Annotated in this window: 53 protein-coding genes, 2 pseudogenes and 1 other annotated feature (1 of these 56 cut by a window edge); of the genes and pseudogenes, 34 read left to right on the top strand and 21 right to left on the bottom strand. The window is 64.7% G+C overall.

Annotation, left to right across the window (positions count from 1 at the left end; translation table 11 throughout):
• From B5D38_RS18650 to B5D38_RS18615, 7 genes are all read left to right on the top strand, one after another.
• On the top strand, positions 1-347 hold the final stretch of the coding sequence (locus tag B5D38_RS18650; protein ID WP_078709971.1) for an SDR family oxidoreductase. It extends 403 nt beyond the left edge of the window; the window shows 347 of its 750 coding nt (coding positions 404-750); the start codon falls outside the window, past its left edge; the stop codon is at positions 345-347.
• Positions 348-538: 191 nt separating this feature from the next.
• The gene (locus B5D38_RS18645; protein ID WP_078710000.1) at positions 539-1,444 is read left to right on the top strand and encodes a sigma-70 family RNA polymerase sigma factor; all 906 of its coding nucleotides are present in this window, start codon (positions 539-541) and stop codon (positions 1,442-1,444) included.
• A gap of 93 nt (positions 1,445-1,537) precedes the next feature.
• Positions 1,538-2,503, top strand: a complete 966-nt coding sequence (locus tag B5D38_RS18640) for an oxidoreductase (protein ID WP_078709970.1) — start codon at positions 1,538-1,540, stop codon at positions 2,501-2,503.
• Between the two features lie 499 nt (positions 2,504-3,002).
• Positions 3,003-3,392 carry a dihydrofolate reductase family protein gene (locus B5D38_RS18635; protein WP_245319379.1) on the top strand — a complete coding sequence of 130 codons (390 nt, stop codon included), beginning with the start codon at positions 3,003-3,005 and terminating at the stop codon, positions 3,390-3,392.
• Between the two features lie 53 nt (positions 3,393-3,445).
• Entirely contained in the window at positions 3,446-3,952 is a 507-nt protein-coding gene (locus B5D38_RS18630) for a TetR/AcrR family transcriptional regulator (RefSeq protein ID WP_207552994.1), read from the top strand.
• Positions 3,949-4,521: a Rossmann-fold NAD(P)-binding domain-containing protein gene (locus tag B5D38_RS22625; RefSeq protein ID WP_245319378.1), complete on the top strand. Its 573-nt coding sequence runs from the start codon at positions 3,949-3,951 to the stop codon at positions 4,519-4,521. The genes B5D38_RS18630 and B5D38_RS22625 overlap by 4 nt, the downstream gene beginning before the upstream one ends.
• Positions 4,522-4,524: 3 nt before the next feature.
• On the top strand, positions 4,525-5,055 hold the full coding sequence (locus tag B5D38_RS18615) for an O-methyltransferase (protein ID WP_078709966.1): 531 nt from the start codon (positions 4,525-4,527) through the stop codon (positions 5,053-5,055).
• Between the two features lie 54 nt (positions 5,056-5,109).
• Here B5D38_RS18615 and B5D38_RS18610 read toward each other — a convergent pair whose 3' ends face one another.
• The gene (locus B5D38_RS18610) at positions 5,110-5,469 is read right to left on the bottom strand and encodes a winged helix-turn-helix transcriptional regulator (protein ID WP_078709965.1); all 360 of its coding nucleotides are present in this window, start codon (positions 5,467-5,469) and stop codon (positions 5,110-5,112) included.
• An 89-nt stretch (positions 5,470-5,558) separates the two neighbouring features.
• Between B5D38_RS18610 and B5D38_RS18605 the strand changes: the two genes are divergently transcribed.
• Entirely contained in the window at positions 5,559-6,308 is a 750-nt protein-coding gene (locus B5D38_RS18605; RefSeq protein ID WP_078709964.1) for an SDR family NAD(P)-dependent oxidoreductase, read from the top strand.
• Positions 6,309-6,424: 116 nt separating this feature from the next.
• Here the strand turns inward: B5D38_RS18605 and B5D38_RS22620 are convergent, their stop codons facing one another.
• The 4 genes and pseudogenes from B5D38_RS22620 to B5D38_RS18590 form a co-directional block, all read right to left on the bottom strand.
• Positions 6,425-7,126: an NAD(P)-dependent oxidoreductase gene (locus B5D38_RS22620; protein ID WP_425349341.1), complete on the bottom strand. Its 702-nt coding sequence runs from the start codon at positions 7,124-7,126 to the stop codon at positions 6,425-6,427.
• A gap of 24 nt (positions 7,127-7,150) precedes the next feature.
• Positions 7,151-7,840, bottom strand: a pseudogene (locus tag B5D38_RS22615) (alpha/beta hydrolase fold domain-containing protein); the annotation flags it as partial.
• A 461-nt stretch (positions 7,841-8,301) separates the two neighbouring features.
• Entirely contained in the window at positions 8,302-8,775 is a 474-nt protein-coding gene (locus tag B5D38_RS18595; RefSeq protein WP_078709962.1) for an AtaL-like protein, read from the bottom strand.
• A gap of 34 nt (positions 8,776-8,809) precedes the next feature.
• On the bottom strand, positions 8,810-9,673 hold the full coding sequence (locus B5D38_RS18590) for an SDR family oxidoreductase (RefSeq protein WP_078709961.1): 864 nt from the start codon (positions 9,671-9,673) through the stop codon (positions 8,810-8,812).
• A 104-nt stretch (positions 9,674-9,777) separates the two neighbouring features.
• Here B5D38_RS18590 and B5D38_RS18585 point away from each other — a divergent pair, with 104 nt between their 5' ends.
• Positions 9,778-10,671 carry a LysR family transcriptional regulator gene (locus B5D38_RS18585; protein ID WP_078709960.1) on the top strand — a complete coding sequence of 298 codons (894 nt, stop codon included), beginning with the start codon at positions 9,778-9,780 and terminating at the stop codon, positions 10,669-10,671.
• 23 nt (positions 10,672-10,694) lie between these two features.
• Here B5D38_RS18585 and B5D38_RS18580 read toward each other — a convergent pair whose 3' ends face one another.
• Together B5D38_RS18580 and B5D38_RS18575 are read right to left on the bottom strand one after the other, a co-directional pair.
• Positions 10,695-11,321, bottom strand: a complete 627-nt coding sequence (locus tag B5D38_RS18580; protein ID WP_078709959.1) for a LysE family translocator — start codon at positions 11,319-11,321, stop codon at positions 10,695-10,697.
• Positions 11,318-11,725 carry a DUF2000 family protein gene (locus tag B5D38_RS18575; RefSeq protein WP_078709958.1) on the bottom strand — a complete coding sequence of 136 codons (408 nt, stop codon included), beginning with the start codon at positions 11,723-11,725 and terminating at the stop codon, positions 11,318-11,320. Before B5D38_RS18575 ends, B5D38_RS18580 begins: the two co-directional genes overlap by 4 nt.
• Positions 11,726-11,825: 100 nt before the next feature.
• Here B5D38_RS18575 and B5D38_RS18570 point away from each other — a divergent pair, with 100 nt between their 5' ends.
• A complete protein-coding gene (locus B5D38_RS18570; protein WP_078709957.1) occupies positions 11,826-12,326 on the top strand; it encodes an Lrp/AsnC family transcriptional regulator in 501 nt (166 codons plus the stop codon).
• Positions 12,327-12,424: 98 nt separating this feature from the next.
• Here the strand turns inward: B5D38_RS18570 and B5D38_RS18565 are convergent, their stop codons facing one another.
• Entirely contained in the window at positions 12,425-13,240 is an 816-nt protein-coding gene (locus B5D38_RS18565) for a LysR family transcriptional regulator (RefSeq protein ID WP_245319376.1), read from the bottom strand.
• Positions 13,241-13,459: 219 nt separating this feature from the next.
• Here B5D38_RS18565 and B5D38_RS18560 point away from each other — a divergent pair, with 219 nt between their 5' ends.
• The 3 genes from B5D38_RS18560 to B5D38_RS18550 all read left to right on the top strand — a co-directional run bounded on the left by B5D38_RS18560 (position 13,460) and on the right by B5D38_RS18550 (position 16,701).
• A complete protein-coding gene (locus B5D38_RS18560; protein WP_078709956.1) occupies positions 13,460-14,476 on the top strand; it encodes a zinc-binding alcohol dehydrogenase family protein in 1,017 nt (338 codons plus the stop codon).
• Positions 14,477-15,448: 972 nt separating this feature from the next.
• Entirely contained in the window at positions 15,449-16,132 is a 684-nt protein-coding gene (locus tag B5D38_RS18555; protein ID WP_078709955.1) for an EthD domain-containing protein, read from the top strand.
• A gap of 161 nt (positions 16,133-16,293) precedes the next feature.
• Positions 16,294-16,701, top strand: coding sequence for a VOC family protein (locus tag B5D38_RS18550; protein WP_078709954.1), 408 nt, complete (start codon positions 16,294-16,296; stop codon positions 16,699-16,701).
• 224 nt (positions 16,702-16,925) lie between these two features.
• On the opposite strand, the gene B5D38_RS18545 is transcribed toward B5D38_RS18550, so the two are convergent.
• Positions 16,926-17,651, bottom strand: coding sequence for an SDR family NAD(P)-dependent oxidoreductase (locus tag B5D38_RS18545; protein WP_078709953.1), 726 nt, complete (start codon positions 17,649-17,651; stop codon positions 16,926-16,928).
• Positions 17,652-17,747: 96 nt separating this feature from the next.
• Between B5D38_RS18545 and B5D38_RS18540 the strand changes: the two genes are divergently transcribed.
• Together B5D38_RS18540 and B5D38_RS18535 are read left to right on the top strand one after the other, a co-directional pair.
• Complete coding sequence (locus tag B5D38_RS18540; protein ID WP_078709952.1) at positions 17,748-18,140, top strand: winged helix-turn-helix transcriptional regulator; 393 nt, start codon at positions 17,748-17,750, stop codon at positions 18,138-18,140.
• A gap of 398 nt (positions 18,141-18,538) precedes the next feature.
• Positions 18,539-18,997 carry a GyrI-like domain-containing protein gene (locus B5D38_RS18535; protein ID WP_078709951.1) on the top strand — a complete coding sequence of 153 codons (459 nt, stop codon included), beginning with the start codon at positions 18,539-18,541 and terminating at the stop codon, positions 18,995-18,997.
• A 285-nt stretch (positions 18,998-19,282) separates the two neighbouring features.
• Here the strand turns inward: B5D38_RS18535 and B5D38_RS18530 are convergent, their stop codons facing one another.
• The 4 genes from B5D38_RS18530 to B5D38_RS18515 are packed head-to-tail and all read right to left on the bottom strand — an operon-like array spanning position 19,283 to position 24,538.
• A complete protein-coding gene (locus tag B5D38_RS18530; protein WP_078709950.1) occupies positions 19,283-20,116 on the bottom strand; it encodes an inositol monophosphatase family protein in 834 nt (277 codons plus the stop codon).
• Complete coding sequence (locus B5D38_RS18525) at positions 20,113-21,222, bottom strand: ABC transporter ATP-binding protein (protein WP_078709949.1); 1,110 nt, start codon at positions 21,220-21,222, stop codon at positions 20,113-20,115. The genes B5D38_RS18530 and B5D38_RS18525 overlap by 4 nt, the downstream gene beginning before the upstream one ends.
• Positions 21,219-23,450: an ABC transporter permease gene (locus B5D38_RS18520; RefSeq protein ID WP_078709948.1), complete on the bottom strand. Its 2,232-nt coding sequence runs from the start codon at positions 23,448-23,450 to the stop codon at positions 21,219-21,221. The genes B5D38_RS18525 and B5D38_RS18520 overlap by 4 nt, the downstream gene beginning before the upstream one ends.
• Positions 23,451-23,509: 59 nt before the next feature.
• A complete protein-coding gene (locus B5D38_RS18515) occupies positions 23,510-24,538 on the bottom strand; it encodes an ABC transporter substrate-binding protein (RefSeq protein WP_078709947.1) in 1,029 nt (342 codons plus the stop codon).
• Positions 24,539-24,684: 146 nt separating this feature from the next.
• On the opposite strand from B5D38_RS18515, the gene B5D38_RS18510 reads away from it, so the two are divergent.
• Positions 24,685-25,695 (top strand): LacI family DNA-binding transcriptional regulator, encoded by a 1,011-nt coding sequence (locus tag B5D38_RS18510; protein WP_078709946.1) that lies wholly within the window; start codon positions 24,685-24,687, stop codon positions 25,693-25,695.
• Here the strand turns inward: B5D38_RS18510 and B5D38_RS22610 are convergent.
• Positions 25,696-25,791 (bottom strand): annotated as a pseudogene (locus B5D38_RS22610) (short-chain dehydrogenase); the annotation flags it as partial. It abuts the gene before it with no gap.
• A gap of 157 nt (positions 25,792-25,948) precedes the next feature.
• Here B5D38_RS22610 and kaiC point away from each other — a divergent pair.
• From kaiC to B5D38_RS18495, 3 genes are read left to right on the top strand one after another with little or no spacing between them, the layout of a single operon-like run.
• Entirely contained in the window at positions 25,949-27,649 is a 1,701-nt protein-coding gene (gene kaiC / locus B5D38_RS18505; RefSeq protein WP_078709945.1) for a circadian clock protein KaiC, read from the top strand.
• Positions 27,646-27,933, top strand: a complete 288-nt coding sequence (locus B5D38_RS18500) for a circadian clock KaiB family protein (RefSeq protein WP_078709944.1) — start codon at positions 27,646-27,648, stop codon at positions 27,931-27,933. Before kaiC ends, B5D38_RS18500 begins: the two co-directional genes overlap by 4 nt.
• A complete protein-coding gene (locus tag B5D38_RS18495; RefSeq protein ID WP_078709943.1) occupies positions 27,930-29,393 on the top strand; it encodes a sensor histidine kinase in 1,464 nt (487 codons plus the stop codon). Before B5D38_RS18500 ends, B5D38_RS18495 begins: the two co-directional genes overlap by 4 nt.
• A 180-nt stretch (positions 29,394-29,573) precedes the next feature.
• Here the strand turns inward: B5D38_RS18495 and B5D38_RS18490 are convergent, their stop codons facing one another.
• Both B5D38_RS18490 and cysK read right to left on the bottom strand, forming a co-directional pair.
• Positions 29,574-31,061: a pyridoxal phosphate-dependent decarboxylase family protein gene (locus tag B5D38_RS18490; protein WP_245319374.1), complete on the bottom strand. Its 1,488-nt coding sequence runs from the start codon at positions 31,059-31,061 to the stop codon at positions 29,574-29,576.
• Between the two features lie 37 nt (positions 31,062-31,098).
• Complete coding sequence (gene cysK, locus B5D38_RS18485; protein ID WP_078709941.1) at positions 31,099-32,184, bottom strand: cysteine synthase A; 1,086 nt, start codon at positions 32,182-32,184, stop codon at positions 31,099-31,101.
• 186 nt (positions 32,185-32,370) lie between these two features.
• On the opposite strand from cysK, the gene B5D38_RS18480 reads away from it, so the two are divergent.
• The gene (locus tag B5D38_RS18480) at positions 32,371-34,104 is read left to right on the top strand and encodes a tetratricopeptide repeat protein (RefSeq protein ID WP_342587368.1); all 1,734 of its coding nucleotides are present in this window, start codon (positions 32,371-32,373) and stop codon (positions 34,102-34,104) included.
• 36 nt (positions 34,105-34,140) lie between these two features.
• Positions 34,141-34,332, top strand: coding sequence for a hypothetical protein (locus B5D38_RS22790; RefSeq protein ID WP_342587367.1), 192 nt, complete (start codon positions 34,141-34,143; stop codon positions 34,330-34,332).
• Between the two features lie 101 nt (positions 34,333-34,433).
• Here the strand turns inward: B5D38_RS22790 and B5D38_RS18475 are convergent, their stop codons facing one another.
• Positions 34,434-34,676, bottom strand: coding sequence for a DUF1127 domain-containing protein (locus B5D38_RS18475; protein ID WP_165690905.1), 243 nt, complete (start codon positions 34,674-34,676; stop codon positions 34,434-34,436).
• A gap of 398 nt (positions 34,677-35,074) precedes the next feature.
• Complete coding sequence (locus B5D38_RS18470) at positions 35,075-35,431, bottom strand: hypothetical protein (protein WP_078709939.1); 357 nt, start codon at positions 35,429-35,431, stop codon at positions 35,075-35,077.
• A 327-nt stretch (positions 35,432-35,758) separates the two neighbouring features.
• Positions 35,759-35,811 (top strand) — a sequence feature (sul1 is cis-regulatory element that is thought to sense ions involved in sulfur or methionine metabolism; They are found in Alphaproteobacteria).
• Positions 35,812-35,870: 59 nt separating this feature from the next.
• Here B5D38_RS18470 and B5D38_RS18465 point away from each other — a divergent pair.
• Together B5D38_RS18465 and B5D38_RS18460 are read left to right on the top strand one after the other, a co-directional pair.
• Complete coding sequence (locus tag B5D38_RS18465; RefSeq protein WP_078709938.1) at positions 35,871-37,352, top strand: SulP family inorganic anion transporter; 1,482 nt, start codon at positions 35,871-35,873, stop codon at positions 37,350-37,352.
• Positions 37,353-37,362: 10 nt separating this feature from the next.
• On the top strand, positions 37,363-38,214 hold the full coding sequence (locus B5D38_RS18460) for a universal stress protein (protein WP_078709937.1): 852 nt from the start codon (positions 37,363-37,365) through the stop codon (positions 38,212-38,214).
• A gap of 83 nt (positions 38,215-38,297) precedes the next feature.
• Here the strand turns inward: B5D38_RS18460 and B5D38_RS18455 are convergent, their stop codons facing one another.
• Entirely contained in the window at positions 38,298-40,208 is a 1,911-nt protein-coding gene (locus tag B5D38_RS18455; protein WP_078709936.1) for a sigma 54-interacting transcriptional regulator, read from the bottom strand.
• Positions 40,209-40,494: 286 nt separating this feature from the next.
• Here B5D38_RS18455 and B5D38_RS18450 point away from each other — a divergent pair, with 286 nt between their 5' ends.
• The 8 genes from B5D38_RS18450 to B5D38_RS18415 all read left to right on the top strand — a co-directional run bounded on the left by B5D38_RS18450 (position 40,495) and on the right by B5D38_RS18415 (position 49,917).
• Positions 40,495-41,724 carry a four-carbon acid sugar kinase family protein gene (locus B5D38_RS18450; protein ID WP_078709935.1) on the top strand — a complete coding sequence of 410 codons (1,230 nt, stop codon included), beginning with the start codon at positions 40,495-40,497 and terminating at the stop codon, positions 41,722-41,724.
• Positions 41,724-42,863 carry an iron-containing alcohol dehydrogenase gene (locus B5D38_RS18445; RefSeq protein WP_078709934.1) on the top strand — a complete coding sequence of 380 codons (1,140 nt, stop codon included), beginning with the start codon at positions 41,724-41,726 and terminating at the stop codon, positions 42,861-42,863. Before B5D38_RS18450 ends, B5D38_RS18445 begins: the two co-directional genes overlap by 1 nt.
• Positions 42,863-43,915 carry a 4-hydroxythreonine-4-phosphate dehydrogenase PdxA gene (gene pdxA / locus B5D38_RS18440; RefSeq protein ID WP_078709933.1) on the top strand — a complete coding sequence of 351 codons (1,053 nt, stop codon included), beginning with the start codon at positions 42,863-42,865 and terminating at the stop codon, positions 43,913-43,915. Before B5D38_RS18445 ends, pdxA begins: the two co-directional genes overlap by 1 nt.
• Positions 43,912-44,796 (top strand): dihydrodipicolinate synthase family protein, encoded by an 885-nt coding sequence (locus B5D38_RS18435; RefSeq protein ID WP_078709932.1) that lies wholly within the window; start codon positions 43,912-43,914, stop codon positions 44,794-44,796. Before pdxA ends, B5D38_RS18435 begins: the two co-directional genes overlap by 4 nt.
• Before the next feature lie 57 nt (positions 44,797-44,853).
• The gene (locus tag B5D38_RS18430; RefSeq protein WP_078709931.1) at positions 44,854-45,849 is read left to right on the top strand and encodes a TAXI family TRAP transporter solute-binding subunit; all 996 of its coding nucleotides are present in this window, start codon (positions 44,854-44,856) and stop codon (positions 45,847-45,849) included.
• Positions 45,850-45,967: 118 nt separating this feature from the next.
• Positions 45,968-47,887: a TRAP transporter permease gene (locus tag B5D38_RS18425; RefSeq protein WP_078709930.1), complete on the top strand. Its 1,920-nt coding sequence runs from the start codon at positions 45,968-45,970 to the stop codon at positions 47,885-47,887.
• A gap of 97 nt (positions 47,888-47,984) precedes the next feature.
• Complete coding sequence (locus B5D38_RS18420) at positions 47,985-49,178, top strand: sialidase family protein (RefSeq protein WP_078709929.1); 1,194 nt, start codon at positions 47,985-47,987, stop codon at positions 49,176-49,178.
• 58 nt (positions 49,179-49,236) lie between these two features.
• The gene (locus B5D38_RS18415; RefSeq protein WP_078709927.1) at positions 49,237-49,917 is read left to right on the top strand and encodes an SDR family NAD(P)-dependent oxidoreductase; all 681 of its coding nucleotides are present in this window, start codon (positions 49,237-49,239) and stop codon (positions 49,915-49,917) included.
• A gap of 51 nt (positions 49,918-49,968) precedes the next feature.
• On the opposite strand, the gene B5D38_RS22260 is transcribed toward B5D38_RS18415, so the two are convergent.
• Entirely contained in the window at positions 49,969-50,121 is a 153-nt protein-coding gene (locus B5D38_RS22260) for a hypothetical protein (protein WP_165690904.1), read from the bottom strand.
• A 390-nt stretch (positions 50,122-50,511) separates the two neighbouring features.
• On the opposite strand from B5D38_RS22260, the gene catB reads away from it, so the two are divergent.
• Both catB and B5D38_RS18405 read left to right on the top strand, forming a co-directional pair.
• Entirely contained in the window at positions 50,512-51,150 is a 639-nt protein-coding gene (catB, locus tag B5D38_RS18410; protein ID WP_078709925.1) for a type B chloramphenicol O-acetyltransferase, read from the top strand.
• A 307-nt stretch (positions 51,151-51,457) separates the two neighbouring features.
• Positions 51,458-52,918 (top strand): HEPN domain-containing protein, encoded by a 1,461-nt coding sequence (locus B5D38_RS18405; protein ID WP_078709924.1) that lies wholly within the window; start codon positions 51,458-51,460, stop codon positions 52,916-52,918.
• Between the two features lie 539 nt (positions 52,919-53,457).
• Here B5D38_RS18405 and B5D38_RS18400 read toward each other — a convergent pair.
• Positions 53,458-54,354 carry a LysR family transcriptional regulator gene (locus tag B5D38_RS18400; RefSeq protein ID WP_078709922.1) on the bottom strand — a complete coding sequence of 299 codons (897 nt, stop codon included), beginning with the start codon at positions 54,352-54,354 and terminating at the stop codon, positions 53,458-53,460.
• A 101-nt stretch (positions 54,355-54,455) separates the two neighbouring features.
• On the opposite strand from B5D38_RS18400, the gene B5D38_RS18395 reads away from it, so the two are divergent.
• The gene (locus B5D38_RS18395) at positions 54,456-55,562 is read left to right on the top strand and encodes an aldo/keto reductase (RefSeq protein WP_078709921.1); all 1,107 of its coding nucleotides are present in this window, start codon (positions 54,456-54,458) and stop codon (positions 55,560-55,562) included.
• Positions 55,563-55,776: the final 214 nt, after the last annotated feature.

Below are 55,776 nucleotides of genomic sequence, written 5' to 3'. Positions count from 1 at the left end.
AGTTAGTCACGGCCATCGCCGAAGGATCGGTCGACGGCGACCGTCTCGTCGTACCGGACGCCGACTTTCAGCCCATCGCCGCCGTCGATGTCGCCGCAGTGCTCGCCGATGTCGCGCTTGCTCCGCCTCGCAACGCGACGATCGAGATTGCCGGACTGGACCGCCAGCCATTGCGTGACTTCGTCGCACGCCGCATCGCCGCCGCTGGGGACCTTCGGCAGGTGCAGGCGGACAAGGCGGCGCGCTACTTCGGGGCCGCGCTTGAGACAGGGTCGCTTGTTCCCGAGCATGCGAGAGCGGCGCGGCTCGGGCCGACGCGGTTCGAGAGCTGGCTCACCGCCGCCTGAATCGGGGCGCTCTTCCATCAGCGCGAGTGACGTCGAGCCGTCCAAACTCCTCGCTGTTTTCGTTGAGGATGCAGACCATACCAATCTTACGACTCGGGCAGCGCCCTGGAGAAGCCCATGTATTCTCATGGCGGTCATCGCCCATAACAGTCATGGCTGAGGCGCCTGACACCACCGTTGAGGAAACGCATATGCGGCAGCTAGACGACCCCACGGTCATCTTCGAGACTCATCGAGCGCGGCTGCTGCGCATCGCATACCGCATGCTTGGCTCGCGCAGCGAGGCCGAGGACGTCGTGCAGAATGCCTGGCTGCGTTGGGTTGCCGCGGACCGGGAGGGCGTAGTTGCCCCGTATCCCTTCCTCGCGCGCATCGTCACACGGCTCTGCCTTGACGAGATGAAGTCGGCCCGCGCCCGCCGGGAGACCTATGTCGGAGCCTGGCTGCCCGAGCCGCTGGTGGAAGCCGAGGAGGACGGCGTGGACGAGGACGACCTCACGCTGACGCTGATGATGGCGCTGGAACGGCTGTCGCCGCTCGAGCGAGCGGCCTTCCTGCTCCACGATGTCTTCGGCGTGCCGCTTTACGAGGTGGCGGACACGCTTCACCGGGAAGCCGCGTCCGTGCGCCAGCTCGCCGTCCGCGCGCGGCGTAACGTGCAGGCCGCGCGTCCGCGCTTTCCGGTGGAGCGCGAGGAGGGCGAGCGGATTGCCCGTGCCTTCTTCGCGGCCTCCACCAGCGGCGACACCGCAACGCTGCGCGCCCTCCTCGCCGAGAACGCGGTCCTGCGCTCGGACGGCGGCGGCAAGGTGCTCGCCTTCATCAACCCCATCTCGGGACTGGACCGCCTGCTCCGCCTCTACGTGGCCGTGCGACGCAAATGGGGGGAAGGCTGGGCGCAGATGCTCGAACCCGTCTGGATCGACGGGCTGCCCGGCTATGTCAGCCGCGAGCGCGGCGACGTCCTCCAGACGACTGCGCTCGCCATCGAGAACGGGCGGATCACCGCGATCTACATCACCCGCAATCCCGACAAGCTCCGCCACGTCGCGCGCGCTTTCGGGGCAGACCCAGGCCCGGCCTTCCCGACACAGTGATCAATCGACGGCGATCCAAGGTCGCCGTTCCACATTCAGGCTCTCAAGGCGCTCCACGGTCCCGCGTGGTGCCAACTCACACAGGACAACAGCATGACACAGCAAACGCCCATCGGCTCCGGCTTCGGCGCCGCCAGCACGGCCATGGAGGTTGTCTCCGGGATCGATCTCTCGGGGAAGCTCGCCATCGTGACCGGAGGAGCCTCGGGGCTCGGGCTCGAGACGACACGCGCTCTTCTTCACGCCGGGGCCGAGGTCATCGTGCCGGCCCGCAGTCCCGAGCGGGCGAAGACCGCTCTACAGGGTCTTGTCGGTGCATCGGTCGAATCGATCGATCTCGCCGATCCGCGCTCCATTGCCGCTTTCACGGACCGGATCGTGCGCACGGGGCAACCCGTGTCGCTCCTCGTCAACAGCGCGGGCATCATGGCGACGCCCGAAATGCGGGACGCCGACGGGCACGAGGCGCAGTTCGCGACGAACCATCTCGGCCACTTTCGGCTCACGCTCGGCCTGTGGCCGGCCCTCGCGGCGGGAGGAGGAGCCCGCGTCGTCAGTGTCTCGTCGCGCGGCCACCAGATCGCCGGAATCGACTTCGAGGACATCGACTTCCGGGCCCGCCCCTACGACAAATGGGTTGCGTACGGTCAGTCGAAGACAGCCAATGCCCTCTTCGCGATGGCACTCGACCGCCGGGGACGGGATCATGGCATCCGAGCCTTCTCGCTCCATCCCGGCCAGATCCTGACGGATCTTGCCCGGCATCTCAGTGCCGAGGAGATCGCCTCCTTCGAGGCTTTGGACGAGGCGGGGCGCCCGATCATCGATCCCGAACGTGGGATGAAGACGCTGGAGCAAGGGGCCGCGACGAGCGTCTGGTGCGCTACGAGCCCACGTCTCGAAGGCTTCGGCGGCGTCTACTGCGAGGACTGCGACATCGCCATCGTCAACGACCCGAGCGTGGGAAGGAAAGGAGTCAGCCCCTGGGCTTGCGATCCGGACGCGGCGGAGCGCCTGTGGCAAGTGTCCGCTGCTTGGACCGGGTCGGACGCGTTTTAAGTTCCCCGGTCGTCGGAAAGGAAAAGAGAGCTATCTCTTTCGATTACTTCATCGCCCCTGGTGGCCGCTTTCATGGCTGTGCTTGGCAAAAGCGAACGATCAACTTTCCAACTTTTTCGGAAATTATTCCGACGCCGCTTCGGGCCGAAAGCGGAACGGCAACTCCAGAGCAGCGACTGGCGGAAAGCTGCCGCTCCGTGGGAGTCTTTTTGGTGCTCCCCCCTTGGCGGGGATGGGTGCCCCAACAGCGCTCATCGCGATCTTTCACCCGGCGCCATGATGCGAGGTCGCAGGCTTGACGCAAGCGACACCCCTCTAGGTATTTATACAATGTATAAAAAGAGAGAATGGGAATGATCAGTGGCCATGTTTTCATAGCGACCAGTCTGGATGGATTCATTGCGCGCAATGACGGCGACATCGGCTGCTGCTCGAAAGGGATGACCCGTCCGAAGATCATGGCTACGATGCCTTCATCGAAGACATCGATGTCATCCTCATGGGACGCGGTACCTATGAGAGCGTCCGGGCCGAGAGGCCCTGGCGTTACACTCGCCCCGTCGTGGTCATGTCACGCTCACTCAAGAACCAGCAAGTTCCGGAGGAACTGGCCGGAAAGCTGCAGCTTTCCGACGCATCGCCAGAGCAAGCGATGGCCATGCTTGATGCTGCGGGACATCGCCGGGTCTACGTGGACGGCGGTTTGATCATCCAGTCATTCCTGCGTGCGGGACTGATCGCCGATATGGTGATCACCCGCATTCCGGTGCTGCTCGGAGAGGGGCGCAGCCTGTTTGGCACGGTCCCTGCCGACATTTCGCTCGTTCACGAGGAAACCCGAAGCTTCGCCTCCGGCCTCGTCCAGTCGCGCTACCGGATCGCACGGTGACGCGCCCACGGGGCCGTCCACCCCACAGCAAGCCTGCTGTCTCGCCCGATGACATGCTGTCAGCCGCCCTGGACCTGCTCGACACCGAGGGCGTCGATGCATTCACCATGCGTGCATTGGCCGGACGGCTCCAGATCAATCCGATGACGATATACCACCACTTTGGTGATCGCGACGGTTTGATCAGTGCCATGTCGGAACGGGTTTATCGCAGCGTCTCCGCACCAGCACTGGGCAACCCCCGGTGCCGGATCGAAGCCCTCTTGCGGGCCTATCATGCCCAAGTGCTGAAGCATCCCGGCCTCGCCCTGCTCATCTTCAGCCGACCCACGGTCTTTCCGGAACAGGCGCAGCGGATAACCGAGGAGATTGCCCAGCTTCTGGTCGAAGCGGGTTTGTCGCCGCAAAGAACCCGGCTTTGGGTGAACATTCTCGTTGATTTCACCCACGGCGCGGCCATCGCAACCGCGATCGGTGGTCGATCCGATCCCGAAGGCTCCGGTTCGAACGATGATTACAACGAGGCCCTTGCGGAGCTACTGAACGGACTCATGACATGATCGTGCGCCAGATTGGCGGGCGCATCGCCGGTCTGAACAGCCGTTGCGCTCGCCTCGCGGCGCGTCCGCTCGCGATCGAGCATCAGCGTAATGCTGTGGATCGTCTTGAACAGCATCTACCGGACGAAGCGGCGGAACCACCAGTAGACGGTTTGCCAGGGCGGACATTCCTTCGGCAACATGCGCCAGCCGCCACCCGAGCGCGTCATGGCGCGGATGGGGTCCCATCCTTGCCTCTTCTCCCCATGTCGCGAGAGGAAGCACTGGGCCGGAACCAGTCGGTCCGCTTCGGAGAGACGCTCTTCGAGCTGTGTGAGCAACTCACTCGGCTGAGCGGGCGTGAGATTCGCTACGACGATCTGCCGCCTGAGAGCTATGCAAGCGCGCTCAAAGAGCGCGGCGTGCCCGGAGATGTCGCAGATTTTCTGGCAGGGATCGACGCGGCGGTGGCGCAAGGCGCTCTCTTCGACCTGTCGCACGATCTCTCACGCTTGATCGGGCGGCCGACAACGCCGCTCGCGACAACCATTGCCCAAGCGCTCACCGACCATCGGCGCGAGAAAGTCTAGCGGATGCTATTCGAACATATCCGGCAAATGACCCGGGCGCATCGCCAGGACCACGGCTGCCATGCCCACACCTACTCCGACGGTGCCGCGCTGAGCGCGCTGGCCGCGGGCGCCCATGCGGCGTGCATTCTCGAACTGGGCACCGCGCTGGGCTACACGGCCTGCTGTCTTGCCGCCGCATCTCCCTCGGCCCTGGTCGACACCGTCGAGAAAGACCCTCTCCATGTCGCGCTCGCGCGCAAGAATATCGCGGCGGCGGGCCTGTCCGAGCGCATCACCGTTCATGAGGGCGATTTCGACACGATCCTGCGCGCGCTCGCGGCGGGTTATGACTTCGCCTTTTTCGATGGCATCGCTCCGGAACCGCGTTTGATCGACCAGCTCTGGAGTTTGTTGGTCCCCGGCGGGACTCTGGCGTGCGCGAACCTGCATATGGTGGGAAGCCGGCTGATGCGGGACTTTCAAGATCGGGTGCGCTGGTTGCCCCGAGGGACGATCGAAGACGGCGATACCGGCATCTTCGAGAAGGTCTGATCCGCTCAATTCCAGGACGGAGCACGGGGGACTATTCGAGGCCTGGATGTCAGCTCACGCCGCTGACACGTCGGTGTCGGTCAGCTCCAACCGACGCGACACCCTGGTCCGGTTCTGCGTTCCCCATTGGCAAAGCGGCATGAGCGCCTCGACGAGCGTCATGCCGAACGGCGTGACCGTATAGTCGACCCGCGGCGGCACTTCCTGATAGTCGTGGCGAACGACCACGTCCGCTTCCTGGAGATCCCTAAGCTGTTGGACCAGCACCTTTTCGCTGATCCCGCCGACTAGGCGCCTAAGGTCGCCGAACCGCTGGGGGCCATGGCGGAGATGGTAGAGAATCAGGGGTTTCCACTTGCCTCCGACCACGGCGAGCGCGATCTCGAGACCGCATTTGGACGCACCGATGTTCAACCGCCCTCTCCACTTACCTAAAGGTGGGTACTATACATGAGGTATGCGCCCGGTCCATATCCTCTCCGTCCAACCAACAGGAGACGAACATGGGCAGGCTTGATGGTAAGGTGGCGGTCATCACGGGTGCGAACAGCGGCATCGGCCTTGCGAGCGCCAAGCGCTTTGCGCAAGAGGGCGCCAAGGTGTTCATGACGGGTCGGCGCCAGGCCGAGCTCGATCGGGCGGTCGCCGAAGTCGGGCATGGCGCCCGTGGCATCCAGGGCGATGTCGCGAAGATGGCCGACCTCGACCGGCTCTTCGAGAGCGTTCGCAAAGAAGCAGGGCGGATCGACGTCCTGTTCGCCAATGCAGGCGGCGGCGAATTCGCGGCGCTTGCCGAGGTCAGCGAAGAGCACTTCGATCGCACCTTCGCGACCAACGTGAAAGGAACCTTTTTCACGGTCCAGAAGGCTTTTCCGCTCCTGTCCGACGGCGCCTCGGTCATTTTGACGGGATCGACGGCCGCGACCACGGGGATCCCCGCCTTCAGCGTCTACGGTGCGACCAAGGCCGCCATTCGCAGCTTCGCCCGCGGCTGGATCCTCGAGCTCGCGCCACGCCGCATTCGCGTGAACGTGCTGGTTCCGGGATCCACGTCGACGCCTGGCTGGCATGCCCTCGCCCCCGGCGAGGAGGCCAACAAAGCGTTCGTTGCGGCATCGGAGGCGGCATCGCCTCTCGGGCGGCTGGGCGAGCCGGACGAGATCGCCAATGCGGCGCTGTTCCTGGCCTCGGACGAAAGCAGCTTCGTCACCGGTAGCGAACTCTTCGCCGACGGCGGTTCCGCGCAGATCTGACGGCCACCGTCCGCCTTGCAGCGACTGCCATCGGAAGTCGTGCAGACGCGGGAAATGGGACAGGCTCTTCATCCCGTCCCATTTCCCGGCAGACGATTGAGAGACTGCATGACCTCTCACCAGGTGACCAGCGGCCTTTTGCCGAGGAATGCGTCATTTTCCACCTGATCGACGACGAAGTCGGCGACGTCGCTGCGGGCGATCGTCCCGCCGTGGAAACCGCCGAGATCGAGCAGCGCCCGAACGGTGCCGCGCCGCGGCTTGTCGTTCAGGACAGCGGGACGCACGATTACATAGTCCAACCCGCTGCCGGCGATGATCGTCTCCTGCCGATCCTTGTCGGCATAGACCTTCCTGAGCAGGAGCGGCATGATGATGCGGTCGAACAGAAAGCCGCCATGCCCCCGGCTCTCGCCGGCGCCGATGCCGGTGATCGCCACGAGCCGCTTGACGCCTTTGTTTCGCATGGCCTCGGTGAGCGCCTTCGTGGCGGTTGAGAGCAATGTCACTTCGCGGAAGGGACTTGCCGGGGTGCCGAGCGCCGAGATGACCGCGTCGACGTTGTCCAGCGCCCTGGCGATGGCGGCGGGATCGCTCGCATCGCCCTTGACGATCACGGCGTCGAGGTCCCGGGCCTTTTCGGGCGAGCGAACGAGCGCCACCGGGGCGAAGCGGCGTTCGTTCAACGTCTTGACGATACCCCGTCCCGTGCCGCCGGTCGCGCCGAGCACCAGCACGCGCTTTTTCGCAGGCTTGTTCAACAGGCCGGCCAGGAACGAGCCGATATCGGCGAGCGCTTCCGCTCCCGCCTCGAGCATGGCGAAGCTCGACGGGAAGACGTGGGTCATGCCCTCCCAGACATGGACCGCGGACTCCACCCCCTGCTTCTCCGCCTGCTCGGCAAAGCGCAGCGAGTCGTCGAGAAGGACCTCGGCATCGCCCACATGAATGCGCACGGGCGGCATCTTGGAGAGGTCCTTGTCGATCCGGGGCAGCCGATCGTCGGACGGATTGGTCGTCCCGAGATAAAGCCTGGCTGCCTCGGCCAGCGTATCGCGCGACAGCAGCGGATCGGCATCCGCGCGGGTCGCGAACGACCGGCCCGAGAGCGCCATGTCGATCCAGGGCGACATCGCGACGACGCCGACGATCTTGCCAGCCTTCGCGTCGGCATCGGCGGCGGCCGAGAGCGCAAGCCCCCCGCCGGCGGAGTCGCCGGCGATGGCGATCCGCTCATAGCCCTGAGCGAGCAGCGCCTTGTGCATGGCCTGAACCTCGTTGGCGGCGGCCGGGAACGGCCGCTCCGGCGCGAGCGCATAGTCGGCGACGAACGCCGCGGCACCGGCGCGCTTGGCGATCTGGCCGGCGAAGTTGCGGTAGGCGTCGGCCGAGCCGATCACGTAGCCGCCGCCGTGGAGGTAGAGAATGACAGAGCCCTTGGTTGCCCCGGTCGGGCGCGTCCACCAGCCCGGAACGCCCCCGAGTTCCCCCCTCTCGATGGTCACGTCCTCGGGTGCGGGCGCTTGGCCCATGATGCCGTCGAAGGCGGCGCGGCTGGCGGGCTCGAATGTGAGCTTGGGGTTTGCGTCCAGCATGGCCCGCATTTGCTGCATGGCCTGAGCGTCGGAGGACGTGATGTCGTGCTTGATGATCGAGTTTGTCATGATGGCTCTCCTTGGTTCGAGTACATGCCGAACTTACCGTCTCTTATATGATGCAGTAGACGTCACTTATGGACGGCATGTCTCGCTGATGGGACGATTTGGACAGAGTTCCACTGTCATGTTCCGGCCGTTGGTCCTGGAATTGGGGGCCCGATAGGCTGGGGGCGTCAGCTTGCGCTTTCGCCTCTTTCGAGCGGCGCAAGTCTCGGCTTCTCCGGCGCAACGTCGGGGGGATAGGCGATCGGAAGAACGGGATTGAAGGATCGGTGATCCCGCCCTCGCGCGGCCGCGGGAAGGGCGGGATCATGGTCGCAAGAAGCGGCTGCGCCTCAGAGCCGGCCCTCGGTGAGGAGTTCGCGGGTGCGCTTGAGGGTCGAAAGCAACGCGGCCTTGTAGCCCTTGTCGCTGTCGAACAGGGCCTGTTCGGCCTGCTCCTCGGGACCGTTCGGCGCCTTACCGCGCAGGCCGAGATAGCAGTAGAACTTGAGCTGCAGCGCGCCCGCTTCGTCCTCGAACAGCTCGTTGACGATCGCGCCCTCGCGGGGACCGGTCGCCTGGAAGAAGGTGACCTTCGTCTGCGGCTCGAGCACGATGATCTCGCGAAGGTCGGCCCCGGCGATCGTCGCGTCCCGCACGAAGTGGGTCGCGCTTTCCTCGCTGACGTCGCAGCGGGTGCAAAGGCCGGCCGGCAGGAATTCGCGCGCGTCGCGAGCCTTCAGCTCGAGGCCTTTCCAGGCCTCTTCGCGGGTAAGTTTGGTTTCGCCGTCCGGGTTCACCGGAACGGTGGCGGTGGAATAGATCATGATGAAAGCTCCTGGGACTGAGTGCGTTGAGGGATCAGCCGGCGATCTGCGCGGCAAAGTCGCGGTAGCTGAGGAGCGGGCGGCCGAGCATCGTCGTCAGGCGCTCCACGTCGCCGTCTTCCGGCACCATGCCGTCGGAGACGAAGCGCTCGGCCATGACGCGCATGTCGAGCGCCATCCAGCTCGGCATGGCCTGCCTGAGGTTCTGTTCGAAGCCGGCGAAATCCTCGCCCGGATAGGCGATCTCGCGGCCAAGCACCTCGCTCCAGATCGCCGCGACGTCCGGACCGGTCAGCGTGTCGGGGCCGACGAGGTTGATGCGGTTCAGCGGCAGCGGGGTCGGCGACTGCTCGCGGCGCACCAGCTCGATCGCAGCGACCTCGCCGACGTCGCGGGCATCGACCATCGCGAGGCCCTTCCTGCCGATCGGCATCGGGTAGATGCCATAGCCGGTCACCACGTCTTTGATCGTCACCTCGTTGTCGATGTAATAGGCCGGGCGCAGGATGGTGGCGTTCATCCCCATCGCCTCGATCATCCGCTCGACGCCGAACTTACCGGCGAAATGCGGCACGTTCACATAGACGTCGCTGTGGATCACAGAGAGGTAGACGATGCGCTCGATCCCGGCTTCGCGGGCAAGATTGAGCGCGATCAGCGCCTGGGTGAATTCGTCGGGCACCACCGCGTTCAGCAGGAACAGCGAGGAGACGCCCGAAAAGGCCTGGCGCAGGGAGTCGACGTCGAGCATATCGCCCTTGACGATTTCGACGCCGGCCGGAAAGTCGGCCTTGGCGGGATCGCGGACGAGAGCGCGCACATCGGCACCGCGCTGGACGAGTTGATCGACGACGTTGCCGCCGACATTGCCTGTGGCGCCTGTCACAAGAATGGTCATGGGAGAAACTCCGGTTTGGTGTTTGAAGACACTTGCAAGATCGGTGATCCGCATTCACTACGGTAGACGTATAATTTGGACCCTCCGTCTCACAGGTGGAACAAATGGATCTCCTCGCCCTTGCCGATTTCAATCTTGTCGCCCGGCATGAAGGGTTTGGCCGAGCGGCGCGGGCGAGCGGGCGCCCCAAGGCGACGCTGTCGCGCCGTGTCGCGGAATTGGAGGCGAGCCTCGACCTGCGCCTGTTCGAGCGTGGCGGCCGGGCCTTGAAACTGACCGAGGAGGGGCGCGCACTCTATGAGCGAACCGGCACGCTGCTCACCGACCTCGAAGAGACGACCACCGCCATTGCCTCGGGTGGGCGCCATCCGCGCGGCCGACTGCGCATCAGCGCGCCCCTTCTCTTCTCCCAGACCGCGATGGGAAAGCTGGCGGCGGATTTCGCGCTGAAGCATCCCGACGTTCGGCTCGAGGTCACGACGGACGACCGCGCCGTCGACATGGTGGAAGAAGCCTACGACCTGGTGATCCGGGTGAACCCGGACCCCGATGACAGCCTCGTCGGGCGGATCTTCCTTCGCGACCGTCTGGTGATCGTGTCGAGCCCGGAAGTAAGGCCCGCCGCCGACGGATCGCCCGTTCCTGCGGTGGTGCGAGGGAAGGCCGAACCGGTCGAGACCTGGACCGTGTCCACGGCCGCCGGCCCGTCCAGCATCGCGGTGCGTCCCGGCTTAAGCCTTTCGTCGATGATCATGGTGCGCGATGCCGCGCGGATGGGGGTCGGTCTCGCCCGCCTTCCGATCTCGCTCGTCAGCCACGATCTCGCCGCCGGAACGCTGACCCACTGGGGCGACGTCGAGGGATCGGAGATCGCTCTGTGGGCCCTCTATCCCAGCCGCCGCCTTCTCAGCGCCCGCGTCTCTGCCTTCCTCGACCACCTGCGGGACGCCTTTCCGAATGGGACGCCCGACGAGCTTGCCCGATATGTCGATGGTTGAACGGCGGGCGGCCTTGCCGCTCGCTACATCCGGACGTGCTCCAGGAGCCCGGCCCACGCCGAAGCGAAGAGCGCGGCGCCAAGGATGACGTTGAGTGCTTTGGCGCTCGTCGCCGACCGCAGTCGTCCCCCGGCCCGCGATCCAAGCACCGCCCAGATTGTGAGGCATGGCGCCGAGACCATGAGGAAGACGGCCGACAGGAACGCGTAGCGGGGCAGATCCGCGTTCGCGCCAGCAAAGACGCTGACCACGGCGAGAGCCATGCTCCACGATTTGGGGTTTGCGATCTGAAGCGCTGCCGCCATCCATCCGCCGGTCGGCCTGTCGGCGGCTGTGCGGATGTCTGCGGGAGGTTTGCAAGCGATCTGCCAGGCGAGATAGCTCAGCCAGAGCGTCCCGGCCCATCCCATGACCGTCTGGACGCCCGGATGCGCTGCGAGCCATGCGCCCGCGCCGAATCCAACGAACAGGACCAGTGCCGCCGATCCTGCGCATGCCCCGCAGACGATCGGGAGCGCGGCGGCAAAGCCATAACGGACGCTGTTGCCGAGAATGAGGAGGTTGGAAGGACCAGGCGTGATCGACGCCACGAAGGCAAAGGTCACGAAGGGAAGGAGCTGGGCGAAAGCGAAAGCTGGGGTTTCGATCATGGATGCAGCCTCGCGCCTTTCGTCGCCTTCTCGACATCCTTCTTCGGACCGCGGATCGCGATCCCGACGAGGTCGGGAGCGTCCGCCGGCTCTGCCTTGAACACCTCGCGGTTCGCCGCGTCGTGGCCCGTCGAGAACATCGCCCGAACATAGGCGGCGGTGGACAGGCCTTTTTCGCCGGAGATGCGATGAGCGCGCTTCAACTCGCTCTCGCCGGCCGCGAAGATCAGCATTGGCTGTCCGAGAAGGCGGGCGAACCCGCGTCCCGCCACGTCCTCATACGGGTCGCCCATCGCCTCCGGGGCCGCAGCGGCGATGCCGGTCGCCAGAAACGCGGCGACGTTCAGCTTCTGCCAAGTCGCAAGATCGTCGAGCACCAGAATGGCGACCTTCGTATCGAACATGCCTGATTACCCTTCGGGCCAGAGCCATTATTCGTTGAATTTTGTACGGCTCTGGTTATATAGTTCCGAACTTCATTCGGACCCAAAGGCTTTTCGCGTCATGGCGGAAGATTCGAACCCCGTTCGGCCGCGGCTCGCACCGCCGGCCCGTTTGGACGACCGCGACCGAACGCTGTTAGGCCTTCTGGCCGAGGACTCGTCTCGCAGCTACGCGGAACTCGGCAAGCTGCTGCACCTTTCGGCCCCAGCCGTCCACGAGCGCGTAAAGCGCCTCAGGCAGGACGGGGTGATCAAGGCAAACGTCGCCGTGCTCGATGGCGCCAAGCTCGGCCGCCCGCTCCTCACCTTCGTCCATGTCGACACGACGAGCTGGGCCGTGACGCGCCACCTCCTGGCGCTGAAGGAGCTTCCCGAGGTGGAGGAGATCCACACGGTCACCGGCGAGAGCGCCATGCTCCTCAAGGTCAGGACACGGGACACGCAGGCGCTGGAAGACCTGCTCGAGCGCATCCATTCCATCGAGGGCTTCACGGGGACGCGCAGCTACATCGCCTTGTCGACCTATCTCGAACGCGGGCCGAGCCCGGTTGCGACCGAATAGGAGCATCCGTCGCGTTCTCGATCCTTGCCGGAGAAGATTGCCGGTCCTTCTCGGCGGGATCGAGATGCCCTGGCACGGTCGTGGTGGCTTGCCCGACATCACCGTGTCGCGCCCGCCGCTCTGACGAAGCCGATGAAGGCCTTCAGCGCTGCGGAAGGGTGCCCGTTGAGAGGGTAGTACAGGAAGAAGCCGGGCTGGGCGGGGCAGAAATCCTCCAGCACCCGCACAAGGCGGCCCGATGCGACCAGCGGCGCCACGAGCCTGTCGGGCAGGCAGGCGAGCCCCATGCCGTTCAGCACCGCCTCGCGCAAGATACCGGTATCATCGACGGTGAGGCTGGCTTCGATTGAGAGTTCGATCGCTCGCCCATCCTCCTCGAACCGCCATCGATAAGCCTCCTGCGTCTGCTGCCAGCGATAGTTCAGGCACGAATGCTGCAAAAGATCCCGCGGGTGTTCGAGCCGCGGGCGGTTCTGGAAGTATTCCGGCGAGCCGACGACGGCGGCAGAAAGATCGGCCGTGAGGCGAACGGCCGCCATGTCCTGCGCGAGACGCCCGCCGACCCGGATACCGGCGTCGTGTCCCTTGGCGACGATGTCGCTCAGGCCGTCGTCGATCGACAGATCCAACTTGATCGCTGGAAAGGCCCTGGTGAAAGGCGCGAGCCGCGGTGCGAGGAGAAGTTCCGCCGCGACCCGCGGCAGGTTCAGCCGCACCACGCCGCTCGGCGCGTCGCTCAATGCGACGACGTCGTCCACGGCGGCTTCCATGGCGGCGACGAGCGCCGGCAGGCGCCCGGACAACGCCTCGCCTGCGGGCGTCAGGGCGACGCTGCGCGTCGTGCGATTCAGAAGCCGTACGCCCAGGCGGTCCTCAAGGTGCGTCATTGCCCGGCTGGCCGCAGACGGTGTCATGCCCAGCCGCCGCGCCGCGCCGCGCCGCGAAAACTCAGCTCGCCTGCGATGGCCATGAAAACGAGCAGGTCCTGATAGTCTTTGCCGTTCATATTGTTGCTCCAGGCGCAACAACACATTGCCATTGATGCGGATTGCGAACAAGCGGGCGCGCCGTATCCTTGAGCCACGGCATCAGCGTCGAACTGCGGCAACGGGCAACAGACGGAAGACCAACACATGACCATAGACAATCGGGCGGCCTGGCAGCGCCAACCGGGCGAACCTCTGTCGATCGCTCCGGCCGAGGTGCCGGCCGTGGCGCGCGGCGAGATTCTCGTGCGAAACGAGGCGGTCGCGATCAATCCGTTGGACTATCTTCTTCAGGACGCGGCCGTGCTGCCCTGGCTCGACTATCCCATCATCGCGGGAAGCGACGTCGCGGGCACGGTCGTCGCGGTGGGCGAAGGGGTCGAGCGCTTCGAAGTCGGCGATCGCGTGCTCGGACAGGCCGTCGGCACCACCGTCAACCTGCCGTCCCAGGGCGCCTTCCAGCAGCATACCGTGGTGCTTGCCCACATGGCCGCGCCGATTCCGGCAGGAATGTCGGCGTCAAGCGCCGCAGTCCTGCCGCTCGGCATCGGCACGGCGGCCTGCGGGCTCTACCAGTCCCAGCATCTCGGCCTGCTCCATCCTTCCCTCGACCCAAAACCCAGTGGCGAGACGCTGCTGGTGTGGGGCGCATCGTCGAGCGTCGGATGCAACGTGGTGCAGCTTGCGACAGCCTCGGGCTACGAGGTGATCGCCACCGCCTCGCCCCGCAATTACGCGCTGGTGCGAAAGCTCGGCGCCGCGGAGGTGTTCGATCACGGCGATGGCGAGGTGGTGGACACCGTCGCAGCCGCGCTCAAGGGCAAGACGCTGGTCGGCGCGTTCCATGCCACCGGCAACCTCGCGGACACCTTCGCCGTCATGCGCCGGAGCGAGGGCCGCCGGTTCGTCACCGTCACCCTGCCGATCCGGATCGAGCCGCCTGAAACGGTCCAGGCGGCCGCGATCGCCGGCACCAGCCTGCGCGACGACGCGGTCGGGCCGATGATCTATCAGGACTTCCTTCCGGCCGCGCTCGCTGCCGGCCGATATGTCGCCGCTCCCGACCCCAAGATCGTCGGTCGAGGTCTGGAGGCGTTCCAGCGCGCCGTCGACGCTCAAAGGGCCGGCATCTCCGGCTACAAGCTGGTGGTCGACCTGACCTGATCGGCCGCAGCAGGAGCCATCAGCTCGGCGGAATATCAACTTCCGAAACCGGCAGAGCGCTCCATGAGGGCCCGAAACGGGCGCTGGGCGACAATCATTTCCGGGTTCGCTCCGTATCCCTTCACGCCCCTCTCCAAGCTCTGAGCGTCTTGACGAAGGTGGTCATCTGAACACGCGGAAGTGTCCCGTTTCTCCATCTCCGCTGCGCCGTTTCAGGAAAGGACACTCGGGGAAGATTCCGGGAAAGCCGATGACGGCATCCTAATAGGCTACGGCCTGGCGCTAGTCTTCCCACTGTGGGCTCGTCTTCGAAAAACTCGCTGCCATTCACTCTGGCAGCTGTTTTAAGGCTGTATGCGCCGGGCGCACGACCAGGTGGCGCTATCGGGGCGCTGCGATGATCCGACGCGACAGCAACAACCTGTGGCGTTGTGGTCATCACACAGGGCAGGCGCCTCCTGCATCACGCCTTCCCAGAGGCCACCTGATGCCGTTGAACCGCATCCGGCCTACGTCGAGCACGTCCGCAAACTCTGGCCGAGCAATGATTGCCCTCAAGTATGAGGTTTACTTTCGTATATCTACGCGCCCTCAAGTGCGTTCTTGTAACCTAGTTTATCCTGTATATCTTCACGGTCATTCCAACGGAGGCATGTGCTCTGATGACCGCGACCGATGTCCTGTTTCACCCGTTCCATATCGGCGTCATGGAGTTGGCGAACCGCGTCGTCATGACCCCATGACGCGCAGCTGCGCCGTCGAGAGCTTTCCGGACGCGGCTCACGCGGCCGACGACCAACGGCGGGCCAAAGGCGTCGTCGACATGATCGACCAGTATTCACCTATCGGAACTGACGTAATTCTATCGATCAATCAATTTTTCCTGTTCGTCATTTCATTCTGACGAAAATAAAAACCGCATCCACCTCCAGTAAATCAAGACAATTAGTCTTAATCAATCAGGAGTTTTCCGTGATCCGTTTCTTCTCCCTCCTCCCCCGCCGCCCCGACATCGACCGCCAGCGCTTCCATGACCACTGGCGCCACCCGCACGGCACCCTGGGCCGCCAGATCCCGGGCATGCTCACCTATGTCCAGGCACACCAGTTCGATACCGACCGCCTCGGCCCGGGTCAGGACGAGTACGACGGCGTCGCCATGCCCTCGTTCGATTCCCCGAAGGACGCCGCCGCCCTGGTGGACGAGCCCTTGTTCGTCGACAACATCCGCCCCGACGAGCCGTTGTTCCAGGACCTGCCGAGGGTCATCTTCTTCATCACCGAGGAAGAGGTCATCGTCTCCCGCCCCCCCATCGGCGCCGGCACCGCGGTCGATCGGCAATGGGACGTGTTGGAGCGGCCGACCAGCATCCACCTCCTGCAGTTCGTGCACCTCGATGGCAATCCCGGCTGGACGGGCGCGAACGACGCCGAGCTCGGCCTGCGGATTGGTGCGCTGCGTCACGCGGTGAACCGGCCAAGCGCGGAGGTGCACAGCGACGGCGCGCCGTTCCTGGGCGCCCGCCAGTTGTGGTGGCCCACCCTGACGGCGTTCCAAGACGGCGTGGACGCCGATCGGCCCGCATTCGACGAGCTCCTCGCACAGGCCGGTCACGCCGTCACCATGCTTGCGGTCTCGGAGCGGTTCCTGCGCTAAGCCGGGGCATCCTCTCTGCGGAAGGGCCGTAGCGCCGCCGAATCTCGTCCGCGCGAAGGACAGGCGGGCGGCGTGGCCGACGCGCTCTGGTCAGCGATCCGGCTTGGGTCGGGACGGTCCGGCCCGGTCGGATTACGACTTTTCTCTGAGAAGGCATCTTCATGATCCTCAAGACCTACACCCGCGTCTTCACGACGGACCTCGAGTCCACGGTGGCAACGCTCAAGGCGGTCCACGGCAGGGAGCCGCATCTCAGGCTAAACTACGCCCCCTTGACCCTCGTCGGCATTGGCGACGTGCTCGTGATCGGCGGAACGGACGAGGCGCTGGCGCCGATCCGCGGAACCTTCGGGCCTTGGATCGTAGAGGATATTGACGATGCCAAGGCCAAGCTTCTCGCGAGCGGCGCGTCCGTGGTGCGCGACATCCACACCATCCCGACCGGACGAATGATGTATATGAAGCACGCGGACGGCAGCGTGGTCGAGTACGTCCAGTGGGCGCCCGAGCTGGTCGAGCGGCACATTTTGGCACCGCTGCGCGCCGGCAAACCAGCTTCGCAGATCTGACCGCAGGGGAACGCTGGCCATTTTGCTTGCTTTGCAGGCCCCGTCGCACGCCGCGTGATCATCGAATTGACGGAGACCGTCACCGACGGTCTGGCGGGGATCGAGGCGCTCGACGAGCAGCGCCCCGATCCCTGAGCGGCCCTCCACCAGTCGATGAAGGCGGTCATGTCGAGGAGACCGACCGCCTGCCAGGGCCACGCCGTGGCATTGGCAGGCAGGAAAGCTCAGATCTGCGCCATGCCGCCGTCGATCGGCAGCTCGGCTCCGGTGATGAAGCTCGCTTCGTCGCTGGCAAGGAACAGCGCGGCCGAGGCCACTTCCTCGGCCCGAGCCATGCGGCCGAGCGGAATCAGCTTCGACAGTGCCTCGCGCACCTCGTCAGAGGCTGCCGCCATCATGGCGGTATCGGTTGGTCCCGGCGCGACGACATTGACGCGAATGTTGCGGGGCGCCAGCTCGTTGGCCCAGGTCCGCGCGAAAGAGCGCACGGCGGCCTTGGTTGCCCCGTAAACGCCGTAGCCTTTGGTTCCGATCGCGTCCGCGATCGAGCCCACCAACACGATCGAGCCACCATCCGGCATGATCGCCGTCGCAGCCTTGGCGGCAAACAGCAATGCACGGACGTTGAGGTCGAAGGTCCGGTCGAAATGATCCTCGCTGATCCCGTCGAGGGTCGCGAACTCGGATATGCCGGCGTTGACCGCGAGCACGTCCACCCGTCCGGCCTCACTGCCCACCGCCTCGAAGAAGGCACCGAGCGCCGCCAAGTCGGCAGCATCGACGCGGCGCGTGCGTAGCCTGCCAGCCCCAAGCTCGACCTCCCCCTCCTCGGCGCGACGACTGGTGGCGTAAACTGTGGCCCCTTCCGCCGCGAACCGCTCCGCGATAGCGCCGCCGATGCCCCCATGGCCGCCGACGACGACCGCGATTTTCCCTGAAAGTCTGCTCATCTGTCCTCACATAGCTGGTGATGACAGAAAGGTATATCTCCTATATCTAATCACAAGAACGCACCGTTCGGTGCCTTGATATGGAGGCGTATACCGATGTCCAAAGACGTGCTCGAACTGCCGCTTGATGTCACCTCGACGCGGCCGATCCTCGAACATATCGCCAACAAGTGGACGGTGCTGATCCTGAGCGTCCTCTGTACGCGGCCGGCGCGGTTCAACGACCTCAAGCGCCGCCTCGACGGCATTACCCATAAGGCGTTGTCCGAGGCATTGAAGCGTCTGGAGCGCAACGGCCTGATCAGTCGCAAGGTCCTGCCGACGCAGCCGATCGGCGTCGAGTATACAATTACCGATCTTGGTTGCTCGCTACGCGACCCCTTTGCTGCCCTTTACAACTGGTCGCTCGCCAACGGCTCAGCGATGGAAAAAGCGCAGCGTGCCTATGACAAATCGAGAGCGAACGGAGGGGTGGAGGAGGAAATTTAGCTCCCGGAGGGCATGCTGCCTACTTCGGACACTGTCTTTCATTGAGGTTGCTTGCGGCAAAGCTCACTGCGATCGCGAGTGGCAGCTTATCCCCAATCTGCTCCGGAAGCGGACCGGAAGCTTTCGCCCGACCAAGTCGATCAGGTCCCAATGATGAAATGTCAGCTTCCGGAGGTGGCAGGTAACCGAAATGGCGACGACGGGTCGAGACCGCCGCTCCGCCCCTTGCCGGGGGGAGCCATCGCGGCGCCAGGAAGTTCGATCGGAAGCCCACACCGCGCGAGCAAAACCGTTCCCAACGACACCTGATTTCCTGCTCGAAACAGAACGATATTCTCAAAACCCGGTTGGCGTAAATCTCTTACCGATCTACCACCTCTCCCAAAAGGAGAAGGTCGGTGGACATAAAAGAGACTGTAGACATGTGGGTCCTGGGTATCACTCGGAGATTGCGCATTCCCGACGTCAAGCAAGCAGCGGCCGAGTGTGCGCCTTTGATCGATCAACAAGTTGCAGACGCCGGCTTGGAAGTGGCCGGCCCATGGATGTTTGTCTCTCACAACCTTCCCAAGGAAGGCAGGTCGTATTTTGATTGGGCGATTTGCCTACCAGTGGAAAAGCCCGCCCAATACCAAGGAACGATCGAGCTGTGCCGTCTGGCGCCGATCATGGTCGCCAGTGCAGTGCATCAGGGCTCGCTGCGGTCGCTGTTCACGCAGGGTTATGCTCCCCTGCTCGCCGAGCTTGAGATGTCCCGCTACGTCTTGTCCGGCGAGAGTCGAGAAATCTATCATGACTGGCGAGGCCTCAGCGCCCCTTACCACCGAGTGGAGATCCAGTTCGGACTGTCCCGGTGATCGTATGACGGGACCCGCAGGTGGATGAACGGTCCGGCATCTTATCTCTGCCCCGGCAATTTCGCCGCTTTCACCTCGAATTCCGTAATGCGCTCGCCTCAAAGGTCAGTATGTCGCCATGGGCTCCTTCTTGGCAGATCGCATACCGTCAACTTCTCGTCGGTCACTTCGCATGCGTCCCAGCCCTGGGTATGGCAGCCCCTTCTCTCGACGATCGGCAACAACGGCTACCATAACGATCGGCTGCGAGGTGTATTGCGCCGACAGCTCCGCGGCGCATCGTTACTATGACGGGGAACACGGTTGGCCGGCCGGCGGCTGATCGACCAGTCCCGCCAACATCAGCATGTCCCCTCGCGTCCCCGCCGCACCGGCAAGCACGAGCCCGCCCGCCTCGAGGCTCGGCCATTCCCGTGGATCGTGAATCCAGCCACCCGCCTCCTCGACGATCAGCAGCCCGGCGAGACAGTCCCAGGCGTTCATGTGCGGCTCCCAGTAGGCCGCGAGCCGCCCCGCCGCGACATAAGCGAGCATCAGCGCGCCCGAGCCGTTGCGGATGAATATGCCCTCGAGTTCCAACAGCCGTTCGACGAAGCGCCCGACCACCCCGGGCGCGATGCGGTGGCTGGCGCCGACGCCGACTATGCCGTTCTGCACCGTCGCCTCGCCGCCGAGCCGCAGCGGCGCACCGTTGAGGCTCGCGCCCCCGCCCCGGTCCGCCACGAACATCTCGTCGGCAACCGGCGCGTAGATCGTGCCGATCACCGGCCGGTCGCGCTCGATCACAGCGATCGAGACGCACCAGGAGTCCATCCCGAAGATGAACGGGCTGGTCCCGTCGATCGGGTCCATCACCCAGGTGAAGTCCGAGCGCCCTTCCTCGAGCCCGAACTCCTCGCCGAGCAGGCCGTCACCGGGGAACCGGGCCCGGATACGCTCGCGCAGGAGGAGTTCCACCTGGCGGTCGGCCATGGTGACCGCGTCCTGGGCGTTGCGCTTGGTGTCGATGGTGAGCGCGGCGCGGTCGGCGAAGAAGGCGAGCGCCTTCAGCCCGGCCTCGCGGGCGATCTCGCGCGCGAAAATGGAGCGCTCAGCGAGCGCGGTCTCGGTCTGGTTCAAGCTGAACGTCCTGTCTGAGGCGGGACCTGTCGGCCCCCCCTGGGTGAGCTGGGAATGATCGCTACGCCGCGCTCGGCGAGGCCGAGGCCGACACTGCTGCCGACCGGCCGCACCCGCTCGACCGCGGGGTCGGTGACGAAGAGCGTGCCCGCCGCCGTCTCGATCTCGTATTCCACGTGATCGCCGAGATAGGCCGCGCTCAGCACCCGGCCGCCGAAGCCGCCATCTGCCTCGCGCAGGTAGACCGCGTTGGGGCGGATCGCGAGCCGCCCTGCTCCCGACGGCACCGGCCGCGCGGCCATTTCGTGCTCGTAGCCGCCGATCCGGATCCGCGCCCGCCCGGCCCCGTGTCCGAGGATCTCGCAGGCGACGACATTGGCCTCGCCGATAAAGTCGGCGATGAACTCCGAGGCGGGTTCTTCGTAGAGATCGCGTGGGGCACCGATCTGCGCTGCCTCGCCGTCGCGCATGACCACGATCTCGTCGGAGACGGCAAGCGCCTCCTCCTGGTCGTGCGTCACGTAGACTGCGGTGAAGCCGAGCCGCTGCTGCAACTCGCGGATCTCGGTGCGCACCCGCCGGCGCAGCCGCGCGTCGAGATTGGACAAGGGCTCGTCGAGGAGCAGCACCTGCGGTTCCAGCACCAGCGCCCGCGCCACCGCGACGCGCTGCTGCTGCCCGCCCGACAATTCGCTCGGCAGCCGGCCGCCATAGCCGGCGAGGCCGACCAGTTCGAGCCCTTGCTCCGCCTTCTCGGTTGCCGGCTTCCGTCCGAGTCCGGAAGAGCGCAGCCCATAGGCGACGTTCTCGGCGACGCTCATGTGCGGGAACAGCGCGTAGGACTGGAAGACCATCGATACATCGCGCTCGTTCGCCGGCAGCGCGGTCACGTCGCGCCCGCCGATCAGGATGCGCCCGCTCGTCGGCTGCTCCAGCCCGGCCAGCATCCGCAGCGTCGTGGTCTTGCCGCAGCCGGACGGGCCGAGCAGCGTCACCAGCGTTCCCGGCCGGATGGTCAGCGACAGGTCGCGGATCGCGACATGGGCGCCGAAGCTTTTGCGCACGGATTCGAAACGCACCGACCCGCGCAGGTCGTCATTGGTCATGTGGGCTTCTCCTCGGAAAATGCGGGGGAAGGAACCGGAGCGGACTTCGCGGCCCCGGCGGGCCGGCGCAGCGTGCGCTGGCCGACGAGGAGCTGGAAGCCCGAGATGACGAGCACCATGACGACGATGAGCGCCGCCGAATAGGCGATCGCGACCCCGTATTCGCCATTCTCAGTGAGCCCGACAATGTAGGCGGTGGCCATGTTGTACTGCGCGCTGACCAGGAAGATCACCGCACTGATCGAAGTGATCGAACGGACGAAGCTGTAGACCAACGCAGTGACAATCGCCGGCCGGAGCAGCGGCAGGATGATCCGGCGCATAGTGGTGAAGCTGTTCGCCCCGAGCGTCAGCGAGGCCTCGTCGAGGCTGCGGTCGAGCTGGCTCATCGAGGCAATGCCGCCGCGGACCCCGACCGGCATGTTTCGGAACACGAAGCAGATCACCAGGATGGTCGCCGTGCCGGTGAGCTCAATCGGCGGCAGGTTGAAGGCGAGCACGTAGCTGATGCCGATCACCGTGCCGGGAATGGCGAAGCTCAGCATCAGCAGGAACTCGAACACCTCCCGTCCGGCGAAGCGCTGCCGGACCACAAGATAGGCCGTCAGGAGTCCGACGGCCGCGGTCAGCGGTGCCGCGATCAGCGCGATCTCCATCGTCGTCCAGAAGGAATCCCAGGCGACGCCGCTCCAGCGGATGCCGTCCGGCGAGAGCGCAAACGCGAAGGCCTTCTCGAAGTGCTCGAGCGTCAGCGTGTGATCGAGTCCCCAGGTGCGCACGAATCCGCCGAACAGGATCATGGCGTAGATCACCACGGTGAAGGCGAGCCAGGGCAGCACGACGGCATAGACCAGCCCAGCCAACCGCGGATCGAGCTCGACGTGCCGGCCGCCATCGCCCTTGCCGGTGATGGTGGTGAAGTTCTTGCCCTTCAGCCAGATCCGCTGGGCGAGAAAGGCCGAGAGGGTGAAGCAGAGCAGGATCAGCGCCAGCACCGCCGCCCTCGCCGGATCGTTCTGGGCGCCGACCACAGCGAAGAAGATCTCTGTCGAGAGCACGCCGTGGCTCCCACCCAGCACCAGCGGATTGCCGAAATCCGCCATGCTCTCGATGAAGCCGATCAGGAAGGCGTTGGCGAGGCCCGGCCGCAGCAGCGGGAAGGTCACCGTCCAAAAGGTGCGCCAGCGGTTCGCCCGCATCGTCTGCGCCGCCTCCTCCATCGACGGGCTGATCGCCTCGACGACGCCGATCAGCACCATGAAGGCGATCGGCGTGAAGGACAGCATCTGCGCGACAAAAATGCCGGAGAGCCCGTAAAGCCAGCGCCCGGCATCGTAGCCGGTCCAGTCCGCGACGAAGCGGGTGATCACGCCGGAACGGCCGAGCAGGAGGATCAGCGCCAGGCCGATCACGAAGGGCGGCGTGATGATCGGCAGGATGGTCAGCAGCCGCAGCGGCCGCTTGAACGGAAAGCGCGTGCGGGTCAGGAGCAGCGCGAAAGCGAGACCGAGCAGGGTCGTGCCGAGCCCGGTGACGATCGCCAGGAACATCGTCCGCCAGGCGATGCCGCAGCTATATTCGGAATCGAGGCAGGCGAGCGACCAGATCGAGCGATCCTGGATGTTGGCGATGAAGCTGGTCGGGTCGAAGGAGCCGTCGAAGGTCTGGAACGCGCCGATAAAGAGGCTCGCGATCGGATAGAGCACGAAGGTCGAGACCAGGCCGACGAGGATGGTGATCGAAGCGACGACGAAGGCATCACCACGCATCACGCCCCGTTCGGCCAGGCCGAAGGCGATGAAGAGGAGGAAACTCAGCGCCAGCGCCATGCCTCCGAGACCGAGCGGCAGCTGCCCTTCCGCCAGCGGGCCGAACAGCGTCTCCCAGCCGCTCCAATTCCAACCGCGATAGCCGATCGACAGACCTTCGAGAAGCAGCCAGCCGATGCCGAACGCCCCGGCGAGCGCCACCGCGCTTCCGCGGTCCGGCCCCGGCCGCCGGAAGCGCAGCGCCGCGCCGGCGGCGACGGCAAGGCCGAGCGGGAGCAGCCACCAGGCGCCGCGCAGGAACAGCTGCACCACAGCCGGACCGATCTCGGCGTCGAGCGGGTAGCGGGCGAACCAGCCGAAGCCGAGCACCCCGCCCTCGATCCGGTACCACGGCAAGAGCAGGAATGCGGCGGCTGCGACGAGCAGCGCCAGGTCGAGCCGGCGGACGCGAGGATCCATCGACAACCTCCATGCGGAAAGGGTCGTGGCCGGGCGACACTGCCACCCGGCCCGCGGCATCACCTGGCGATAGAGCCGATCTCGCGGTCCCAGCGCTCCAGCAGCGTCTTGCGCGTCCCGGAGTCGCCGTACTTGGCGAAGTCGTAGTCGATCAGCTTGATCTCATCGAGATTCGGTGCCTGCGGCGGCACCGTCGCGTCCTTGTTGGAAGGGATCTGGAAGGAATCCGCCTCGGCCGCCTTCGACTGGACGTCGGCCGAGAGCGCCCAGTCGTAGAAGGTCTTGGCGTTCTCAAGATTGCGCGCGCCCTTGACGATCGACATGGAGCCGACCTCGTAGCCGGTGCCTTCGCACGGTGCGACGGTCTTGACCGGGAAGCCCTGCACCGCCATCGCCACGGCGTCGTGCATGAAGACGATACCGATGCCCGTCTCGCCACGTGCCGCCGCCTTGACCGGTGCGGAGCCGGACTTGGTGTACTGCGTAACGTTGTCGTTGAGCTTCTTCAGATAGTCGAAGGCCTGGTCCTCGCCCATGATCTGCACCAGCGTCGCAAGCGCGGTGTAGGCCGTGCCGGAGGAGTTCGGATTGGCGATCTGGATTTCGCCGCGATAGGCGTCGGAGGTCAGGTCCTTCCAGCATTTCGGCGCCTCGGCGCCCTTCTTGTCGAGGATCTCGGTGTTGTAGCCCCAGCCGAGCGCGCCGGAATAGACGCCGACGGTGCGGTAGCCCGAGACCTCCGCCTGGTGCTGCGCCCAAGGCTGCAGCTCGGACAGCTTCGGCGACTTGTATTCCATCGTCAGTCCGTCCTGCGCCGCCTGCAGGTGCGGATCTCCGGTGCCGGCCCACCAGATGTCGGTCTTCGGGTTGCGCGCCTCCGCACGGATGCGGGCATAGGCTTCGCCCGAACTCATCCGCACCATGTTGACATCGATGTCGTGGCTCTTCTCGAACATGTTCTCCATGAGCTCGCACCACTTCACGTCGGCGGCGCAGATCATGTTGAGCGAGCCCTTGGCGAAGGCCGTGGACGGAGTGAACGGCAGGGCAGCGGCGAGAGCCGTCGCGGCGAGAATCTGGATGCGCATGGTTTCCTCCCGGTGTTTTCTTATGGATTTTTTGCACTCGTGTGCAAAGCTGTCGCACGATCGCACCGCTGTCAACGACCTATTCGATGCCACCGGAAGTTGGTCACGGTCGCGATGCGGTTGGAGTGAAGCGGGGATCACGCGAAATGAGGTCGAGATCGAGTCCGGGTTTCGTCAGCTCCCAGGAGGTCGCACGGCTCGCCGGCGTCTCTCGCTCGGCGGTGTCGCGCACCTTCACGCCAGGCGCCAGCGTCTCGCCCGAGACACGTGAGCGAGTGATGAAAGCGGCCAAAACGCTCGGTTATCACGTCAATCACCTCGCCCGCGGCCTCATCAGTCAAACCACCGGCATTGTCTGCCTCGTGGTTTCCGACATCGCCACGCCATACCTGTCGAGCATGGTCGACGCGTTGACGCGTCGGTTGCAGGAGGCCGGAAAGGTGGCGATGGTGATCAACGCCACCGGAAAGCTGGAAAAGATCGAGGACGCCATTCGCCAGACGCTCCACTACCGCGCCGACGCGACGGTAGTGCTGTCCGGCTCGCCGGATCGCGCGATCATTCAGACCTGCCTCGACAGCGGGCAGCGCATGATTCTGCTCAATCGCGACGAGATGCTGCCGGGCATCCGCAACGTTTCGCTCGACCATGCCGCGGCGGCGCGAGAGGCGCTGGACGCCTTCCTCGCGGCCGGCTGCCGCAGGCTCGCGGTGGTCACCTCCGCCGCTCGCACGCCGAGTCTCGTCGGTCGCGAGACTGGCTTCGTCGATGCGGCCCGCGCCGTCGGGCTGGAGGTGGCGACCTGGAGCGAGGGTCCCACGGCTCATGCGAGCGGTGCCGCCGGTGCTCGACGTCTCCTCGGACGAACCGACCGGCCAGATGCGGTGTTCTGCGTCACCGATCTCCTCGCCTGCGGGTTCATGGACGTCGCGCGCCACGAATTCGGGCTGCGAATTCCGAAGGACGTCAGCGTCATTGGCTTCGACGACATCGAGCAGGCGGCCTGGCCGTCCTACAACCTCACCACGTTCGCTCAACCGGTCGCGGAAATCGCCGACTACGTCGTCACTTGCGTCGCGGCGGACGAGGTCGCCGAAGCCGTTCCGCGGCGCCTGTTCGCCGCGCCGATGATCCGGCGCTCCACCGTACGGAGATGATCTGCCGATCGGGATGCCGCCGAGGCCCCGCATGATGATGCGCTTGCCGCCTTCGTAATCCGTGTCGGCCTCTTCGGCGAGGCGTTCGGCCAGCCGCGAATTGTGCAGAACTCTGAGGGTTGAAATCCTCCGCGTCGGATTTCCCATGCCTGCACGGCCTGGAGAGCGTCCCTAATCTGCGACTTTATTCAACACTGGCGGCTATACTGACAATGCCGTAGGACTGGAGCCACTCGGCTCGTTTGGAAACAAGATGGATTCCCCTTTAGGCATCGCGAAATCCCCCACCGGCATAGAAGGCTTCGACGACCTGACGCTGGGCGGCGTTCCCAGCGGCCGGCCCACCCTCGTCTGCGGATCGGCAGGCTGCGGAAAAACCCTGTTCGCGACGACCTTTCTGGTCCACGGCGCGCGGGACTACGGCGAGCCGGGCGTCTTCGTGACATTCGAGGAACGTCCGGTCGACATCGTCGCAAACGTCGCATCGCTCGGTTTCGACGTCAGCGGGCTGATCGACAGAGACTTGCTTGCGATGGAGCATATCGCGATCGATCCGTCCGAGATGGCAGAGATCGGCGACTTCGATCTCGAGGGCATATTCCTGCGCCTCGAGCTCGCGATCGACGCGATCGGCGCCAAGCGGGTGGTCCTCGACACGATCGAAAGCCTCTTCTCCGCCTTCACGAACCAGGGTGTGTTGCGCGCGGAGATCCGCCGCCTGTTCGACTGGCTCAAGGACAAGGGGATGACGACGGTCATCACCGCCGAGCGGGGCGACGGCACCCTCACGCGACAGGGGTTGGAGGAATACGTCTCCGACTGTGTGATCCTTCTCGATCACCGGGTGCACAATCAGATATCGACGCGTCGGATGCGCATCGTGAAATATCGCGGGACCGCGCATGGGACGAACGAATATCCTTTCCTGATCGACCGCGACGGCTTTTCGGTGCTGCCTGTCAGCTCGCTTGGGCTCGACCATAAGGTCTTCGAGGAGCGCGTGCCGTCGGGGGTCGCTGATCTCGACGCAATGCTCGTCGGAGGCGGCTTTCATCGAGGCTCGTCGATTCTCGTTTCAGGTGTCGCGGGGTCGGGCAAATCCTCTCTCTCTGCGAGCTTCGTCCATGCCGCGGCGGCGCGAGGCGAGCGGGCGATCTATTTCTCCTTCGAGGAAGCCCCAGGGCAGATCGTCCGCAACATGTCCTCCATCGGGCTGGACTTCAAACCCTACGTCGACAGCGGGCTCATTCGCTTCATCTCGGCGCGCCCGACATTCTACAGCCTCGAAATGCATCTGGCGCTCATGCTTCGCGAAGTGCAGAAATTCGACCCGCAACTGGTGGTCCTCGACCCGATCTCGGCCTTCATGGAAAGTGGCGGCCAGTTGGAGGTCCAGTCCATGCTGCTGAGGATGGTCGACTTCCTCAAGACCCGTGGGGTCTCCAGCATGTTCACCCACCTGATGCATGGCCAGGAAAGCGGGATGGCAACTGATGTGGGCCTCTCCTCGTTGATGGACGGCTGGATCCTGATGCTCAACCGAGAGGCGAACGGTGAATTCAACCGGGAGCTCTACCTCCTCAAGGCGAGAGGCATGGCGCACTCCAATCAGGTGCGTGAGTTCGTCATGAGCAGCTCGGGCATCCGGCTCCTGCCGCCCTACCTCGGCGAAACAGGCGCCCTCACCGGCTCGGCTCGACGCTTCGAGGAAGCGAAGACCCGACGCGCCGAGGTTGCTCGTCTTGCCGACGTCGAACGCAACAAGGCGATGATCGAGACGCGCCGGCGGAAGGCAAAGGCGCAGATCGAGGCGCTACAGGCCGAACTCGACGCCGATGACCTGGAGTTGGATATGGTCTCCAAGGCAGCAACCGAATATCTTCGGCAAGCCGCTACGGATGCACACGAGATGGACGTCAGCCGGAGCGGCGGTGACCGATCGAGATTGAAATGACCGAGACCTCATCCCCGAAGAAGCTCATCCTTTACGTGGCCGGGCAAACGCCCAAATCTCTCGCAGCCATCGCCAACCTTCGGAAGATCACCGAGGAGCACATGGCCGGGCAGTATGAGGTTGAAGTCATCGATCTGCGGCAGAACCCCAGGCTCGCCAAGGAACACAGCATCGTCGCGATCCCCACCCTGGTGCGCGAACTGCCGGTTCCCATCCGCAAGATCATCGGGGATCTCTCCGATGTTGAAAAAGTGCTGGTGGCCCTGAAAGTTCAGGACGAATGAGCCTCGATGAAATCGCCGAACTGCGTCGGCGCCTGGCGGAAGCCGAGGACACGATCCGCGCGATCCGGCAGGGCGATGTCGACGCTCTTGTGGTCGGCCAGCAGGGCGAGACGCAGGTCTTCGAGATCGGCGGCGGCACCGACGCCTATCACGCCTTCATGGAGGTGATGAATGTTGGTGCGGCCGCAATCGACCAGAGCGGTCGGATTCTCTATGCGAACGCCAACCTGACTTCGGCGCTTGGCTTGACGCAGAATTCCGTTCAGGGGAGCCTGATCTCGGAAGTCGCGCCGATGGAGGTCGCGGAGGCTGTCGACCATCTCCTCGTGCCGCCGCTCCTTGGGCCGCTCTCCACGCAGGTCGATTTCAAGCGGGACGGTGAGACCGTACACTACATCCTCGCCGCCACCCCCTTCCAGCTTTCGACAACGCCGGCTGTGGCCATCACCTTTACAGACGTGACCGACCGCGTGCGCGCCGAGGCGACCGAGCAGAGCGAGCGCGCCGCCAGGGCTGTGATTGCATCGGCGAACGAGGCGGTGCTGGTCTGCGACAGGGACGGTATCATCACCCACGCGAACGCCGCCGCGCACGCCTTGTTCAATGGCGACCCGCTCGGCATGGAATTCGCGCAAGCGGTTCCGCTGCAGCTCCCCAACGCGACGGGGCTCATGCAGGCCGAGGACATCGTCTTTATGGCGATTCAGGGAACCGCCGTGCAGGGTGTCGAGGCTCATGCGCCGAACGCTCCGAAGGTGAAGGACTTCCTCGTGAGCGCGGCACCGCTTCGAATCGGGAACGATGCGATCAGCGGCTGCGTCGTCACGATGGTGGACCTGTCGCAGCGCAAGGAGGCCGAGAAGCAGCAGCTGCTTCTAATGCGCGAGCTCGACCACCGCGTGAAGAACACGCTCGCACTCGTCCTGTCGATTTCGAGCCGGACGCTGCACCACGAAGACACGCTGGAAGGCTTCCAGAAGGCCTTCACCGGACGCATCGAGGCGCTGGCAGCGACGCACAACCTCCTGGCGGAGAACTCCTGGACCAACCTGAAGATCGATGACGTCGTGCAGAGCGAACTCGCGCCCTTCACCAGCGGCGTCGCGGGTCGGCTCGTCACCCGCGATCTCGATCGCCTGATGGCTCCAAGGGCAGCGATCGCCTTTGGGCTCGTCGTCCACGAGCTTGCCACCAACGCCGCGAAGTACGGCGCGCTCTCGGTGACCGGCGGGAGGGTTTCCGTTCAGTCCGTCCCGCAACCTGACGGTGAAGGTCGGTTCGTTGTTGAATGGCGGGAAAGCGGCGGCCCCCGTGTCGAACCTCCGGTCCGCAAGGGCTTCGGACATACCGTCATAGCGAGAAGTCTCCAATACTCGCCCACGGGCGGCGCGGAAATCGCGTTTGAGCCGGAAGGGCTGGTCTGTCGGATTTCGTTGCCGATTGAAGATTTGCATAACTGACCGGATCGTCGAGAACGGGCTCTCCGGCAAGATCTAGCCATCACTGGAGCGTTGGGGGCGGATTTCGATTGCCGCTTGGGGATTGGCACCAGGACGGCAGAAATTGGTCCCCGATGCCCGATATGCTGGGCGGTCAGACGTTGACGCTAACTTGTCATCGCTGGATCGGCCGCAGCGCCGTCACTCACAACGCTCTGCGAAAGCAGACTTTGCGCGGAACTGCTTTTCACAACCGATTTCCCGACCCAGACGGACCACCTCCCGCACGAGAAGCTCCAGGTCCTCGCGCCGAGTGCGATGGTTGGCAATCGCGGCTCGCAGGCAATGCGCGCCTCGCAGGGTCGTGTCCGAGAGAACGGCGGTGCCTTGTTCCTGGAGGCGCAGCATGATCTCGACATTGATCGCCTTGGCGAGCTGCGGATCTGATTTTTCCGACCGATACCGGAAGCAGACAATATTGAGTGTCGCGGGGCTCACCAGTTCCAGCTCGGGCTCGACCTGGATCAGACGGCTTAGCTCGTGCGCCTGGGCGATGTTCTGGTCGATCAACCGGCCGAACTTCTCGACCCCGTGCTCCTTGAGCGACATCCAGAGCTTCAGCGCCCGGAAGCCGCGCGTGGTCTGGAGACCATACTCGTGGAGCCAGGTTCCGGAGGCGAGCCCGCGCGGCTTTGATTCCAGATATTCCTGTGCGGTCGCGAAGGCGCCACGATGAGCTGCGGCATCGCGCACCAGCACACAACCGACTTCGAACGGCGCATGCAGCCACTTATGCGGGTCGAGCGCGACCGAATTGGCTCGGGCGAGCCCCGCAACCTGCCAGGAATTGTCAGGCGCTATCGCGACGAGCGCGCCGATACAGCCGTCGACATGCAGCCATAAATCCTCTTTAGCCGCCAGGTCCGCCAACGCCGCCAGATCGTCGACGGCGCCGGTGTTGACAGTTCCGGCGTTGGCGATCACGCAGGCAGGGCGAAAGCCGGCCGCGCGATCTTCGGCGATCGCCGCGCGCAAGGCGACGATGTCGATCCGGTACTTTGGGTCCGTCGGTATCCTGCTGAGGGCGCGATTGCCGAGCCCCAGCGCCTCGATCGCCTTGCGATGGCAGCCATGGATCTGGTCCGAGCCATAGAAGCGCAGCGGCTGGGGCATAGCGCCAACGCCGAGTTCACGAATGTCGACGCCGGCCTTCACATTGCGGGCGACGAGCAGCCCGATCAGGTTCGCCATCGAGCCACCACTGACCAGCGTTCCGCTGGCAGATGCCGGAAAACCGAGCATCTCCTTCAGCCAGTCAACCACCTGCCGATCCATCAGGGCGGCCGCATGGTCGCCGCCGCCGAGATTGGAGCCCTGCACGGCCGCGAGGAAATCGCCAAGCGCACCGGTGAAATTGCTGGCGCCCATGAACCAGGACCAGAAGCGCGGATGGACGTTGCCCATGGGATAGGCCATGATCGTCTCGGCCACCTCCGCGTATACGTCTTCCAGCGGCGCCGGGAGTCGCGGCAGAGGAGCGGCAATCTGTGCTCTGACCTCGGGCGGCATTTCCCGCCATGCCGGGCGTTCCCGGACATCGCGCAGGAACGCCACGGAATCATCGACCACCCGATGGGCGAGCGCCTGAACTCGCTTCCAGTCCATGGGGTCGAGGGTCTCTTCGGTCATCTGTCCCACCATGCTCTTGTGCGAGAAGTTCGACGGCTTATTCAGCGGTCATCTGGAATCCGGGGGTTGATCGCGACAGCGCCAGCTCATCCGGGTCCATGTCGGCTTCGATGCCCTCGAACAGCGGCGTCGAGAGGTATCGTTCGCCGGTGTCCGGCAGCATGCACAGGATCACCGATCCGGCCGGCGCCCGTTCGGCGATGTGGCGCGCCGCTGCGAAGGTGGCGCCCCCGGAAATGCCGGTGAAGATGCCCTCCTTTTGCGCAAGCTCCCTGGCCCAGGCGACTCCGTCCGCCCCGGAAACCGGCACCACTTCGTCGTAATAGTGCTGGTCGATTGTCTCCTGGAGCACGTTCGGAACGAAATCCGGCGTCCAGCCCTGGATCGGGTGCGGCTCGAAGGCGGCGTGGCTCTCGGTCGGGGCGCCGTCCGCCGCACGCGCCTGAGCCCTGCCGCTGCCGATCAGTTGCGCGTTCGCGGGTTCCGCGAGGACGATCCTCGTGTCCGGCCTCTCCCGCCGCAGCACGCGCGCTACGCCCGTCACCGTGCCGCCGGTGCCATATCCGGTGACGAACCAGTCGAGTCGGGCGCCTGCGAAATCGTTGACGATCTCGCGGCCAGTCGTCGCTTCGTGGATGTCGGCGTTGGCTTCGCTTTCGAACTGGCGCTCTAGGAACCAGCCGTTCGCCTCGGCCAGTTCGACCGCCTTCCGGTACATCCCAAACCCCTTTGCGGCTCGCGGCGTCAGGACGACCTTGGCGCCCAGCATGCGCATCAGCTTGCGCCGTTCGACGGAAAAACTGTCTGCCATGGTGACGACCAGCGGGTAGCCCTTCTGGGCGCAGACCATCGCCAGGCCGATTCCGGTGTTGCCGCTGGTTGCCTCGACGATCGTCTGCCCCGGCCTTAGGGCGCCGCTGCGCTCGGCTGCTTCGATGATACCGATTGCCAGGCGGTCCTTGACGGATGCCGCGGGGTTGAAAGCCTCGAGCTTGGCGAAGAGCGTGACGTGGTCCACGCCGATATTGTTGATCCTTACCACCGGAGTATCGCCGATCGTCTCAAGAACACTCTCAAACAAGCGCCTACGGCCTGTCGTCATGCGTGTGTTCGTTGCAAGCATGCTTGATCTCCACATCTTGATATTGACTCAAAAAGCGTATTGATAAGCCCAGCGATCTTCTTGGCTGCATTCGGTTTGACAGTCATGGATCACCGACGCTGAACAAGCGTGGGATGAAGCGTGGAGAAACGCGTGGAATCCGCATCAAACCTTCAAAATGAGAACGCGTCGAATTTGGCGATAGCCATGCTCGGCCCTTTGACGCTGTCGCGGGACGGGGCGCCCTTGAGCCTGCCGCGCTCGCGCAAAGTGTGTGCTCTGCTGGCCTATCTGGCCCTGGCGCCCCATCCGGTCGGACGCAGTCGTCTCTGCGAGTTGCTGTGGGAGATCCCGAACGACCCCCGTGGCGAGTTGCGTTGGTGCCTAAGCAAGTTGAGAGCAGTCCTGGATGCGCCTGGATCGCGACGCGTCGTGGCGGCCGACGATCGCGTCTGCCTCGATCTTGCAGGATGTGCTGTCGATGCGCTGGACGTTTCCGCAGCGATGGAGACCGGCCTCGACGCGCTCGACCTTGTCCGGTTGAACGCCCTGGCTGACCAATTCCGCGGGGATTTCATGGAGGGATTGGAGGTCGACCATAGCCCGCATTTTGAAAGCTGGCTGGCGGCGCAACGGCGCCGCTTCACGAGTTGGCATGCAGCTATTCTGGAGCACGGGGCGGCAAGGCTGGCGGTCGGGGGCGGAGACCCTCTGCCATTGCTGGAAAGGTGGACCGAGATCGAACCGCTCGACGAACGTGCGCATGTCGCGCTGTTCCGAGCCCTTGCAGTGCGCGGCAGGCTCACCGACGGCGACAAGCACCTCGCCTCGACAAGCCGGGCCTTCGAGGCCGAAGACCTGGACACCCGTCCACTCCGCGAGGCGTGGCAGAGAATCCGCGAACAGCCGCAGCCGGCCTCGCGGATCATGATATCCGAGCGGGAGGTTCCGTCCCTCGCCGGGATACATTCAGCAGAAGGACGCAATCTTTCCCGGCGCGCCGCGCTGGCCGTCATGCCCTTCAGAAGCGAGGGGGATGGGCGCGGCGGCGTCGCCCACGGTTTGACGCACGACATCATCACCCGTCTTGCCAAGCTGCGGAGCCTGTTCGTGATCGCGCGCGGTTCCACATTCGCGCTGTCCGAGCGTGGCGTTCAGCCCGACGAGGCCGGTCGTCTGCTGAATGTCGAGTACGTCGCGGGCGGCGAAATACAAACCCTCGGCAATGAGCTGATCGTTGCCGTCGAACTGTCGGAGGCCGCCACCGCGAGAATTGTCTGGGCCGAGGATTTTCGGTTTCCCGCCAAGGAGGCCTTCGCAGCGTCGGGAGACATCGCTGACAGAATCGTTTCCTTGATTGTCCATGAGATCGAGGCAGCGGAGAGGAACCGCGCGATCCTCAAGGCGCCGAATTCGCTCAATGCGTGGGAGGCCTATCACCGCAGCCTCTGGCATATGTACCGCTTCACCAAGAGCGACAACGACGAGGCGCAGCATTTCTTTGCCATGGCGATCGAACTCGATCCGACCTTCGCGCGGGCCTATGTGGGATTGTCGTTCACGCATTGGCAGAATGCCTTCCAACACTGGGGCGATCGCGGCCGAGAGCGGGATCTGGCTTTCGAGGCTGCGGGCCGCGGTCTGATCGCGGACGACCATGATCCGGCTGCTCACTGGGCGATGGGACGGGCCCTTTGGATGCGCGGCCGCGAGCCCGAGGCAATGACGGAGCTGAGGCAGGCGGTCGACCTCAGCCCGAATTTTGCGCTCGGCCATTACTGTCTGGCCTTTGTTCACGCGCAGTCCGGCGATCCGGCGGCCGCCATCAGCTCAGCCGATCAGTCGCGTTTGCTCAGCCCGTTCGATCCGCTCCTGTTCGGCATGCTGGGATCGAGAGCGCTGGCGCATGTGCGACTCGGGCAATTCGCCGAGGCGGCTTAGTGGGCCCTTCAGGCGGCGGGGCGGCCCAACGCGCACGTGGTCATCCTGGCGATCGCGGCTCACTGTCTCGCGCTCGCCGGGCGCGTTGAAGAAGGGCGAGCATTAGCCGCCGTCATCCGCGCGACGCTGCCCAACTACCGCGTCGATGATTTCCTCGCCACCTTCCGGTTTGCCGAGGATGCCGCCGCACTGTTCCGGCGTGCAGCGAGAGAGATCGGGCTGGCCTGAGCCTGCGTCCGCTCCGATTTCGGACATCGACAAAAAGGGGCTTCGACGCGACGGCGCCGAAACCCCTTGGCATTATGCGAGCGATCAGCTTTCCAGTGCGGCTACCCGTCCGCGGACCGCGAAATGCCCTTCGACACGGCAATGTCGATCTCCGACCGCGAAAGTCCGAGGTCGCGAAGAAGGTAGTCTGGCAATTCGTGAAGAGCGCGGCGGCCTCGCCGATTGGTCTCCGCGCGGATCAGCCGGTTCATGAGGCGCGACACGGCTGCGAACCACGCGCCGGCAAGAGGTGTCGACCACTGCGCTGGCATGTTGGGCTTGGCGTAGCTTTCCAGGGATTCCATAACGATATCCTTTCCTTGACAGGCCTTGCGGCCCGAGCCAGGAAGCCTCGCCATTCACCGTTGCACTGGCCGTGGGAAGGTCGACAACCGGCGCGTGGAATCGATCGTTATTCGCGATTTTTACGCGGCGCGATCCGCTGAAAACGAGTTTCGGCATTGAGCTGAGGGGGCGCCGGCTCGACCGACTCCCGCCCTAGGCCGCCGTGAGGCTGGCCGATCCCACCATATTTCACGGCGTTCGTAGAAAGCTCGCGCAGTGCAACGGCTCGCCCTCTTTTCCTTGGATTGGAAAGAGCGCGAAATGCCGGCTCACCTCCAGGCGCTCCGCTCCACCAAATCGATAGCATCGATACCATTTCATGCTCGATCAGACGGCGGTTGCATCGCTGCGGCCCTGCTCAGTCTTCGGGCTGCTCACCCTTCACCTCGCGCGTGACCGCGTCGAGCAGTTCGGGAACGACGGTCTTAGCCGCGCAGGAGCGGTCGGCGCGCACCGCCTGTTGCTGGAGATCGTCGCGAGAAACCGGACAGACGACGCCTGCGAGGCGGGAATCGATATCGATGGTCAGCGGCACCTCGGCAATGCCGATGTCCAGTTCCGAGGCAAGCTTTGTCTTGACGCCCCAGTCGCCGAGGGACACGCGAACGAGACGGGGCGCCTCGCTCTCAGGATCAACAGGGGCTGTCGCCTCCTGGGCGATGGCGGAACCCGTTCCAGCCCAGGCCAGGGCGGCAATCGCTATCGGTAATCTCATTCCACGTCCTGTTCAGCGGATAGCCCCATCGCCCCGCATCCCTCGGCCAAATCGAGGTCGGCGGCATCCTCCGATGGTCTACGCCCGCGGCATCGTCCAGTTGCGAACATCGCCGATATCGGCGCCGACGGAGACAATTCAAGGCTGCTCAAACCTTCAGGTGAAGAACGCCCGCTGGCACGCGGGTACCGGGCGACGCCGCCGCATTGATCTGCGCGGGCTGTCGATTTGGGCCGCCTTGCCGCCGCCGGTGACATCGATGACGCGACGGGCGCTGCGACAATCGGTCTTGCTCTCGCATCGGCGAAATGGCATCACGGCGCCACGCAAGGACCCATTCAGTTGGGTGGCTACGCCGGGCGCCGATCCCCCGGCCAACTCCAGACCGCCTCGTCCCGTTTCAGGTGACGATCCGATTCCCGCGCAATCAAAGACACCGATGAACCTTGAAACGCTCCGCCAAGAGTGGTTCGGGAACGTGCGCAGAGACCTCCTCGCGGGGCTCATCGTCGCGCTCGCGCTCATTCCCGAAGCCATCGCCTTTTCCATCATTGCAGGCGTAGACCCGAAGTTCGGGCTCTATGCTTCTTTCTCCATCGCCGTGCTCGTCTCCATCACGGGCGGCCGCCCCGGCATGATTTCCGCCGCGACCGCGGCCACCGCCGTGCTGATGGTTACGCTGGTGCGAGATCATGGCATTCAGTACTTGCTTGCCGCGACCGTTCTCGCGGGCCTGATCCAGATCGCGCTCGGGCTCCTGAAGCTCGGCAACGCCATGCAGTTCGTCTCGCGCTCGGTGATCACGGGGTTCGTCAACGCGCTGGCGATCCTCATCTTCATGGCGCAGGTGCCCGAACTCGTGGGCGTGCCGTGGATGACCTACGTCATGGTCGCAGCAGGGCTGGCGATCATCTACCTGTTTCCGCGGATCACCACGGCCGTCCCCTCCCCGCTGATCGCGATCGTAGTGCTGACGGCGATCTCGCTGTTCTTCGGCATGGACCTCCGCGTGGTCGGCGACATGGGCGAGCTGCCCTCGACGCTGCCCTTCTTCCTGATCCCGGACATCCCGTTGAACGTCGAGACATTATTGATCATCCTGCCCTACTCGGCCGGGGTCGCGGTGGTGGGACTGCTCGAATCGCTGATGACGGCGCAAATCGTCGACGACCTCACCGACACCGGATCGAACAAGAACCGCGAGTGCGTCGGCCAGGGCATCGCCAACACCGTCACCGGCTTTCTCGGCGGCATGGCGGGCTGCGCGATGATCGGCCAGTCCATGATCAACGTGAAGTCCGGCGGCCGCGGCAGACTGTCGACCTTCAGCGCCGGCATCTTCCTTCTGTTCCTGATTGTCGTCCTCGGCGATTGGGTCGCGGTGATCCCGATGGCGGCTCTGGTGGCCATCATGATCATGGTCTCGATCGGCACCTTCTCGTGGACATCGATCAGGAACCTGCGCGAGCACCCCCGCCGATCCTCGGCCGTGATGCTGGCGACCGTGATCACCGTGGTCTGGACGCACAACCTCGCCATCGGTGTGTTCATCGGCGTAATGCTCTCCGGCGTGTTCTTCGCCTGGAAGGTGGCGCAGATCTTCCGGGTCTCGTCCGAGCTTTCGCCGGACGGCCGTATCCGCACCTATCGGGTTGAAGGGCAGATCTTCTTCGCCTCCACGGAGCGCTTCGCCTCGGCCTTCGATTTCAAGGAGGCGATCGAGACCATCGTCATCGACGTCAGCACCGCGCACATCTGGGACCTGTCCGGCGTTGCCGCGCTGGACCGGGTCGTGCTGAAATTCCGGCGCGAGGGTGCCGAGGTGGAGATCCAGGGCCTCAACGAAGCGAGCGCGACGCTGGTCGATAAGCTGGCCATTCATGACAAGCCGGACGCGCTCGACCAGCTTTCGGCGCACTGAGGAGGAAACAATGACCAAGATCCTGGCCTGCGTGGACGGTTCGATCTACGCCCAGAGCGTCTGCGACCATGCCGCCTGGGCTGCCGGAAAGATCGGGGTTCCCGTGGAAGTCATCCACGCGATCGGACGGGAGGAGACCTCCAGCCGTCCGTTCGATCTCAGCGGCAGTCTGGAGTTCGGCGCGCGCGAGGCGCTGCTCGCCGAACTCGCGGAACTCGATGCCCAAAAAGCGAAGGTCGCCACCAGACGAGCGCATCTTGTCACCGAACAGGCGGTCGCGCGCATTCAAGAAGCAGGAATATCGGCGACGAGCCGAATACGGCGCGGCGATCTTGCCGAAACCATCCGGGAGGCCGAAGCAGATGCTCGCCTTGTCGTCATCGGCAAGCGCGGCGAGGCTGCCGACTTCGCCACCGGCCATCTCGGCTCCAATCTCGAGCGGGTCATCCGAAGCCTGTCGAAGCCGGTCCTTGTCGCCGCGCGGGCCTTCCAGCCGCTCCAACGATTCATGGTCGCCTTCGACGGCGGTCGAAGCTCGCCGCAGATCGTCGAGCGATTGGTCGCGAGCCCGCTTCTGCGAGACGTACCCTGCGAACTCTTCATGGTGGGCGAACCGAGCGGCGATGCGGGCGAGCGGCTCCATGCGGCACAGAATCAGCTTCAGGGCGCCGGTTACGACGTCACGGTGGCAACCGCCAAGGGCGACGCCGATGAGGTCATTACAGAGCAGGTGAAGCGCGACGAGATCGGACTGCTGGTCATGGGCGCCTACGGACATTCGCGCGTGCGCAACCTGATCGTCGGCAGCACCACGACCCGGCTGATTCAATCCTGCGCCATTCCGGTCCTGGTGATCCGGTGAGCGGCGGCGCGGCCACCGCGCCTGCTTCAAAGCCTAGAGCAATTCCAGCAAAAGCGTGAAGCGGTTTTGCGACCGGAAATGCTCTAGGTCGCGCCGAGCTTGCGGCGCACGGTGCCACGATCGACCGCCAGCCGCTTGGCGGCGCGGCTGACATTGCCGCCTTCGGCATCGAGCACAGCGGCAACGATCCGGCGCTCGATCTCCTCCAGGCTTCCTGAGAGCAAGGGTGGAGGGACTACGGCCGTGACGGCTTCCATCCCGGCGGAGTCGGGCAGAAGATCGATCGGCGGCCGTTCTCCCGGCCGCCGCAGCGTCGCCGCCCAGACCGCAAACCGCTCGGCGAAATTCTGGAGTTCGCGGACGTTTCCCGGCCAAGCATGAGCTTCCAGCTCATCCAGCAGAGCCGGCGTGAGGGCATCCATGGACGGAAGCCCGTCCTTCTCGTGGCGCGCGAGCATCGTCTTCAGCAGCAGCGGCACATCGCCATGGCGTTGCCGCAACGGAGGGATGTGAAGCGCCAGCACGTTGAGACGATAATAGACGTCGCGGCGGAACCGACCGCGCCCCACCTCCTCGGCGAGCGGCACGTTGGAGGCGGCAATCACGCGCATGCTGACGGGTGTGATCTTCGACCCGCCGACGCGCATCACCTCCTTTTCCTGAAGGACGCGCAAGAGACGCGCCTGCATGGAAAGGTCGAGCTCGTTGATTTCATCGAGGAAGATTGTGCCCTGGTGGGCGAGCTCGAACAGGCCGGGCTTGCCGCCGCGCACCGCGCCGGTGAAGGCACCCTCGACGTAGCCGAAGAGCTCGCTCTCGATCAGCGTCGGCGGAATGGCGCCGCAGTTGACGGCGACGAACGGTCCTTGCGCGCGCGGGCTGGCGTTGTGCAGGCTCTGGGCGAACATCTCCTTGCCGGTCCCGGTTTCGCCGTACAGCACGATCGCGCTTTCTGTGCGGGCGTAGGAGCGCGCGCGGCGAATGCACTCCTGCATCTCGGCGCTGCAGTGCACGATGTCCTCGAAGGTCGCCCGGCTGCGCCGCACGCGCTCGGTGATCTGGCGACGGACGTTGCGATCGAGCGAGCGGATACGGGTGATGTCTCGGATGACGATGACACACCCGGTCGTCACGGTGGGAGCAGCCGCCAGCGGGTGGATGGAGACGAACCAGTTCGAACCGCCGATCTCCACGAGACGATCGACCAGTGCCTGCGAGCCGGAAAGCACGAGACGCGCGAGCCCGGCCACTTCGGCGCCCAGATCGTCCAGCGTCATCGGGTCCGGCTTGCGGAAGCCGGCGCGCTCCAGCATGGCGATCTGCGAGTAGATGACCGTGCCGGCACCGTCGATCAAAACGGCACCCTCGTCGATGGCGCGCAGAAGCGTTTCCAGCTGTTCGGTCTGGATCACGTGCTGGCGAATGTTCTGAAAGATCGTGGTGGCCTTCTCGATCGCCTCCCGCACCGCCTCGTAGCCGGTCTCGATCAACCGGACCTTCAGGTCGTACTCGCGGGCGACGCGCACCGAAACGGTGTCTCCGACGACACTGCCGATCCCCTCCACCTTGATCTCCTCGATCACCCGGCGAAGCTCCGGCTCGCTGCCGATCTCGAAAAAGCGCGTCGGGATGCCGAGCAGCGTGGAGATGGGACGGACGATCCTGATGAAGTCACCAAACCCAACCACCGCGATCGGCTCGCTGGCGCCAATCAGATCAAGGGTGGAACGCAGGAAATCGTAGGTCGAGATGCGGATGTCGACGACGGGAACATCGAAGGCCTGCTCGATCAGACGGGCCGTGCCACCGCGACTGATCAGGACGCGCGCCCCGGCCGCCAAAGCTCGCCGCGCCGCCTCCACGCCGTCGTGAAGGTCGCCAAGAAGAATGTCGATCGGCACCGCGCATTCGCGTTGAACCTCCTCGGCGATGCCCTGCAGCGATGGGTAGGGCGCGATCAACACGATGTCGTTGACTTTGGCCGCGTCGCTCATGTCATTCCCTCACCGAACCGATGCAAAATACTACATTATTGCGCATATCGCACCATAGGCAGCACGCACCCATAGAGGAAGAGCGATCGCCGGCGTCGCTGCGCGGGATTTCTCCAGCTTTTTCCAAAGCCCGGCATATTCCTATTTTTATCGATAAAACAAAAGCTTGATCACCTCCTATCCATCGGGATGGGTGTGCGCTCTCCCCGCGCCATGCGGTCCGCGCGCGGTTTGGCATCCCCCTTGCAAAGCTGCGGCTGAGTGGAGGGGAACAAAGCAAATTCCCATGGATAGAAAAGTCATCATCCTCGCCGACGACCTGACCGGCGCGCAGGACACGGCCATCGCCATGCTCAAGCAGGGCATGACCACCCAGGTCTCGTTGTCCGTCGAGCATCTGATCGAGTGCTGGGCGACAAGCGATGCCTGGGCGTTGACGACGGAAAGCCGGTTCCTTGATGCCGGCGAGGCTTTTCGCCGGACCTTCGACAGTTTGACCGCGCTGAATGGCCGCGCCTACGCCCTCTACAAGAAGGTGGATTCGACCCTCCGCGGCAATATCGGCGCCGAGATCGCGGCGGTCCTGGCGGCCACAAACAAGCGGATCGCCCTGGTTGCGCCCGCCCTGCCCCACAGCGGGCGGACCATTGTCGGCGGGATGGCCTTCGTCGATGGCGTGCCGCTAGCCGAAACCGAGTGCGGCCGCGACCCGTTCACGCCGGTTCTTTCGTCGGATGTGCGTGAAATCATCGCCTGCCAGACCAATCTGCCGGTCCGCCTGCTGCCGTTGGACGTCATCCGCGAAGGCGGAGAGCGCCTCGTTGCGGCGGTTCATGAGGCGCAGCAGAGCGCCGAAGTCGCAATCCTCGTCTGCGATGCGGAAACCGATGCGGATCTCGCCGCTCTCGACATCTTCTCCAGCGATCCAAACGTCCTCTATGTCGGCTCCTCCGGCCTCCTCTCGGCGCTGACACCCAGCCCTGCCAACACCATTCCGGCGGCGCCTTTCCTGATGGTGGTGGGGAGCCTCAACAGCGTCTCACAGGCGCAGGCGGATGCCTTCGTCACACGGGCCACTCCACTTGAGATCGTGGTCGACGGTCAGCGCGCCCTCACCGACGCGGCTGGCGCTCTGGCAGCGGCGTCGGCGAGCTTGGCGGAAGCAGGCGACTTAGCATTCCGGCACATTCTTCTGCGCTGCGCGCCGGCTCCGTCAAACGGCATGTCCGCCATCGAGGCCGGGCGGCGCATTGCCGACTGCCTGTCGGCGGCGGCGCTCGAAATCATGACCGTTTCCCCGCAGCGCAACGTCTTCGCGACCGGCGGCGACATGTCGGCCCATCTGCTTGCCGCCGCTGGCGCCAAGGCGGTGCGACTGGCCGGCGAGGCCGAACCGGGCATTCCCTTCGGCTTCATCGTCGGCGGTCGACTCGACGGCACATGCCTGGTCTCCAAGGCCGGAGGCTTCGGCGAACCGGATGCCTTGTCGCGGCTGACCACTAAGGAGAAGTTCTGATGTATTCTGTGCCCTTTCCCGGACGGGTTCATGTCGGAGCGGGTTCGCTCGGGCGGCTGGCGGAATTCGTCGGACCGCGCAAGAGCGTTCTGGCGGTGGTCGACGGCGGGGTCCGCGGAACGGCGGCGATCGAGCAGGCTCTCGATGCGTTGCGTCAACAAGGATCGAACGTCACGCTGTCCGGCGCTGTGCCGCCGGAACCAGCCGACCACGATATCGAACGGCTCGTCGCCGAAGTGCGCACCGCAGGCTGCGACGCGGTCGTCGGAATCGGCGGCGGCAGCGTGCTCGATGCGGCCAAGCTGTTTGCCGCGATGCTGGCGGTTCCCGTGACGGTCGACCAGCTGGTTGCGGGCGCCCCGGTCGAACAGCGGCTTCCCTTGATCCTCGTTCCGACGACCGCCGGAACGGGCTCGGAGGCGACGCCGAACGCCATCGTCGCCCGCCCCCAGGAGAACCTGAAGGTCGGCATTGTGCGGCCCGCCTTGCTGCCGGACCACGTCATCCTCGACGCTGACCTCACCTTGAGCCTGCCGGCCGCTGTCACGGCCGCCACCGGCATCGACGCGCTCTGCCACGTGACGGAATGCTATACGGCCTCGGTCGCCAATCCGCTTAGCGATCTCGTCGCCCTTGAAGGCGCCCGGCTGATCCTGCAGAACATCACCCAGGCCTACGAGCACCCGGACGACAAGGCGGCGCGCGAGGCCATGCTGCTCGGCGCCTTCTACGGCGGTGTCGCCATCGCCGCCTCGGGCACCAACATCGTCCATGCGCTGTCCTACCCGTTGGGCGGCCGCTATCACATCCCACACGGCATCGCCAACGCCGTGCTGATGGTGGCCGGGCTGGAATTCAACGCCACCGCCTGCCAGTCACGGTTCGCCACCTTGGCGCGCCACGCGGGCATCGTCGGGTCGGAAGTTTCCGATGGAGAGGCGGTTCGTCAGTTCTTCGATCATCTGCGCTCGCTGATCCGCCGCCTCAACATCCCGGCGCGGCTTTCCGACCTGAATATTCCCGCCAATGCCATCGATGCCTTGACGGAGGGCGCCTTCGCGGTGAAGCGCCTGCTCAACCAGAACCCCAGGCCCGTGTCTGCGGCCGACATCCGAGCGATCTACGAAAGGCTGATCTGATGGCCACGAGCCGACCGATCATCGCAATCACCATGGGCGATCCCGCCGGCATCGGGCCGGAGATCGCCGCCAAGGCCCTCGCCCACGACAGTCTCCAGGCGACGTCGCGCCCGCTGATCGTCGGAGAGCCGAGCGTCATGCAGGCGGCAATCGACCTTACTGGCGCACCCCTGACCCTCCATCGGATCGACAGCGTCGATGAGGCGCGCTTCGAGGCGGGAACGATGAACGTTCTTGCCGTCGCGGGCGTCGATGCGGCGGCGCTGCGGCGGGGCGAGGTCAGCGCCGCGTGCGGCAAGGCCTCTTACGACTGCATCGTCAAGGCCATCGAACTGGCGAAGGCGGACAACGTCGACGCCACCGTCACGAACCCGATCAACAAGGAAGCGCTGGCCAAGGCCGGGCTGAAGTTCGCTGGTCACACCGAGATCTATGCCCACCACACGGGAACCTCGCGCTACACGATGATGCTGGCGGAAGGAAACTTCCGGGTCGTTCACGTCTCGACGCATGTCTCGCTCAGGGAAGCCTGCGACCGCGTGAAGAAGGCGCGGGTGCGCGAAGTAATCGGCCTCGCCGACGAGGCGTGCCGGTTGATCGGTATCGCCGAGCCCAAAGTGGCGGTCGCGGGCCTCAACCCGCACTGCGGCGAAGGCGGGCTGTTCGGCACAGAGGACATGGAGGAGATCGCGCCGGCGGTGGCCGCGGCGCAGGCGGACGGCATCAAGGTCGACGGGCCGATCCCCGCCGACACCGTGTTTTCGAAGCTTAACGGCGGCATGTACGACATCGTCGTGTGCATGTACCACGACCAGGGGCACATCCCGACCAAGCTTCTCGGCTTCCGCTACGACGCCGCCAAGGGTGCCTGGGACAATGTCTCGGGCGTCAACATCACGCTCGGCCTGCCGATCATCCGAACCTCCGTCGATCACGGCACGGCCTTCGATCTGGCCGGAACCGGCAAGGCGGACTGTCTCAGCCTCATCAACGCCATCGACTACGCCACTCAGCTCGCCAAGGGGCGGCTTTCGCAGGAGCAAGCATCGTGACCAATCTGGGGGGAGTCTTTTGCGCCATCGTGACCCCGTTCCACGAGGATGAAAGCCTCAACCTCGAGGCGCTGACGCGACAGGTGCGCAGGCAAGCCGCCGCCGGCAACAACATCTTCTGTGCCGGCACGAACGGCGAATTCTTCAGCCTGTCCAGCGACGAAAAGCGCGCGGTCGCCGAGGCCTGTGTGGCGGCAGCCGAAGGCCAGGCCAAGGTTCTCGCCCATATTGGAGAGCCCTCGACGCGCGCGACCATCGCGCTCGGCCGAGAAGTGCAGGCAACCGGTGTCTCCGCCGTGTCGGTGGTGACGCCCTTCGTGGTGCCCTGCACGCAGGAGGAGCTTTATACCCACTACGTCGCTGTGGCCGATGCCCTTAGCGTTCCCGTCTACATCTACAACATCCCCAGCCGCACCGGGAATACGGTGGCGCCGGAAACCGCGGCCCGGCTGGGCCGCCACGGCAACATCGCCGGCATCAAGGACAGCGCAGGCTCGGCCGAGAGCCTGGACGGCTTTCTTGCCGTGCGCAGCTCGACGTTCGGTACGCTGGTCGGGCCGGACAGCCTCATCCTTCATGGCCTCAAAGGGGGAGCAGAGGGCTGCGTCTCCGGCCTCTCCAACATCTGCCCTGACACGGTCCAAGGCATTTTCAAAGCATTCGTGGCTGGCGACCTCGCCGAGGCTGAAATGCTGCAGCAGAGGCTTGGGGCGCTGCGCAAGCAATTGTTCAGCGCCGGGTTCGGGCCGGCTCAAACGAAGCGCGCTCTGCGACACGTCGCGCCGGAGGTCGGCCCCAGCCGCGCGCCCATCTCGATCCTGGAGGAGGTGGACGACACGGTCGCCACCCTCGCCCGCGAGTTCGCCGAACGGCTGAACTGACGGGGCTTATTCATTTCAACCGCGGCCGCTGGCCGCTTTCAAAGTGGAGGAAACACTATGAAAAAAATGCGCATCGCGTTGGCGCTGGCTGCGGCCACCTGCATGAGCACGCTCGCCCCGAACCTGGCTTCGGCCGAAACGGTCAAAATCGCCGCGATGGACCCGGGGGGCAGCTGGTACTCCTACTCGGCGACCTTCTCCAAGGTGATCCAGGACAACACCGATCTCACCGTCGAAGTCATTCCGCGTGGCGGCGGCTTCGCCAATCCGACCTCCGTCAACATGGGCAAGGCCGAGTTTGGCTGGACCACGTCGAACGCAGCGGTCTGGGCGCGCGACGGCTTGGAAAGCATCTACAAGGGCAAGAAGGCCGAGAACATTCGCACCGTCACGAATGGTCTTCAGACGGCTTACACCATCGTTCTGGCGCGAAAGGGCTACATCGAGAGCACGGGCTTCAAGTCCCTCGACGAGATGCTCAAGGCGTCGACGCCGCCCAAGATCGGCATGAAGCCGAACGGCAGCCAGGTTCCCGTGATCGCCGACATGATCTTCCAGTCGCTCGGCACGAGCCTCGACGAACTGCGCGACAAGGGCATCGTAACGCAGGCAACGCCGGGCCAGCTGTCCAGCATGCTCGAGGACGGACGGCTCGACGTCTACATCGACAACGTCCCCGCCGGTCAGGCGACCGTGACGGAAATGACGCTGACCACCGACGTCGACTATATCCCGCTGTCCGACGCGACGATCGCCGCCCTCAACAAGCAGGGCCTGCCCACCCAGGACATGCCCAAGGGCACCTTCCGGGGCCTTGATCAGGATTACAAGACCGCGGTCAGCGACACGGTTTTCCTGGCCAATAAGGACGTTCCGGAAGACACCGTCTACACCGTCCTGAGCACGCTGGTGAAGAACCGCAGCTTCATTGTCGATCAGCACGCGCCGCTGAAGGCCTGGAATCCCGAAGCCTCTTGCAATCAGGAGAATGCGGTCCTGACGCTGCATCCCGGCGCGGTGAAGTTCTGCAAGGAACAGGGCTGGCTGAAGTAGCCAGCTTCTGCCCCTGGAGGTTACTGAACCTCCGGGGGCGGCCGAACCCGTCTTGTGCCCAGCGCGCCTCCGGGCGACGCGCCACGGACCCTTGCCTTTCCGATAAGGGCTTAAGGAAATGTCATACTCGAAGTTTCACTGGGCGTTGCGGGTCGCGCTATCGCTGGCCTATTTCGCCTTTCTGCTGAAGCAGTTCTTTTGGCCCGATCCGCCGCTCATGGCCGCCTCGGTGCATGTCTTCACGGCGATGGCCATCACGGCGCTGGTTCTGCCTTTGAAGGAGGATGGCCCGCTCGGCACGATCCTGACGCGCCTGATCGACGTCGTTATCGTCGCGGCCTGTCTCGTCATCGTCGCCCACTTCTTCGTGGCAACGGAAAGGCTCGAGATGCGCCTCGCCTATATCGACGACGTCTATCTCGTCGATAAGGCAACGTTCATCGTCGGCATGCTGCTGTTGCTGGAGGGCGTCCGCCGCTGCGTCGGCTGGAGCCTCCTTCTGATGATCGTGCTCTTCCTGGCCTATGCCTTCCTGGGCTCCTATCTGCCGGGCGCGCTCGGCTTCAGCGGGTTCAACCTCGCGGAAGTCACCGACATGATCACGATGAACACCGACGGCATCTTCGGCATCACCTCGGCGACCGCCATCAACTTCGTGTTCTACTTCATCATGTTCGGCGCGATCTTTGCGCTGACCGGTGGCGGCCAGCTTTTCATCGACCTCGCGATGATGGCGGCGGGCCGGCTGACCGGCGGAGCGGCGAAGGCCGCGCTGATCGGCAGCGCCCTGTTCGGCACGATCTCCGGGTCGGCGGTGTCGAACGTGGCGGCGGTGGGCGTGCTCACCATCCCGCTGATGCGGCGCTCCGGCTACACCGCCGAGCAGGCGGCAGCGACCGAGGCGATCGGCTCCACCGGCGGTCAGCTCATGCCGCCGGTGATGGGCATCGCCGCCTTTGTCATGGCCGATCTTCTCGGCATTCCCTATACGCGGATTGCCCTTGCCGGCCTGATCCCGGCGGTGGCGTTCTATTTCGCGCTGTTCGTCGTCGTCGACCTCCGGGCCCGCAAGTCCGGCGTCGGGACGGTGAGCGCCGACCTCTTGCAGGTCGTCGCGCCGATCATGCCGCGCCTTCATCTCCTGGCGAGCCCGCTTTTTCTGCTGGCGCTGCTGTTCATGGGCTATTCGGCACCGTTCGCCGCCTTCTACGCGTCGATCGTCGCCTTGCTGGTGCCGCTGATCTTCAAGCGTACGCGCTACAACATCCGCAAGCTCTACGAGATCAGCCTCGACGTCGCCCAGCAGATGGCTTTGCTGTCGATCCCGCTGGCCACGATCGGCGTGATCATGGCAGTGGCGACCCAGTCCAATCTGGCGCTGAAGTTCGTGACGGGCTTGACGTTGCTCGGCGGCGGCCATCTCTACCTGTCTCTGATCCTGATCGTGCTGGGCTGCCTAGTGATGGGCATGGGCCTGCCGACGGTGGCCGCCTATATCATCGGCTCGGTGATGTTCGTGCCGGCTCTTGTCGACATGGGCGTCGACCGCCTCGCGGCCAACTTCTTCGTCATGTACTTCTGCGTGCTGTCGATGGTGACGCCGCCGGTGGCCTTGGCGTCCTTCGCCGCCGCAGGCGTGGCCAAGGCCGACACGATGAAGACGGCGATGCTGGCCACGGGCATCGGGGCGGTGAGCTTCCTCATGCCGTTCGGCTTCGTCAACGATCCGATCCTGCTCTGGTCGGGCCCGGTGCCGGATATCCTGCTGGCCTTCTTCGGCATGCTCTGCGCGACGGTCGCCTGGGCAGTCTTCATTCAGGGTTACCTGCACGTCCATATCTCGTGGATCGAGCGCATCCTGTTCCTGATCGTCTGTGTCGGCATCGTGCTGGTGAAGAGCCTGGAGCCTAGCTGGTTCATGCTTCTGGCGGCCTTCTGGTGCCTCGTCGGCTGGTGCTTCCTGGTCCGCCCCAAGCTGACGGGCCGGCAGGCGCCGGTTGCGGCCGGGGCGCCGCAGCCGACCAGCGGAACCGAATGACCTCGTACCCTCTCGTGCCGCCGCTTGCCCCACCGGCAACGGCGGCACGCCTTCGCGCCGGCTCGATGCATCGCCGGCAGTCGCTCAAGGAGTTTCCATGTCCACGGCTTTTGACGCCAGCACCGACGGTCTCCGACCCGACGGTCGTCTCGTTCAGTACGATGTCGTTTCCGGCGGTTTGCAGACGCTGATTCCCTCGCCCTGCGTCCAGAATCACGCGGCAAACCTAGCCCGGCTACCGGACGGCGACCTCGCCTGCGTCTGGTTCGGCGGCACACAGGAGGGCATCCCGGACATTTCGATCTGGATGTCGCGCCTACCCGCCGGGGCCGATGCCTGGGAGGCTCCGGTCAAACTGTCGGAGGATGCATCGCGCTCGGAGCAGAACCCGGTGCTCTTCAACGCGCCCGACGGCAAGGTCTGGCTGCTGTGGACGGCTCAGATCAATGGCCGCCAGGACACCTCCATCGTTCGGGCGCGCGTCTCGGAAGACAGCGGGCGGAGCTGGGGGCCGATTCACACCCTCATCGACGAGCCGGGAACGTTCATCCGTCAGCCGATCGTCGTGCGCGAGGACGGCACCTGGCTGCTGCCGGTCTTTCTCTGCCACACCGAACCCGGCGTCGCCTGGGTCGGGGATGCAGACACCGCCGCCGTCAAGATTTCGCAGGACCAGGGCCGCAGTTGGCGGCACGTCGACGTGCCGGATAGCCTCGGGGCGGTGCACATGAACATCGTCCCGCTCGGCGGGCAACGCATGGTCGCCTTCTTCCGTTCGCGCTGGGCCGATTTCGTCCGACGCTCCTGGTCCGAGGATGGCGGCGAAAGCTGGAGCCCGACCGAGGACACCGAGCTACCCAACAACAATTCCTCGATCCAGGTCCGACGGCTACCGGACGGGCGTCTCGCGATGGTTCACAACTTCGCAAGCCGGCTCGACGCCATCGAGCGCCGCGTCTCGCTCTACGATGAGATCGAGGACCCGGAGGCTGGGGCTGCAGCGCCGGCCGCGCCCGCTCAGGGCGAAACGGAAGGCCCGCGCGCATTCTGGGGCGCCCCACGCGCGCCGATGACGCTTTCGCTGTCGGCGGACGAGGGCCGCAGCTGGCCGGTCCGCCACGACCTCGAGGAGGGCGACGGCTACTGCATGTCCAACAACTCGAAAGACAGCAAGAACCGGGAACTTTCCTATCCGTCGATCCTGGCAACCGAAGACGGCCGCATCCATGTCGCGTACACCTGGTTCAGGAAGGCCATCAAGTATCTGACCTTCGAGGCGCGTCGTGTCTGACGAAAGGGATGGGCGTCAGGACCAGACGGGAAGACCGACGACGGTGGAAGGACAGACGATGACAGCTCGCAGGGCCCTGGTCACCGGGTGCAGTTCCGGGATCGGCGAGACGATCACGCGCAGATTGCTGGACGACGGCTGGTCGGTCGTCGGCCTGGCGCGCCGCCGACCCGCAATCGAGCACGAGCGCCTCGGCTTCGTTTCCGTCGATCTTCTCGACACGGCAGCCCTGTCGGAGGCGATGTCGGGCATCGAGCCGGTCGACGCGATCGTCCATGCGGCCGGCGTGCTGCGCGTGGGAACGCTCGGTGAGATGGATTGCGACGACGGGCGCCTGATGTGGTCGCTTCACGTCGATGCCGCCGCGCGGCTGGTGCAGCACTTCGCACCGACGCTGCCCGACGGCGGACGGATCATTTTGGTTGGCAGTCGTGTCGCCGCGGGCCTGGCGGGACGAAGCCTCTATGCGGCGAGCAAGGCTGCGCTGGTGGGCATGGCCCGCTCGTGGGCCGCCGAACTCGCGCCGCGCCAGATCACCGTCAACGTGATCGCGCCGGGAGCGACCGACACGCCGATGCTGCGCGACCCTAAGCGGTCAGGATCGGCGCCGCGCATGCCGCCGATGGGCCGCCTGGTCAAGCCGGAGGAAGTCGCGGCTCTTGCCGCATTCCTGTTGTCCGACATGGCCGGCAGCATCACCGGTCAGCAGATCGTGGTCTGCGCCGGAGCTTCGCTATAGAACAAACGGCCGGGCCCAAGCGACTGCCGAGCCGGCCATGGCGAGCAATGGTCAGATAATGTCGTCGAAGAAGAAGCCGCCCTTCAGGCGCTCGGCGACCATCCGGTCCGCCTGCTTCTGCCGCGCCTCGACGAGGCGTGTCAGGATGCCACGGACGTAACCGCGGCTCTTGCTGGCGCCGCGGGAGCCATTGAGGTCGGTCATCGCAGATCTCTCAAGTTGCTACGGCGCAATTGGCTATTCGATGCACCGTTTCCGACATTCAATGTAGAGAGCTCCGCGCTGTCGCGCGCCCTCCACGAACGCATGGCTGCCGTGCAGCTTTCTGTCGCAGCACCCGAGACTGAAGTTCGACCGACCGGGCTTTCTTGGGGAGTCTGAAGGATCGGATGCGGCCCGTCTTGGCATCGCGAGCCGGATGATCCATCATGCCCGGATGAAGGCTGCTCACAGTACCAACCGCATCGCGCTTCCGCGTCTCTGACGCGAGGAGCTTGAGGCAAGCGACCCGAGAGGTCGTCTGCCGGCGTTCACCCGTGCAAGCGCGAGTGAACCGTCGCCGCATACGCGGCTTGCGAACAACTGGTACTCTTCATGCAGAACGTCTTCGAAAGCCCCTTCAGGGGCATCACCCTCGATCGCCTCGTCACCAATCCCAATCTCCGTGTCGGGCGCTACAGCTACTATTCGGGCTATTATCACGGTCACGGCTTCGACGACTGCGCCCGCTACCTTCTGCCGGACGAGGGCGTCGACAAACTGATCATCGGCTCATTCTGCTCGATCGGCTCGGGCGCAGCCTTCATCATGGCCGGCAACCAGGGACACCGGAATGACTGGATCAGCACCTTCCCGTTCTTCTGGATGTCCGAAGTCCCCTTCTTCGACGGAGCGGAGAACGGGTTCCGGCCTGCCGGCGACACGGTGATCGGCAACGATGTGTGGATCGGGTCCGAGGCCATCATCATGCCGGGCATCACGATCGGGGACGGCGCCGTCATTGGCACTCGCGCCCTGGTAAAGAAGGATGTCGAGCCCTACGCCATCGTCGGCGGCAACCCTGCCAAGGTCATCCGCAAGCGGTTCGAGGATGGCGACATCGCGCGGCTGCTCGAACTTCGCTGGTGGAACTGGAGCGACGACGAACTGAAGCGCGCCATGCCGATCCTGACCAGCGGCGACGTCCCGGCCCTCCATCGCCACTGGCGGGCTTTCGTCAAAGCGGAGTCATAGCCGCCGATTAGGGATCAGCATCTGCCCGTTCTCTTCTTTCAGGAGTGGGCGGGCAGATGCAACCTGGGCTGTCCCTCCTCGCCAGGGGTTGGGCCGCTTGCGACCCTTTGTTGTCGTTCCCACGCAGTCGCTTGACGCCCCAAAAGCCGCCGTTCAACAAAATCTTTCCAGGTGGCCGAGTTGGGGCCGGAGGCGGTTCGTCCGGTTCGAGACGCCCATGGTGGAAGAGCGAACCTATCCGCCGGCGCCGCACATTATTATAGGTTGTGTTCCGGCTTGCGCATGATCAACAGAATTCGGAGCGCCCATGACACCCGAGCAGAAGAGGTCGACGACGGAAGCGATTGCGGATCTGCGCACGGTCAGCAGCTCAGGGTCAGAACCGCATGATGCAAACAGTTTTCGCGATATGATGGAAGCTGGCGGGATTGCGAACGGCTTTATCGACTGGGGCACCGGCGACGTGACCGGATACTCGGCCGACGGGCTGGCCTCCATCAATGCCTTAGCAAAATCCTATCGGCCCGAAGGCAGCCAGCGTAGCCATCAGACGAGCAATGCGACGCTGGCTCAGGTGATTGCAGCAGCCGTCGCGACGGCATGGCGGACCCGCCACGACAGAACCCCGGTGGAGGCGGATTTCAACGGTCTCCACGCGACTATCGAGAGTTGGTTCTTTGGGCTGACCCAAAAACGGCTACATGCCGTGCCCTGCGTCCTGGTCGATTACCAAGTGCCGCCCTTCGCTATAGGGCCCGTGCACTTCTACCACGTGACGGATTTTCCGCACGACCAGTTCGGCGTCGCCCGCGAGGAGTTCTGGCCAGAAGCTGCAAATGACGCGCCGCAGCACGAGATCGGCGGTTTGAATTTCGGGTCGCTGATCCAAATGGCCAACGAGCGTTGCGCTGCATGGATGGCGGTAGTCGAGGTTTCCGGACGCGCCGAAAAGGAGTCTATTGCGATCGCCGACATTGCCGTCGATATCGCGCTTGGCGCCTTACAAGTTGCCGCGCCAGGGTTGCATATCGAGAACATCACCCGCGCCACGGCATGCCTCCCCCTCCGGTGGCGGGCAGATGTCTGGGCCCAGAACGATCAGACGCGCCACAGCATCAGCAACCATCAAGTCGCCCGCGGTATTCACCCCGCAACTTTCGCGCATGTCACTGGCACCGAGGTCGCCCAACAGCTTTCAGTGATGGGCGGGAGGCTTGCCGGCTATCTCGGCTCCACTAGCGCGGTGCCGCTCCTCGACGAAGCTTGGTGCAATGCCGTCTATTGGTTCCACGAAGCCATTGCCGAAACTCTTGATACGGTTGCGGTCGTCAAGCTTGAGACAGCGATTGAAGTGCTGTTCAGGGCCGAAGACATGAAGGGCAGCAAAAACCGGATCAAAAGCAGCTTCGAAGCTCTATTTGGACTAAAGGAATCGGATATATTACCGGGCAGCAGCCTCACGGTCGAGAAATTCGTTCTAAACATCACAACAGCCCGATCGCGGGTGGTCCATGGCACTTGGCCGACCATTCATACCGACCTGCCAGGATATCGGAAACAGCAGCCAATTAGTCGAAGCGACCTACAGGCCATAGCAAGCATCCTGCTGATTCATATCGCCCACCACATCGAGGCCTATCTCACAGCCGGAGAGACCAACGACGATACGGACGCCCTGCTGAGTTGGATCAAGACGCAGCCGCAAGCAGCTGCGCCAGCGAGTCCCCAAGCTCCTGCCGCGCCACCTCCTACGGGAGGCGAACTTTAAGCACGAAACGCGACGAACGGATCGGACGCGAGCATGAGTTTGCCGCGCGTCTGCGAGTCATACGTACCGAGATGGCGACCCGATCCCGCTGCAGGCTGTCGAATGGCCCTTCATCGGCGAGTGGCTTCAGCAGAGGGCGGAGGGGCTGTCCGCGTAGTGGCCCGCTGTCAAATTGATGCTTGAATGGTGCGTCGGCTTTACAGCGGGCCGCCGGCCCAACCGAACGGCGGAGACGAGGGCGCATTGCCGCCAACGCTCGTTGACCAGATGGAGGGCAGCTTTCTAGGCGTCGCCATCCGAAACCTGCCGGTCAGGAAGCCACCCGAAGTCGCCCCCCACCCCGGCCAAGGTAGGCGGCATTACCTGCTCTGAAGTCGTCTGGCGTAATCGCTGATACCCTCGCAAACACCGGCCGCGCCGCCTTCTCGGTTCATCGAGGCATCCCAGCGAACAATCGTCAGCGCCCCGGAAGGAATGGTGCGGGTCCGTCCAAGCGGGCGTGATCGAACGTTTGAGGACGTGAGCCTCCGCAAGCGCGCTCACGCTCCGCTGACCCGCAAGGCGTCGATTATGGCGCGCAATGCCGGCGGCGTCTGTCGGCGGCTCGAATGGTAGAGCCGGCATCCGGGGAAGACGGGACAATAGGCGGCCAGAACCTGGACGAGGCGGCCCGCGGCAATGTCGTCGGCAACGGCATGCTCGAGCACATAGCCGAGCCCCGCGCCGGCGCGCACGGCCGCCGCCGCGAGAGGTCCGTCGTTGGTGATCAGCTGGCCGCTGGGACGAACATTGATGTCGCGTCCGCCAAAGGCGAACTCCCAGGGGAGAAGCCCGCCGCTCGTGCGCAGGCGATAATTGATACAGATGTGCCGGCGAAGATCGTCCGGGGTCTCGGGCTTCGGGTGACGGTCGAAATAGTCCGGCGTGCCGACGACGACCGTGCGAAGGTCCGGGCCCACCCTGACCGCGATCATGTCCTTGGCGACCGTCTCGCCGAAGCGGATACCGGCATCGAAGCCGGCCTCGACGATATTGGTCAGGCCGTCGTCGACGTCGATCTCGACGTTGACGTCCGGGTTGGCGAGCAGGAAGGCCGGAAGCTTCGGCTGGAGGACCGTTTCCGCCGCGTAGGAGAAGGTGGTCAGCCGCACCGTGCCGGATGGCGTCTCCCGCCAGTCGGCAAGGCTCGTCAGGCCGTCCTCGATCTCGGCAAGGGCCGGCGTCAGGGAGCGCAGCAGTCGCTCGCCCGCCTCCGTTGGCGAAACGCTTCGCGTGGTGCGCGAGAGCAGGCGCACGCCCAGACGCGCTTCGAGCCCGCGCATGGCATGACTGAGGGCCGAGGCGGACATGCCGAGCCGGGCCGCCGCGCGGGTGAAGCTGCGCTCGCGCGCAATCGCCTCGAATGCCAGAAGATCGTTGAGTTCGGTTCTCTGCATTCATGCACGATGCTCACAAGCCCATGCCAGCCGCAACCGCTAATCACGTCAGGCGGCATCCTCTATCTGTTGATCGAACCCAGTTCGCATGGAGACGATCGATGGATCTCAAAGATTACCGCACGCTTGGCCGTTCGGGCCTCCTGGTCAGCCCCCTGGCGCTCGGCACGATGACGTTCGGCGCCGAGCGCTGGGGCTCGGGACAGGAACAGTCGCGCGCCGTGTTCGACGCCTATGTCGAGGCCGGGGGCAATTTCATCGACACCGCCGATGTCTATTCGGGCGGAATGAGCGAGGAGATGGTCGGCGCATTCGTCCGCGAGAAGAATATGCGCGATCGCCTCGTGATCGCGACCAAGGCCGGGTTCGCCCGCCGTCAGGACGGCAACCCGCACAGCGGCGGCAATGGGGCGAAGGCCATCCGCGCCGGGCTCGAGGGGTCGCTTCGCCGTCTCGGCACCGACCATATCGACATGTACTGGGTTCACGTCTGGGATCGGATCACGCCCGCGGAAGAGGTTCTCCAGACGCTGACCGATGCCGTCAGAGCCGGCAAGATCCTGCACTACGGCTTCTCCAACACGCCGAGCTGGTACGTCGCCAAGATCGCGACCCTGGCTGAGGCGCACGGCCTGCCCGTTCCGATCGGACTTCAGTACCAGTACTCTCTCCTCGATCGCGGCGTCGAACTCGACATCCTGCCCATGGGTGAGGAATTCGACCTCGGCATGGTGCCCTGGAGCCCGCTCGGCGGCGGCATGCTGACGGGCAAGTACGGGCGCGAGATGCTGAGCGAGGCCGGGCGGGCGGCGGGCCTTCCCGACAAGAGAGCGACCGGCGAGGGTAAGGCAAGCGAGAGCAGCGAGCGGCTGAAGGGCGACAACCCGTTCGGCGGCATGCTGTTTACGGAGCGCAACTTCGACGTGGTGGACACGCTCCAGGCTGTCGCGGGCGAGGTCGGTCGCTCGATGGCCGAGGTCGCCCTGGCCTGGGTCGTCACGCGCCGGGGGGTCTCGTCCGTGTTGATCGGCGCGAGCCGCGCCGAGCAGATCGCCCAGAACATCGCCTCGCTGGATATCGCGTTGACGGACGACCAGGAGCAGCGTCTCGACCAGGTGAGCGCGGTGCCCATGCTCAATCCCTACTTCATATTCCAGCTTCCGCCCGCGATGCGCTTCGGCGCCGCCTCGGCGAGTGGCTGGCGGTAGGCCTGGGACAACCTTTCAAGTCGGAGCCACGGCAGCGTCTCTCCCACCTCGCCCGCCCCCCCGCGTGGGGGGCGACGGCCAATCGCGGGGACCATGGGCGATGTGATGCGGTTTCGATCCACGCCCCCGCGCGAGGGGCGACGCGCGCTCTATGACGGCGCGCTTGACCTTGCGCGGGTTTCGATCCACGCCCCCGCGCGAGGGGCGACCCTAT

The sequence above is a fragment of the Consotaella salsifontis genome (genome assembly GCF_900167365.1).
In the GTDB taxonomy this organism is placed as follows: domain Bacteria; phylum Pseudomonadota; class Alphaproteobacteria; order Rhizobiales; family Rhizobiaceae; genus Consotaella; species Consotaella salsifontis.
The sequence above is the reverse complement of the archived record's forward strand: the minus strand, read 5'-3'. Positions and strand labels throughout refer to the sequence as shown.

Coding starts and splice junctions, on each gene's coding strand:
- B5D38_RS18565 (WP_245319376.1), bottom strand. CDS start 13,240: ATGACACCGTCTGCGGCCAGCCGGGCAATGACGCACCTTGAGGACCGC.
- B5D38_RS18475 (WP_165690905.1), bottom strand. CDS start 34,676: ATGGAATCCCTGGAAAGCTACGCCAAGCCCAACATGCCAGCGCAGTGG.
- B5D38_RS18405 (WP_078709924.1), top strand. CDS start 51,458: ATGACACCCGAGCAGAAGAGGTCGACGACGGAAGCGATTGCGGATCTG.
- B5D38_RS18520 (WP_078709948.1), bottom strand. CDS start 23,450: ATGGATCCTCGCGTCCGCCGGCTCGACCTGGCGCTGCTCGTCGCAGCC.
- B5D38_RS18580 (WP_078709959.1), bottom strand. CDS start 11,321: ATGATCGAAACCCCAGCTTTCGCTTTCGCCCAGCTCCTTCCCTTCGTG.
- B5D38_RS18615 (WP_078709966.1), top strand. CDS start 4,525: ATGCTATTCGAACATATCCGGCAAATGACCCGGGCGCATCGCCAGGAC.
- cysK (WP_078709941.1), bottom strand. CDS start 32,184: ATGCTTGCAACGAACACACGCATGACGACAGGCCGTAGGCGCTTGTTT.
- B5D38_RS18575 (WP_078709958.1), bottom strand. CDS start 11,725: ATGTTCGATACGAAGGTCGCCATTCTGGTGCTCGACGATCTTGCGACT.
- B5D38_RS18500 (WP_078709944.1), top strand. CDS start 27,646: ATGACCGAGACCTCATCCCCGAAGAAGCTCATCCTTTACGTGGCCGGG.
- B5D38_RS18510 (WP_078709946.1), top strand. CDS start 24,685: ATGAGGTCGAGATCGAGTCCGGGTTTCGTCAGCTCCCAGGAGGTCGCA.
- B5D38_RS18605 (WP_078709964.1), top strand. CDS start 5,559: ATGGGCAGGCTTGATGGTAAGGTGGCGGTCATCACGGGTGCGAACAGC.
- B5D38_RS18495 (WP_078709943.1), top strand. CDS start 27,930: ATGAGCCTCGATGAAATCGCCGAACTGCGTCGGCGCCTGGCGGAAGCC.
- B5D38_RS18590 (WP_078709961.1), bottom strand. CDS start 9,673: ATGACCATTCTTGTGACAGGCGCCACAGGCAATGTCGGCGGCAACGTC.
- kaiC (WP_078709945.1), top strand. CDS start 25,949: ATGGATTCCCCTTTAGGCATCGCGAAATCCCCCACCGGCATAGAAGGC.
- B5D38_RS18490 (WP_245319374.1), bottom strand. CDS start 31,061: ATGACCGAAGAGACCCTCGACCCCATGGACTGGAAGCGAGTTCAGGCG.
- B5D38_RS18395 (WP_078709921.1), top strand. CDS start 54,456: ATGGATCTCAAAGATTACCGCACGCTTGGCCGTTCGGGCCTCCTGGTC.
- B5D38_RS18470 (WP_078709939.1), bottom strand. CDS start 35,431: ATGAGATTACCGATAGCGATTGCCGCCCTGGCCTGGGCTGGAACGGGT.
- B5D38_RS18420 (WP_078709929.1), top strand. CDS start 47,985: ATGTCCACGGCTTTTGACGCCAGCACCGACGGTCTCCGACCCGACGGT.
- B5D38_RS18465 (WP_078709938.1), top strand. CDS start 35,871: ATGAACCTTGAAACGCTCCGCCAAGAGTGGTTCGGGAACGTGCGCAGA.
- B5D38_RS18560 (WP_078709956.1), top strand. CDS start 13,460: ATGACCATAGACAATCGGGCGGCCTGGCAGCGCCAACCGGGCGAACCT.
- pdxA (WP_078709933.1), top strand. CDS start 42,863: ATGGCCACGAGCCGACCGATCATCGCAATCACCATGGGCGATCCCGCC.
- catB (WP_078709925.1), top strand. CDS start 50,512: ATGCAGAACGTCTTCGAAAGCCCCTTCAGGGGCATCACCCTCGATCGC.
- B5D38_RS18585 (WP_078709960.1), top strand. CDS start 9,778: ATGGATCTCCTCGCCCTTGCCGATTTCAATCTTGTCGCCCGGCATGAA.
- B5D38_RS18425 (WP_078709930.1), top strand. CDS start 45,968: ATGTCATACTCGAAGTTTCACTGGGCGTTGCGGGTCGCGCTATCGCTG.
- B5D38_RS22620 (WP_425349341.1), bottom strand. CDS start 7,126: ATGCTCGAGGCGGGAGCGGAAGCGCTCGCCGATATCGGCTCGTTCCTG.
- B5D38_RS18415 (WP_078709927.1), top strand. CDS start 49,237: ATGACAGCTCGCAGGGCCCTGGTCACCGGGTGCAGTTCCGGGATCGGC.
- B5D38_RS18630 (WP_207552994.1), top strand. CDS start 3,446: ATGCTGTCAGCCGCCCTGGACCTGCTCGACACCGAGGGCGTCGATGCA.
- B5D38_RS22260 (WP_165690904.1), bottom strand. CDS start 50,121: ATGACCGACCTCAATGGCTCCCGCGGCGCCAGCAAGAGCCGCGGTTAC.
- B5D38_RS18635 (WP_245319379.1), top strand. CDS start 3,003: ATGGGACGCGGTACCTATGAGAGCGTCCGGGCCGAGAGGCCCTGGCGT.
- B5D38_RS18455 (WP_078709936.1), bottom strand. CDS start 40,208: ATGAGCGACGCGGCCAAAGTCAACGACATCGTGTTGATCGCGCCCTAC.
- B5D38_RS18595 (WP_078709962.1), bottom strand. CDS start 8,775: ATGATCTATTCCACCGCCACCGTTCCGGTGAACCCGGACGGCGAAACC.
- B5D38_RS18480 (WP_342587368.1), top strand. CDS start 32,371: ATGCTCGGCCCTTTGACGCTGTCGCGGGACGGGGCGCCCTTGAGCCTG.
- B5D38_RS18570 (WP_078709957.1), top strand. CDS start 11,826: ATGGCGGAAGATTCGAACCCCGTTCGGCCGCGGCTCGCACCGCCGGCC.
- B5D38_RS18540 (WP_078709952.1), top strand. CDS start 17,748: ATGTCCAAAGACGTGCTCGAACTGCCGCTTGATGTCACCTCGACGCGG.
- B5D38_RS18430 (WP_078709931.1), top strand. CDS start 44,854: ATGAAAAAAATGCGCATCGCGTTGGCGCTGGCTGCGGCCACCTGCATG.
- B5D38_RS18450 (WP_078709935.1), top strand. CDS start 40,495: ATGGATAGAAAAGTCATCATCCTCGCCGACGACCTGACCGGCGCGCAG.
- B5D38_RS18640 (WP_078709970.1), top strand. CDS start 1,538: ATGACACAGCAAACGCCCATCGGCTCCGGCTTCGGCGCCGCCAGCACG.
- B5D38_RS18445 (WP_078709934.1), top strand. CDS start 41,724: ATGTATTCTGTGCCCTTTCCCGGACGGGTTCATGTCGGAGCGGGTTCG.
- B5D38_RS18550 (WP_078709954.1), top strand. CDS start 16,294: ATGATCCTCAAGACCTACACCCGCGTCTTCACGACGGACCTCGAGTCC.
- B5D38_RS18515 (WP_078709947.1), bottom strand. CDS start 24,538: ATGCGCATCCAGATTCTCGCCGCGACGGCTCTCGCCGCTGCCCTGCCG.
- B5D38_RS18460 (WP_078709937.1), top strand. CDS start 37,363: ATGACCAAGATCCTGGCCTGCGTGGACGGTTCGATCTACGCCCAGAGC.
- B5D38_RS22625 (WP_245319378.1), top strand. CDS start 3,949: ATGATCGTGCGCCAGATTGGCGGGCGCATCGCCGGTCTGAACAGCCGT.
- B5D38_RS18525 (WP_078709949.1), bottom strand. CDS start 21,222: ATGACCAATGACGACCTGCGCGGGTCGGTGCGTTTCGAATCCGTGCGC.
- B5D38_RS18400 (WP_078709922.1), bottom strand. CDS start 54,354: ATGCAGAGAACCGAACTCAACGATCTTCTGGCATTCGAGGCGATTGCG.
- B5D38_RS18645 (WP_078710000.1), top strand. CDS start 539: ATGCGGCAGCTAGACGACCCCACGGTCATCTTCGAGACTCATCGAGCG.
- B5D38_RS18545 (WP_078709953.1), bottom strand. CDS start 17,651: ATGAGCAGACTTTCAGGGAAAATCGCGGTCGTCGTCGGCGGCCATGGG.